Source organism: Bosea sp. BIWAKO-01 (assembly GCF_001748145.1).
Lineage (GTDB): Bacteria > Pseudomonadota > Alphaproteobacteria > Rhizobiales > Beijerinckiaceae > Allobosea.
The window spans coordinates 673,180-729,470 of the sequence record NZ_BCQA01000001.1 but is presented as its reverse complement, the minus strand read 5'-3'; the positions used below and the strand labels follow the sequence as shown (position 1 = coordinate 729,470).

Sequence of the window (56,291 nt, the reverse complement as noted above, 5' to 3'; positions counted from 1 at the left end):
GGATTGATCACGAAGCCATCGATGCTGGAGCGCAGCGCGAAGAACACTGTCTGGTTGTAGAGATAGACGATCGGCAACTCGTCCTGCAGGATTGCCTGCGCCGCGTCGTAGAGCTTCTTGCGCTCGGCCACGTCGTAGGCGGTGCGGGCCTGGTCGAGCAGCTTGTCGACCTCCGGATTGCTGTAGCGCCCGTCGTTCTGGTTGCCCTTCGTCGTCACGAACTGGTGGATATTGCCATCCGGGTCGATGCGGCCGGACCAGCCGATGCGGCTCATCTGGAACTTGCCCTGCTGCTGGTCGCGCAGCTGGCTCGCGAACTCGCTCGATTTAATCTGGATGTCGATGCCGGCTTCCTGGGCCATCGCCTGAATGACCTGGCCAAGCTGAGCGTCGACGGGGTTGTTGGTGACGAAGAGCTCGGCCGAGACCTTTTCAGCACCGGCTGCCTTGAGCAGCGCCTTCGCCTTGGCGACGTCGCGCGCCGGCACCGGGAAATCGGCGCTGAGATAGGGGTTGCCGGGATTGAAGGGCTGGATCATCGGCTCGTACAGCCCTTCGAACACGACCTGGCTCAGGACCTTGCGGTCGATCGCGAGCGACAGGGCCTGGCGGACGCGCTTGTCCTTGCCCATCGGCTGGCTCGCCGCCTCGCCATTGGACGTGTTGATGGTGATGCCCTGGTAGCCGAGATTGGATGTGCTCGCGATCTTGAGCGACTTGTCGCCCCGGGCTCCAGGCACGTCCGTCGGCGCAAGGCGCTCGAGCATGTCGAGTTCGCCGGCCCGCAGATTGGCGAGACGCACGGTGGTGTCGGGGATCGAACGATAGAGCACCCGGTCGAACTGGTAGTTCGCGGCCTCCCAATGCTCCTTGAACTTCTCCAGCACGATGCGATCGTTCTGGACGCGCTCGACGAACTTGTAGGGGCCGGAGCAGATCGGCTTGGCGCCGACATCGCCGCTGAGGCTCTTGGGAGCCAGCATCATGCCGGCGCGGTCGGTCAATTGGGCAAGCAGGGTCGCGTCGGGGCGCTTGAGCTTCAGCACGAGCGTGGTGGCATCGACGGCCTCGACACTGTCGACCGAGGCGAGTTCCGATTTCCGCAGGGAGTCCGGCAGCGTCCGCGCCCGCTCCAGATTGGCCTTCGCGGCTTCGGCATTGAAGGGCTCGCCGTCATGGAACTTCGCATCGCTGCGCAGCTTCATGGTCAGCGTCAGCCCGTCAGGGGAGAATGACCATTCGGTCGCCAGCCGCGGGACGAGCTTGAGGTCCGGTGTGATGTCGAGCAGCCGGTCGCACAGCCCCATGAAGACGATGCGACCGACGAAGGTGCGCGCCTTGTGGGGATCGAGCACGTCGGGGTCTTCCTGCAGGCCGACACGCAGCGTGTTCGGCGCCTGCGCCATGGCTGGCAGGCTCGCTATCGTCAGGAAGGTCGCTGAAACCAGCGCGGCAAGGAGCTTCATCGATTTTCCCCTGTTGGATTTTCTGTGTGTGAGGCGCGTTCGCGCGGCCGGATGGTGATGAGGCGCGTGTGCCTGCGGATGCAGGCCGTTTGCGTCGCTAGGGCGATATGCAGAATCCGAAAGCGAAGAGCCTCCCGGGTTGGTCCCGTTCAGCACCAAGTTGGCGCAAGTTTCGGCGGCCGTCGATCATGCGCTGCATCATTCTTGCGGAGTATTGTTCCCGGGTCGCCGTTCGGCTTGTATGCAAGTTGGCGGCCAAGCTCTCCGCTTCTGGCTGAGGCCGGCATGTCCGGGCTACGCGCGCGCAGGGCATGATCTCTGCTATGCACTGCGCCAGACTGATACGGGTATCAGGCGCAGTTTGTATGCGCTGGAAACAGGGAATGGGACGGATGCTTCTGGGTGTGATTGCCGACGACATGACGGGTGCGACCGACGTCGCCCTGATGCTGAACCGGGCCGGGATGCGGACGGTTCAGGTGATCGGCGCGCCATCGGCCAATGCAACCCTGCCGGAGGCCGATGCGGTCGTCGTCGCGCTGAAGTCGCGCACCAATCCGGTTTCGGAAGCGGTGGCGCAGTCGCTCGCCGCCTGCGAGGCGCTGCTCGCCGCCGGTGCGCGCCAGATCCTGTTCAAATATTGCTCGACCTTCGACTCGACCCCGCATGGCAATATCGGCCCCGTGGCGGACGCGCTGATGCGCCGGCTCGGCGCGGAAAGCGTCATCATTTGCCCGGCCTTTCCGGCGAATGGCCGCTCGATCTATCAGGGTTATCTCTTCGTCGGCTCCGTGCCTCTGCATGAGAGCTCGATGAAGGACCACCCGCTGACGCCGATGCGGGATTCAAACCTGATGCGCCTGATGGAGGCACAGACCGAGACCCCGGTCGGCCATATCGGATACGCCGCGGTCCTGGCTGGGGCCGACGCAGTCAAGAACCGGCTGGTGGAGCTGGCGGGGCAGGGCGTGCGCTATGTCGTGACCGACGCGCTCACCAATGACGACCTGATGGTGCTGGGCGCTGCTGTCGACGGAGCGATCCTGCTGACCGGCGGCTCCGGCATCGCGATGGGGCTGCCGCAGAACTTCCGCAAGGCAGGGCTGTTGCCGGATCGCGATATTGCGGCCCATCTCGAGGCGCCCGAGGGGCGGGCTGGGATTATCTCGGGCAGCTGCTCCACCGCCACGCGCGGGCAGATCAAGGCGGCGCTTGAAGCCGGATACCCCGCGCTGAAGGTCGACCCGCTCGCTCTGGCCACAGGCGAGCAGACGGCACGAATCCTGGCCGATTGGGCGCTGGCGCAACCAGCCGATCGACCCTTTCTCGTCTATTCCAGCGATGACCCGGCCGAAGTCGCCGCGATCCAGGGGCAGCTCGGCCGCGACAAGGCCGGTGAGATCGTCGAGCAGGCTTTCGCTGAAACGGCGCGCCTCCTGGCCAAGGGCGGTGTCACGCGCCTGCTCGTCGCTGGTGGCGAGACCTCGGGCGCCGTTGTCCAGGGCCTCGGCATTCAGACGCTCGAGATTGGCCCCGAGATCGACCCCGGTGTGCCGTGGACCCGCGTCGTCGGTAGGCCCGCGATGGCGGTTGCCCTGAAATCCGGGAATTTCGGCGCGCCCGATTTCTTCCTGAAGGCGTGGAGCCTGCTCCGCTAGGGCATCGGACCGGATATCGTACCGGTCCGATGACCTAGCCCCTATGTTTGCATCGGCCCTTCCGAAAACCGCAATCCACTTTTCGGGCCGATGCTCTAACTCGGGCAGGCCATTCATTCCGGCGCAGCAAAACTCGTATAGGATTGCCCCACGACGGCAGCGGAGACGGGGATGGACATGGCGTTTCTCGGCGAACTCCTGACGAGCGTGGCGGGCCGTGGCCGCGCACTGATCGGCCTTGAGCGTTTTGCCGGGAACCGCAATCGGTCGCTTGACCGGCTCTGCGAAGACCTGCTGTCTGGGCGCGGCGAGGCTTCCGGCATGGCGTTGGCGCAGGCCGTTCTCGACCAGTGGGAACGGCTCGATCCGCCGGGACGCCTCGGTTTCTTCCGCCTGCTGCAGGATCGCTTCGGTCCGGATCAGGAGAAGTTGAGCGCCGCCATCGCGCGCTACCAGAGTGAGCCGGATGCGGCTGCGATCGCAGCATTGCACATTGCCTCCGAGCCGCGCCGGCAGGAACTCTTCCGCCGCCTCAACCTCGCGCCCGGCGGCACTCATGTGCTGGTCCGCATGCGGGAGGCGTTGTTCGAGGCGATCGAGGCCGACCCGGCCCTGAAGCCGGTCGATGATGATTTCCGGCATCTCTTCGGCTCCTGGTTCAATCGCGGCTTCCTGGTCTTGCGCCGCATCGACTGGCACACACCGGCCAATGTGCTGGAGAAGGTTATCCGCTACGAGGCGGTGCACGAGATTCAGGGCTGGGACGATCTGCGCCGCAGGCTCGAACCGGCGGACAGGCGCTGTTTCGCCTTCTTCCATCCGCAGCTCGTCGATGAGCCGCTGATCTTCGTCGAGGTTGCGCTGACGGGCGCGATCCCGCGCAGCATCGCCGAAGTCCTGAGTGAAGAGCGCGAGGTCCTCCCGGCCCAGAATGCGTCCACCGCGGTGTTCTATTCAATCTCGAACTGCCAGGAGGGGCTGCGTGGCATTTCCTTCGGCAATTTCCTGATCAAGCAGGTCGCCGAGGATCTGAAGCGCGAACTGCCTGGGCTGGATACCTTCGTCACTCTTTCGCCGGTTCCCGGTTTCGCGCGCTGGCTCGCGGGCGTCGTCGCCGAGCCTGGTGACCCGCTGCTCACCAATGAGGAACTCTCCGAGCTTGCGCGCCCGGTCGGCGAGACGATTGCGCTCGACGAGCCGGAGAGGGCGCGGCGCGACAAGCTGCTGGGCCAGATGGCGGCGCAGTATCTGCTGCGCGCTCGTGCATCGTCTGGACGGATCATCGACCCTGTCGCGCGCTTCCATCTCGGTAACGGCGCAAGGCTGGAACGCATCAATATCGGCGGCAATCTCTCGGCGCGGGGCTTGCGCGAGTCGCACGGCGTGATGGTCAATTACCGCTATGATCTCGACGATATCGAAGCCAATCACGAGGCCTTCGCCAGCCGCAACACCGTCGTCGCTTCGTCCGCCGTTCGCAAGCTGCTCCGTCCCGTCTCCGCCTGAACGAAAACCTGAGACCTGTCATGGCCAATCATCTGTTCGACCTCATTACCGCGCGCATTCCTGCACCCGATGCGCCCTTCGCGCTTCTCGATGACGGCCGTCGCTACAGCTATGCCGAGATGGTCGCGGTGTCCGCCCGCTTCGCCAATGCCCTGGTGGCGCTCGGCGTGAAGCCGGGCGACCGCGTCGCCGTGCAGGTGGAAAAGAGCATCGAGGCGCTGATGCTCTATCTCGGCACGATCCGCGCCGGGGCCATCTTCCTGCCGCTGAACACGGCCTATACCCCAGCCGAGATCGAGTATTTCCTCGGAGATGCCGAGCCCGCGGTCTTCGTGTGCGATCCGGGCAAGGCCGAAGCGCTGCAACCCTATGCCGAAAAGGCCGGCGCCAGGCTGGAAACGCTCGGTGTTGCGACAGGTACTCTCTTCGACAAGGCCGGCAGCGCTTCCGCGGAATTCGCCGATGCCGCGCGTGGCCCGGACGACCTGGCCGCGATTCTCTACACCTCGGGAACGACCGGGCGCTCGAAGGGCGCCATGCTGAGCCATGACAACCTGGCCTCGAATGCGCTCGCGCTCGTCGACTACTGGCGCTTCAGCAAGGACGACCGGCTGCTGCATGCGCTGCCGATCTTCCATACGCATGGCCTCTTCGTCGCGACCAATGTCGTGCTCTTTGCCGGCGCGTCGATGATCCTGCTGCCGAAATTCGATCCAGAGCAGATCATGAAATACCTGCCGCAGGCGAGCTGCATGATGGGCGTGCCGACCTTCTATGTCAGGCTGCTGCAGGATCCACGCCTGACGAAGGAGGCGACCAGGCATATGCGCCTCTTCGTCTCCGGGTCAGCGCCGCTGCTCGCCGAGACGCATCGCGAATGGCGCGAACGCACCGGCCACGCGATCCTCGAGCGCTACGGCATGACCGAGACCAATATGAACACCTCCAACCCCTATGAGGGCGAGCGTGTTGCCGGCACGGTCGGTTTCCCGCTGCCGGGCGTGAGCGCGCGCGTCACCGATCCGGAAACGGGCAGGACGCTCGGTGCCGATGAGATCGGTATGATCGAGGTCAAGGGCCCGAACGTCTTCAAGGGGTACTGGCGCAATCCGGAGAAGACCAGGGCCGAATTCCGCGATGACGGCTTCTTCATCACTGGCGACCTCGGCAAGATCGACCCCGCCGGCTATGTCCACATCGTCGGGCGCGGCAAGGACCTGATCATCACCGGCGGCTATAACGTCTATCCGAAGGAGGTCGAGACCGAGATCGACGAGATGCCGGGCGTGATCGAGAGCGCGGTCATCGGTTGTCCCCATCCCGATTTCGGCGAGGGCGTCACGGCCGTGGTCGTGGTCAAGCCCGGGGCCGAGATCACCGCCGCGTCGATCTCGAAGGCGCTCGACCAGCGCCTCGCCAAGTTCAAGCTGCCGAAGCAGGTCTTCATCGTGCCCGAACTGCCGCGCAACACCATGGGCAAGGTTCAGAAGAACCTGCTGCGCGACAGCTATCGCGACATCTACGCGAAGGCCGCCAAAGCAGGGGAGTAGGCCGTCGCCGCGCGGTCAAACCCGCGCGGGCTCCCTGATTTCGATGGTTTCGCCGTCGCCGGGGATCAACAGGCGCTCTGGTCCGATACCGCGCTGTTTGGCGGCTTTGCGCAAGGCCGCCCGGTTGATGCTCGCATGGTCGAGCGCCTCCATATGGGTCGCGATGACGATGGCCTCGGGGGCTGCTTCGCAGAGTGCCAGCGTCTGGGCGTCGTCCATCACGATCAGGGTGTTGTCCCAGAGGGCACCGCAGGAATGGGTGACGATCACATCCGGCGCGGTCGCTGAAACCGCTTCGAGCAGCGGCGGATAGAGAATGCTGTCGCCGCACCAATAGAGCGTCGGCTCGCCTGGGGCCTCCAGGCTGAAGCCCATGACGGGCCCCATCTTCTCGACGACGGCGCCGCTGCCATGCTGCGCCGGGACGCGCTTCAGGATAATCGGCCCGATCCGTTGGAAGCAGTCCACGGGGGTGACCGACTGGAAACCCGCCTCCACGATCCTGTCCTCGTCGCCGGGGCGGCAGGTCAGCGGCAGGTCCTTTGGAATGCGCTCCTTCGCGACGCTGTCGAAATGGTCGGAATGCAGGTGCGAGACGATCACCTGGTCGACACCAGCCAGAATGCTCTCGATCGGCTCGGGCAGCTCGACCATCGGGTTTGCGGATTTGCCCGTGAAAGATGGGCGGCCGTGCATGGGGCCGAAATCAGGGTCGATCAGGAACGTCCTGCCCGCATAGACAAGCTTGAGCGTGGCATTGCGGAGGAGTTGAAGCCGCATGAGTGTCTCCGGACAGTTGCAATGCAGCTCATCATGCGTTCTCCCGCTCGCCAGCGGCCAGTTCTATTTTGTGAAGTCGACAGCACTCCGCGTTGATCAATGCCGACCCTGAATTGAGATCAAGGAGAAACGCTCGTGGCCTCCCAAAGACACGTCTTTGGACTATACATCCACGAGGGCTGGCGAGCGGGCTCAGCCCTTGGGTTGCGGCACCATGCCGAGATCGAAATCAGCCTCGGCGGCTGATGCTTCGCGATGCCTGAGGCGGCTCTCCCGCAATTCGCCCGCCGACTCGAGGATAGGATAAGCGATCGACGTGATGTGCCCGTGGATGCGCTTGAGATCGCGCAGCACGTCGAGATGGATCGAGCTCGTCTCGATCGATTCCGGCACGCCGCTGCGCAGCCGCTCATAATGGCTTTCGGTCGCGCGGCGCTCGGCGGAACGCATCACGGCCTTCTCATCGAAGAGTTGGCGCGCCAATGCGATGTCGCGTGTCGCGAGGACGTTCAGGGCCAGTCGCAGGCTGTGGGACACTCGCGCATGCAGTGCGCTGATCTCGGCAAGCCCCTCTGCCGAGAAGCGATAGCCCTTGCGGATCTTCTTCTCGGCCAGTTCCCGGAGGTTCTTGTCGATGACGTCGCCGATATGCTCGAGATTGGTGTTCAGCGTGACGATCTCGAGCAGACGGCGGCTTTCCTCGGTGCTCAGCTCGGACCGGGACAGGCGTACCAGATAGAGCTTGATCGCCTCGTGGATCGTGTCGACGCCGTCATCGGCCTCCGAGATCTCGCGGGAGAGCTTGATCTGATCGCCATCGAGCAGGGTCAGCGTGTCCTTCAGCATCTCGCCGACACGGTCGCCGAGATGGAGGGTCTCGCGCATCGCACAGGCAAGCGCTTCGGACGGGCTGTCGAGCACGCCGGGATCGAGATAGAGCGGCCGGATCACGCGTTCGTTCGTCGGCGCGGTCGGCATGAGGCGCAGGACGAGATCGGAGATCGGCGTGATGAAGGGCAGGAACAGCAGCCCGCCGGCGATGTTGAGCGCCAGATGCAGTTCGACCGCGAGCCGTCCGGGATGGAGCGAAAGGGAAGAGAACCAGCCGGCGAGCGGGCCGGCGAACGGGATCACGATGACGGCGATGACGAGGCGCGTCAGCAGATTGGCAACGGCGACACGGCGCTGCGCGATCGGGGCGCCAAGCTGGTCGATGACCGGAACCAGGGCATTGCCGAGATTCGCTCCGACGATCAGTGTCACGGCCATGGTCGGGGAGAGCAGCCCGCCCGACCAGAACGAGGCGATCAGCAGCACGATGGCAAGGCTGGAATGGGTCAGCCAGGTCGCGGCGACGGCCACAAGCACGGCGATGACCGGCTCGCCGGCCAGTGCCTGCAGAATCAGCTTGAAGGTCGGAGACTGCGCGAGCGGAGCGGCGGCGGATTTCAGCTCGACGAGCGAGAGCAGGATGAGCCCGATGCCGACCAGGACACGGCCGATATTGCGGGCCCGGTCCATCGCCTCGTTGGCGAGATAGAGCGCCACGCCGACGGCGAGGCAAAGCCCCCAGATCCAGCCAAGATCGAGCGAGACGAGAAAGGCCGCGAGCGCCGTGCCGATATTGGCTCCGAGCAGCACGGCAAGCGCCATCGGCAGGGTGATCAGCGATTGGCCCGCGAAGGAGGAGAGCAGCAGCGTCGTCGCCGTCGAGCTTTGCAGCACCAGTGTCACCGCCGCGCCGCTGGCCAGCGCCGTGAACCGATTGCGCGTGAAGCGCGCGAGCGCCTGTCGCAGGGAAGAGCCGAAAGCCCGTGTGGCGCCCGTTCTGACCAGGCGCACGGCCCAGATCAGCAGAGCCACCGCCCCTGCGAGGTGGATCAGGACCGAGGTGGTGCTGTCGACTGCGTTCATCTCGTACGGTGGTCTCCGAATCGGGGGTGCCAAGGGCCTCGCGAAGCGCAGCCAATCTAGCCGAATTTCATTAGCCGTCTTATAAAATATGCAGGTTGAAAGGGGCCATTTGATGACCCCTCCATGAGCTATTGTCGTCGGTGATTGCCGATCGATTCAAGCCGCGAATGTGCCGTAGGGGACGTTTTCCCGCGCATCGCGCAGAGCTGTCCCCCACCAGTGCAGTTGCGCCAGCATGGTCGCCATCGCCTGCTCGGCCTTGGTCGCATCCAGGAGCTGGCCCGTCTCGTCGAACTTGCTCCAGGCGTGTGCAAAGCAGACGACGTCGCGGACCGTGGCCGCGTGCAGCTCGTTGAAGACCTGGCGCAACTGGTCGATGGCGCGCAAGCCACCCGAGACGCCGCCATAGGACACGAAGGCGACCGGCTTGCCGCGCCACTCCGCCCCGACGAGATCGATCAGGAACTTCAGCGGCGCCGGATAGCCGCGGTTATATTCCGGCGTCACCACGATGAAGCCATCGGCGCGCCCGATGCGCTCCCTGAGCAGGCGCACTGTCGGAGTTTCGCCGCGTGGATGGCGCTTCGGCAGGTCGAGTGTCAGCGGATCGATGACATCGACGGCGAAGGGGCCTTCGCCTTCGATCTGCGACAGCGCCCAATTGGCCACCCGGTCGCAGAGCCGCCCTTCGCGGGTGCTGCCATAGATCAGGGCGAGGTGGATCCTGCGGTCTAACGGGCGGTGCATGGTCGCGCTCCAGGCTGCTTGCACATCGGAAGCGCAGGGTTATAAAACCTCAAGCAAGGTTAAGGTCAAGCGTCGATGAGCAAAGCGGATCACGCCCATTTCTTCGATGAGCTGAGCGTCGGCGAGGTGGCGAGGCGCAGCGGGCTCGCTGTCTCCACCATCCATTTCTACGAGGCGAAGGGCTTGATCCGGAGCGCACGGAGCAGCGGAAACCAGCGCCGCTATCCGCGCGAGGTTTTGCGGCGCGTGGCGATCATCAAGGTGGCGCAGCGCACGGGAATCCCGCTGAAGACGATCGGCGACGCCTTCAAGGCCCTGCCATCGGAGCGCACGCCGACGGCGGAGGATTGGTCGCGTCTGTCATCGGTCTGGAAGGTTGAGCTGGAGCGCAGGATCGACCGGTTGACGCGGCTGCGCGACCACCTGACCGACTGCATCGGCTGCGGCTGCCTCTCGGTGAAGAGCTGCCCGCTGCACAATCCCTGGGACCGGCTGGGCGAGCAGGGCGTGGGACCGCGCCTGCTCGACCCCGATTGAGGCTGCCGGTTACGACGCCTTGTGCAGTTGCGAGAGCGGGAACCTGGCGACGTCTGCCAGCAGCTCGGCAAAGCCCTTCGCCTGCAGGGCCGCGGTCACCTTACCCTTTTCTGCCGTCGCCAGGCTGGCATCGCCTGCCGCGCCGCTCGGGTTGACGTCCTGCGCCATCCAGGCATGCGCATGCAGGCCGGTCGGCCTGAGCCAGGCATACTCGCCCTGCATCTTGATCGTGCTTGGCTCGAAATGGCCGGCCTTGCCCATGTCGACGAGATCCGGCCGGAAATGCAGCATCAGCGAGGTCTCGATGTCGCCGGCATGGATGCCGTGATTGGCATCGAGATCGGCATAGACGCCTTGCGGCAGACCGAAGGCGCGCCAGGCGGTGGTGACAGCCAGCATGCCGTGGCGCACGCGCATCTCGCGCGCGACCACCTTCATCGGGTCGATATTGCCGCCATGCGAGGTGACGATGACGAGCTTGCGCAGGCCCGCGCGCCGCACGCTTTCGCCGATCTCCAGCCAGCTCTGCGTCGCGCTCTCCCAGGACAGGGTCAGCGTGCCCGGCGAATGCAGATGCTCGTTCGACTTGCAGATCGGCAGCGTCGGCAGCACCAGCACATCGAGATTGGCGGGCACCAGCGGCATCGCCTCGGCCAGCATGGAATTCATGATGGTGGTGTCGACCGAGACCGGCAGATGCGGCCCGTGCTGCTCGATGGCCGCCAGCGGCAGCACCGCCACGGTGGTGTCGGGCGACAGCCCCTCGAAATCGGTGGTCTTCAGGTCGCCCCAGAAACGCGCGCTCATCGTTCACTCAGTCCTTGTCTGCTCGTCATTCCGCCGCCTGCGCGGCATCGGCCTGCCAGTTCAACAGCTTGCCGGGGTTCATCAGTCCTTGCGGATCGGCGATCCGCTTGAACTCCGGTTGCGGTGCATCGACCTTCTTCCAGCCGGCATTGTTCAGCACCCAGCTATGCGGGTTCGAGGCCTGGATGCCCGCTTCTTCGGCCTGCGCCATGATCTCGTGCAGCCGCGCGGCCGTGGTGAAGCGCACCAGCGGCAGGCTGGAATGGTAGACCTTGCCCTGCCGGCGCTGGAACTCGATGTGGAAGAGCACATCCTCATGGAAATGCGTCTCGGCCCAGGCCAGCAGTTCGAGGTTGCGGACCGGCGGGAAGCGCAGCTGCAGATAGGTGATGTCGGGGTCGACCTTCAGCGCATGCAACGTGGTGTGGTTCCAGGTGTATTCGTAGAGCGGGCCGGGCGCGCCCTTCTCGCGGTGCTCTCCAAACGCCGCGGCACGGGCTTCCGCCGCTCCGCGCGAGAACGTGACCGTTCCGCCCATCTCGGCAATCAGCCGGTCGAGTTCGTCGCCCTGCGGCTCGGAAACCATCAGGATGGCAAAGGCCTTGCTCTCGCCCAGCCAGGGGGCGAGCCGGCGCAGATAGGGCGCAATGCGCGGATCGTGGATGCTGATCAGCTTCTTGGCGATGCCGTCGCATTCGGTGAAGGCCTGGCCGAAGGCAGCCGCCTGGCGCAGGGTGTCGAAGGTCGCGATCCGCTCTGCCCATGCATGGGCGGGCGCCAGCGGCACCTCGACCTCGGTGATGATGCCGTTGACGCCATAGGCGTGCATGACCTTGAGGATGTCCTTGCCGCGCAGTTCGATCAGCCGCGGCTCAGGCTCGACCGTCATCACCTCGACGGCGATGACCGCGCCTGGATTGTCGATCTGCCCCCAGGTGCAGGAACCGGCGCCGGCAGCCCCGCCGGCGATGAAGCCGCCGAGCGTCGCCTGCGCCCGGGTCGAGGGGTGCATACGCAACTCCTGCCCGAGCGGGGCAAGCGCCTTGTCGATATCGAGCATGTTCGCGCCGGCCTCGAACCGGCCTGCGCCGAGCGTGGTGGAGACCACGCGGTTGAACCGGGTCAGGTTGAGCACGACGCCGCCTTCGAGCGGCACGGCCTGGCCGTAATTGCCGGTGCCGCCGCCGCGAACCGTCAAGGGCACGCGATGGCGCGCGCAGGCCGAGGCGATGCGGCGAACCTCGTCCTTGGTCTTCGGCAGGATCACGAGTTCAGCCTGCTTGCCCTCGAGATCCGGCTTCAGCACGGGCGAAAACCAGAAGAAGTCGCGGCTGTGCATCCTGAGCGACGGCGCGTCGTCATAGATCGTCAGATCTGCGAGTTCGGCGCGAAGTGCGGAGAGGGCAGGGCGGGTCATGCTGATCTCGGATTCCGTGGACGGCGCCACCATAGCCGGAAGTGCCGGCGGAGGAAGCCGCGTGGCCGCATGGCGCCGTCGCGGCTGTTGATCGATTCAGGTGTTGCAGATCTGGCGAGGAATTGGGCAAATGCCCGATCTCTGTGCGTAATAACGCGATGCCGGATTTCCAGCGCGCCTGGCAGCGTGGCATATATGTTGCTCGCTGGTGGCCACAGCGCGGCGCGGACGCCGCCGGCTAGCCTGTTTCTGGAGGTCCGTTCCATGACGATGAAGTATCGCGTGAGCCGTCGCGCTGCGCTCGGCCTGATCGGCGGCTCGGCCGCTTCCGTCCTGATCCCGGTTCCCGGAGCCAGGGTCAATGCCCAGACGCTGGACAAGGTCAGCTACCAGACCAACTGGCGGGCCCAGGCCGAGCATGGCGGCTTCTATCTCGCCCTCGCCAACGGCATCTACAAGAAATACGGCATCGACGCCGATATCCGCATGGGCGGCCCGCAGCAGAACCCCTCGCAGCTCCTGCTCGGTGGCCGGGTCGACATGATCATGTCGAACTCGTTCGAGGCGATCCGCTACGCGCAGGAGAACCTGCCCTTCATCTGCATCGCCTCGATCTTCCAGAAGGATCCGCAGGTCCTGATCTCGCATCCCGGCCAGGGCAACGACACGCTGGCTGCGCTCAAGGGCAAGCCGATCCTGGTCGGCGCCGGCGGACGCACCAGCTTCTGGCCCTTCCTGAAGGCGAAGTTCGGTTTCACCGACGAGCAGATCAGGCCCTACACTTTCAACATGGCGCCGTTCCTGGCCGACAAGACGATCTCGCAGCAGGGCTTCCTGTCCTCCGAGCCCTTCGCGATCCGCAAGGCGGGTGTGAACCCGGTCGTGCACCTGCTCGCCGATGCCGGCTTCGGCAACTACAACACGACCATCAACATCTCGAAGAAGATGGTCGCCGAGAAGAAGGACGTGGTGCAGCGCTTCGTCACTGCGACTCTCGAAGGCTGGGCCGAATACATGAAGGGCGGTCAGGCGATCGAGGCGGCCAACGCGCTGATCCTCAAGGACAATCCCGACATGGATGGCGAGAAGCTCGCCTATGCCCGCCAGGTCATGAACGAGAACGGCATCGTGCTCTCGGGTGACGCGCTGACACTTGGCATCGGCGCGATGACCGATGCGCGCTGGGCCGATTTCTACAAGATGATGACGGAGGCCGGCGTCTTCCCTGCTGGCATCGACATCAAGAAGGCCTATAGCCTCGAGTTCATCAACAAGGGCGTCGGCAAGGCGTAGGCGGCTTTCGCCCTTCATGGACCCCGGATCGGCGCGGCGGCGCCGATCCGTCCGGGATGACCGGAAGACGTTCGACAGCAGCAAGATGGATCATCAGGCTTTGGACACAGCCTATCTGAGCAGACCTCATGTCGAAGGCAGCGGCGCCAGGCCGCTCGTTTCGGTCCGGCATGTCTCGAAGCAGTTCGCCAACGGCACCTTGGCCGTACGCGACGTCAATCTCGACCTTGGCACGGGCGAGTTCATCAGCCTGCTCGGCCCCTCGGGCTGCGGCAAGTCGACCTTGCTGCGGATGATCGCAGGCCTTGGCGCGCCATCGACGGGCACGATCGACTGGCCGACGACGAGCCATGACGCCTCCGGCAAGCCGGAGCGCGATCTCGGCTTCGTCTTCCAGGACCCGACATTGATGCCCTGGGCGGATGCCCTGTCCAACGTGATGATGCCGCTGGTCCTCAAGCATGTGCCGAAGCGCGAGGCGCAGGAGCGCTCGGCCGAGATGCTGGCGCTGGTCGGGCTGAAGGGCTTCGAGAAATCCTATCCGCGCGAGCTTTCCGGCGGCATGAAGATGCGCGTCTCGATCGCCCGTGCGCTGGTGATGCGGCCAAAGATCCTGCTGATGGACGAGCCTTTCGCGGCGCTGGACGAGATCACCCGTCACCGCCTCAATGACGATCTGCTCGAGCTCTGGTGGAAGACGAAGTTCACCGCCGTCTTCGTCACCCATTCGGTGTTCGAGTCGGTCTACCTGTCGAAGCGCATCGTCGTCATGGCGGCTCGTCCCGGGCGCGTCATGGCCGATCTCGACGTCGATGCCCCCTATCCGCGCGACGAGCTGTTCCGCACCTCGGCCGATTACGCGCATCTGTGCCGTGTCGTTTCCGGCAAGCTCAAGGAGGCGATCGGCTCATGAGCGCGCCATCCCTGGATACCACCATGCCGCATGTGCCCCATGACGGGACCGATGCGGAAGCGCGCCCGATCTTCGCGGCCGAGCCCCGCATCCTCGGCCTGCCCGCCAGCGCCTGGCCCCGCATCCTGGCGCCGATCGCGGTTGGCGTGCTGGCGCTTGGCCTGTGGGAATTCCTCGTCCGCTGGAAGGAGATCCCACCCTATATCCTGCCCGGGCCGGTGCTGATCGGGCAGACCCTGATCGCCGACTGGGGCACGCTTTCGGGCTCGCTCTGGATCACGCTGCGCATCACCTTCATGGCGCTCTTCGCAGCCGTGGTCGTCGGCGTCACGCTGGCCGTGCTCTTCACCCAGTCGAAATGGCTGGAGATGTCGCTCCTGCCTTATGCGGTGGTCCTCCAGGTCACGCCGATCGTCGCGATCGCGCCGCTGATCATCATCTGGGCCGGCGACATCAACCTGTCGCTGCTGATCTGCGCCTGGATCGTCGCCTTCTTCCCGATCCTGTCGAACACGATCCTCGGGCTGAACTCGGCCGATCACAACCTGATCAATTTCTTCCAGCTCTATGGCGCGACGCGCTGGCAGACGATGCGCTATCTCAAGCTGCCGGCCGCGCTGCCTTACTTCCTGGCGGGCCTGAAGATCTCCGGCGGGCTTGCGCTGATCGGCGCGGTGGTGGCGGAGTTCGTCGCCGGAACGGGAGGGAGCGAGTCGGGCCTCGCCTATCGCATCCTCGAAGCCGGTTATCAGCTCAAGATTCCGCGGGTCTTCGCCGCCCTGATCATGATCTCGCTCTCGGGCATCGCGATCTTCCTAGTGACGAGCTGGATCTCGCATCTGCTGTTGCGGCGCTGGCATGAAAGCGCGCTGAAGCGGGAGAATTGATCATGAACGCCGTGCCGGACCGCAAACCGAGGGCGGTTCAGCCCTCGCGCTACGATATCGCGGGCTTCAAAGCCGATATCGCCGACATCCCGCTGATCGATGAGCCGCAGGTCGTGCGGAAGCGCTCGCGCGACTTCTTCTGGTACTCGCCGATCCTCAATGCCGAGCTGGCGAACAAGTCGGCCGATATCATCGTCTGTCCGCGCGACGAGGCCGATGTGGTGCGCGTTGCGGCGGCCTGTGCCAAGCGACGCATCCCGCTGACGGTGCGTGCTGCCGGAACCGGCAATTACGGCCAGGCCGTGCCGCTTGAAGGCGGCGTCCTGCTCGATATCACCGCACTGACCGCGATCGAGTGGCAGAGGCCCGGCGCGATCCGCGTCCAGGCCGGCGCCAGGTTGCTCGATATCGACGTGGCGACCCGGCCATCCGGCTACGAATTGCGCATGCATCCCTCGACCAAACGATCGGCGACTGTCGGCGGCTTCGTCGCGGGCGGCTCGGGCGGCGTTGGGTCCGTGACCTATGGCGGCCTGCGAGAACCGGGCAATATCCTGGCGGCCCGCGTCGTCACGGTGGAGGAGGAGCCGCGCATTCTCGAGCTGCGCGACGACGCAGCCCAGAAGGTCAACCGCGCCTACGGCACGACCGGCATCATCACCGCGCTCGAAATGCCGCTGGCCCCGGCCTGGCCGTGGATCGACGTCATCGTCGCCTTCGACGATTACATGGAGGCGTTCCAGGCCGGCTATGACGTCGCGCTGGCAGATGGCGTGGTCAAGAAGCTGGTGACGCCGATCTCATCGCCGATCCCGTCCTATTTCGGCGCGTTGAAGCAGCATTGCCCGGCAGGCAAGAGCATCCTGATCTGCATGATCGCGGAGGCCTCGCTTGGCCCCTTCAAGGCGATCATCGGTGCGCGCGGAACGGTGACCTACGAGGCGCCCTCGGAGGAGGGGCCGGGCACGGTGCCGCTTTATGAGTACACCTGGAACCACACGACGCTGCAATGGCTGAAGAGCGATCGCTCGATCACCTATCTGCAGTGCCTGTTCCCACATGACCGGCTGGTCGCGAGCGCCCGCGAGATGATCGCGCGCTTCCCGGACGAGGTGCTGCCCCATCACGAGTTCATCCGCTTCGGTGGACGCGTGACCGCGAGCGCCCTGCCGATCCTGCGCTACACGACACCGGAGCGGCTGAACGAGATCATCGCGCTGCATGAGGAGGCGGGCGTGATGATCGCGAACCCGCATGTCGTCTCGCTCGAAGGCGGCAGCCGCCACAAGCGCGCCGATGCCGACCAACTCGGCTTCAAGCACGAGGTCGATCCCTACGGCCTGCTGAACCCCGGCAAGATGGATAGTTTTGTCGCGAAACCCGGCTGATCAGGCGAAGAAGGCGAGCTTCTCGTCGACCGGGAGCGCTTCGATCTTGCGCAGCTCGACCTCCGACGTCGTCGCCGCGGCTCTCGGCTTCGGCGCAGCCACTGTGACCGCAGCCTCGGGGGCTTCCGCGAAGACGAGGTCTTCCTCCATCATCTGAACCGTGCTGAGCCGCCGATGATTGGAGGCTCTCGTCCGGATGCGCTGGGTCTCGTGCAGGGTGGAGCGCGGCTTGTCGTCGATCTCGACGATCTCGATGTCGTCATAGGTCGAGAGCGGAACGGCCTCGCGCAGATCAAGCGCCTTGGCAGGCATCGGGGGCGGCGTGATCCGGCTGCTCTCGGGGGCGACATGCATGTTGCCGGCGATGGCCCGCAGGCTGCTGTCGAGCATGGCGATCGTGTCGGCGATCTTGCCGATCTGCTGCGCGGTGCCCTCGACAACGGCGCTTGCCGCATAGATCTCCGTCGCCCTCCGATCGAGCAGGTCGCACATCACTTCCGCGGCGCCGCTCTCGCGCAGGCCCCAGGCCGCTTCCTGTATGCTCTCTGTCGCGCCGACGATGCTGCCGGCTGCGGTCTCGATCCGTGCAGCGAGACGCGACGACGGCTCGCCGGCCTTGCCGCTGATCCGTTCCAGATCGCTACGCAGATCCATGATCAGCGCGATGGCCTCGCTCACATCAGGCCCGCTCGTCGGCGGAGCAGCGGAGACGCCCATGGCATGCTGAAGCCTGTCGATGGCAGCCAGCACCTGAGCGGTGTCAGCCTGCCGGTTTCGCTTGGCGTGCTCGGCCATGAACCAGCGCCCGCGCGCGGTCTCCATCACTGCCGCGGCGATAGCCTCGTAGTCGGTCTCGCTCAGCGGTGTCAGCGAACGCGCGTCGCCCATGACGAACCTGCTCTCGGGGAGGACTGACCGATTCGGGCCGGGCAGTCGGGATGATCCAGCAAAAACCGTGCGACAGAATTGATTAAGGAAGTGCTGCCATGCGGCACCGAAAGCCGCTTCGATGTACAAAAAACCCGGTGTGCTCCGATCACCGGGTAGGAGCGTTCGCGGCGACGGCGATGCAGTGCGACGACGCTTGCCAAGCGTGCCCGGCACGGCGATACAGGTTTCGGGGATTGGGCCTGACCTGGCATTAGGGTGCCATGCGCGGACGGAGGTCCGATGAGGCCGTTCGAGGGACATCAGGGAGACCATGGCGAGCCTCGACACCGCCGAACCCCGGGCCGTCTTCCACGACGATGCAGGTAGCCTCGCCATCGAGCTGACCGGCTCCTGGAGCGCCGAGCGCGCGCCACGCATCGAGGAACTGGTCGCTGAAATGAGCGAACGCATCGCTTCGGTGGCGCGCGCGACTCTCGATCTTTCCGCGATCATCCGGCTCGATACGCTCGGTGCCTATGTTCTCAACCGGCTGAAGAACCAGCGCGAGGCCGCCGGGGGCTCGGTCGAGCTCGTCAGCCGGCGACCGGAGCACGCGGTGCTGCTGGCCGAGGTCAATATCCACGACTGCTCCGTCCCACCGACGGTCCATCATTTCGGCATTGTCAGCGTGCTGGTGAATATCGGCGAGGCCATGGTCCGCTTCGGGCGCGACATGGTCGGAGGCGCGATGTTCCTCGGAGAGGTGGTGGTCGGCTCCGTCAGCGTGATGTTCGGTCCGCGCAAGTTCAGGGGACCGCCGCTCGTCAATCAGATCGAGTTGATCGCCTTCAATGGCGCGCCGATCATCATGCTGATCTCGTTTCTGGTCGGCTGCATCGTCGCCCAGCAGGGCATATTCCAGCTGCAGCAGTTCGGCGCTTCGGCCTTCGTCGTCAATTTGACGGGCATCCTTATTCTGCGCGAGCTCGGGGTGCTGCTCACCTCGATCATGATTGCCGGCCGTTCAGGATCGGCCTTCACCGCCGAGATCGGCTCGATGAAGATGCGCGAGGAAATCGACGCCTTGCGGGTGATGGGGCTCGACCCGATCGAGGTCCTTGTCGTTCCGCGCATCCTGGCGTTGATCATCTCGCTGCCGATCCTCACCTTCATCTCCTCCATGGCGGGCCTGGCGGGGGCGGCGCTGGTGAGCTGGCTCTATGGCGGCATCGGCATCGATACCTTCCTGGCGCGCCTGCAGTCGGTGATCACCTGGAAGCATTTCGCCGTCGGGCTGATCAAGGCTCCTTTCATGGCCTTCGTCATCGGTCTGATCGCCTCGATCGAAGGTCTCGCCGTCCAGGGCTCGGCCGAGTCGCTCGGCCGTCAGGTCACGGCTTCGGTGGTGAAGGCGATCTTCATGGTCATCCTGGTCGACGGGCTTTTCGCCATGTTCTTTGCATCCATCCAGTTTTGAGGGCGGTGGGCCGGGCATGAGCGCAAACTGGAGCCAGTCGGCGGGATATCCGCCGTCGCATGACGCGGCCGAACCATCCGGGACCAACCAGGACGCTCCGGAGCCTGTCATCAAGGTGCGCAATCTCAAGGTCGCCTTCGGGGACAAGGTGATCATGGACGGCCTCGATCTCGACGTCATGCGCGGCGAGATCCTCGGTTTCGTCGGTGGTTCCGGCACGGGAAAATCCGTCCTCACCCGCACGATCCTCGGGCTCGTGCGCAAGCAGCGCGGCACGATCGAGGTCTTCGGCGAGAATGTCGACGATCTCGAAGGGCCTGCGCGACGCACCCTTGAGCAGCGCTTTGGCGTCATGTTCCAGCACGGCGCGCTGTTCTCTGCGCTCAGCGTCAAGCAGAACATCCAGGTGCCGATGCGGGAATATCTGAAGCTGTCGCCCGCGCTGCTCGACGAGATGGCGATGCTCAAGCTCGAGATGGTCGGTCTCAGGCCCGATGCGGCCGACAAGGCGCCTTCCGAGCTTTCAGGCGGCATGATCAAGCGCGCCGCGCTCGCACGGGCGCTTGCGCTCGATCCAGAGATCGTCTTCCTGGACGAGCCCACCTCGGGCCTCGATCCGATCGGCGCCGCCGAATTCGACCAACTGATCATGACGCTGAAGGAAACCCTCGGCCTCACCGTCTTCATGGTGACGCATGATCTCGACAGCCTGTATTCGGCCTGCGATCGGATCGCTGCGCTGGCGGACAAGCGCGTCATCGCGGTCGGGCCGCTCGCGACGATGCTGGCCTCCGATCACCCCTGGCTGAAGGCGTATTTTGGTGGCGAGCGGGCCCAGGCTCGCCTCTCTGCTGACCAGAGAAGGTCGTGAAGCGAGTTCGATACGCGACCGAGGCTGCGAAACCCGGCCTCGATTGATGCGTTGGAGGAGAATGTTGCCCGAAAGCTGCTTCGCCCCTTGCAGAAACCTGCTCTAACGTTGCGCCAATGGAATCGCGCGCGAACTACGCACTGGTCGGTCTCTTCACGCTTGCGGTCCTCGCGGCGATGTTCGGCTTCGTCTATTGGTTCAACAGCGGCCTGGCCGGCCGCCGGCAGGATGTCCGTATCGTCTTCAGCGGCACCGTCACCGGGCTGGGGCGCGGTTCCAGCGTGCTTTTCAACGGCCTTCGCGTTGGCGAGGTCACCCGCATCGAGCTGCTGCCGGACGATCCTCGCCGGATTTACGCCGTCGTTCAGGTCGACAACACCACGCCGCTCAGGATCGACACCCGGGCCCGGATCGAGGCTCAGGGGCTCGCGGGCGTCGTCGCCGTGCAGTTGCTGGGCGGGGACCCGGATTCCCCCGTGCTCAAGCCCCAGCCTGGCCAGAGCCTGCCGACGATCATTGCCGAACGGTCCGAGTTCCAGGACATTCTGGAGACGGTGCGCACGATCGCCAAGCGGGCCGACGACGTGCTCGGCGGCATCGAGGGGCTCGTCAAGGACAATGCCGGCTCGATCAGCAACACGGTCAGGAATGTCGAGAAATTCTCCGCCGCGCTCGGCAACAATTCCGACGGCGTCGACAAGCTGATGAGCAGCTTCGGCCAGATCGCCGATACCATTTCCCCGCTCTCGCAGAAGCTCGGCAGCCTGAGTGATGAGTTGAGCGATGTCGTGAAGTCCGTCGACCAGCGCAAGGTCGCAAACATCGTCGCCAATGTCGACAAGTTCACCGCCGCGCTGGGCGACAACAGCCAGGATGTCGGCAAGGTGGTAAAGGATGTCGCCTCGATCAGCGAAAAGCTCAACAAGGCGGCGGATCAGGTCGAGGGCGTGCTCAAGGCTGCGCAGAGCTTCCTGAATTCCGGGGACGGGCAGGGGGCGTTGGCCGAGGTCGGCAACGCTGCGCGATCGATCCGCACCCTTGCCGAGAACCTCGACAAGCGCACCGCCGAGATCACGACCGGGATCAACCGCTTTACCGGGCCGGGCTTGCGCGACATCGAGAACCTGGCAGCCGAGGGCCGTCGGACGCTGACGGATTTCAACCGGACGCTGCGCAATATCGAGCGCAATCCGCAGCAGTTCATCTTCGGCGGCCGCCCGCCGCTTCCCCAGTATAGCGGATCGCGCTAGTCAGATGCCGATGTCGTCCCGCCTTGCGCCAGAACCTGGCTTCACGCCAATCGTTGCTCTCGTCCTGGCCGTCGCGCTCACGCTGAGCGGCTGCAGCGGCGGCGCGACCCCCACCACCTACGACCTCTCTGCGCCTCGCGATTTCGGCCGGATCGAAGGGGCGCGCGCTGCCCTCGTCGTCAACGAGCCGACGACGGTCCAGACCCTCGATTCCGATCGCATGATTGTCCGGGACTCTGCCGGCGCTCTGTCGTTTCTCGGCGGCACGCAATGGGCCGACCGGGTTCCAAAGCTGGTGCAGATACGGTTGATCCAGACTTTCGAGAACGGCAGCCGCATCGCGTCGGTTTCGCGGCCGGGCGAACGGATCGTTCCCGATTTCCAGCTCAACACGGATATCCGCAGCTTCAATATTGATTCTGCGACGAACTCCGCCGTCGTCGAGATCACCGCGAAGCTGGTCGGGGACCGGTCAGGCCACATCCAGCGCGCCAAACTGTTCTCGGCCAAGGTGCCCGTCGGTGCCGTCGACGGCGCCGCTGCCGCCCATGCGCTCGACCAGGCGCTGTCGAAGGTCCTGATCGATATCGTCCGCTGGGCTGCTTAGATCACGGCGTTTGGACGAAATCGCGCACACACAGCGTGATCGACTCTCACAGTTGAGAGCATGCTCAATGCGAAAAACCGTTGCCACTTTTCCGCGACGTGCTCTAGGCGAAAGCGGCATCGAGCTCGCAAGGCTTCCATGAAAACGGCCGCCCGATTGGGCGGCCGCTTTGCATTCCGGGGTGGTGGAGGGGCGCTTACTCGAAGCGCCCGCTCGCATGGGCCAGCATGGTGTAGACCTTGCCGGTCTCGGAGGTGAGGTAGGTCTTCGCCACCATCGAGTCACGGTCGTCCTTGGCCGCCTCGCCGAGCAGGCGCTCGAACTCGTCGATGTAACGGTCGACCGTCTCCTTGAACTCCGCATCGCGGCGGTACTTCCGCCGGATCTCGTCGAAGGTCTGCTGACCCTGCAGGGTGTAGAGCCGGCGCGTGAAGACGTTGCGCTCGCCGCGCTTGTAGCGGTCCCAGAGCTCGACGGCCGCATCGTGGTCGATCATCCGGGCGATATCGACCGAGAGCGAATCGAGCTTCTCGATCGAGTGAGCAGTCGGCTTGCTCGGCTCCGCCTGCCGGTCCTCACGCGAGGCGCGGTTCAGCAAATCGGACAGCCAGCCGGACTTGGCAGGGGGCTGTTCCGGTGTGGCCTGACGGCGCGAAGCGTCCGGAGCGGGCGTCGGGCGAGCCGCAGCTGCCTTCGCATCGGCGCGCGGTTCCGGCTTGGCGGCCTCGGCGGTCGCATCGATCGAGGGCCGCAGCGGTTCGGCCAAGGTCGTTACGCGTGCCTGCGTGACGGAGGCGGAATAGGCCGGGGCTGCCGGCATGACCGCAGCCGGACGGCGAGCCGGGGCTTCGGCAGGGCCGGCATTGCGGCCGGCGCGCGTTGCTATTTCGGTCAGCTCGTTGAGCGCCTTGATCTGCTCGGCAACCACACGGCGCATCTCCGCCGTCGATTCCTGCGTCTCCTTCGGCAGGTCGAGGACGCCGCGCTTCAGTTCGGAGCGGGTCGCCTCGAGCTCGCGCTGGATCTCGCTGGAGATCTTGCGCATGTCCTCCGCAGCACCCTGGAAGCGTTCGGTGACCTTGGACAGTTCGCTGCCGAGTTCTCCGCTGACCTGCTCATAGGCTGAGCGCAGAGCGTGCGCAGTGCGTTCGCGCTCCTTGCCCGTGGTGGCACGGATCATCTCGAACTGCTGCATGATCGCGCCGGTCGTGGCCTCGGCGGAGTCTGTCAGCACACCGCCGATCTGGCGGGCGCGTGCTTCGGCGCTGCTCAGCGACTCGTCGATCAAGGCCGCGAAGGAGCGCGTGATCGTTTCGATATCGTCGGTCTTTCCCGAGATCAGGCCATGCACTTCCTCGAGCGTGTCCTTGCGATCGGCAAGAGCCTTGCCGACACGCGCCTCGACCTGCTCGAGCCGCGAGGCAACGGCGTGCAGCGCAGCCGTGCTTGCCTGGGTAACCTCGGAGAGCGAGGTGCCCTGGCCGTCGAGCTGGCCGACAAGCGCAGCGGTCTGGCGCAAGGTGCCTTCCGAGAAGGCCTTGAGCTCCTCGACCTGGGCCGCGACCTGTTCCGTCGCCCCCTTGGTCTCGTCCATGACGGTGGCGAGCACTGCCTGCAGGTCGCTGACGCGTTCCGACAGACCGGCCTCGATCGCGCCGAGGTTCTTGTTCGCGCCGTTGACGATCTGCTGCATCAGCTTGTTGGCTTCGCCCAGGCGGCCAAGCATGCCGCCGAGCTCGCCGCGAAGCTGCTCGTTGGTGCTGACCAGGGCTTCGACCGACTGGCGCGTTCCGACCTCGAGCGTGTCGCGCAGCCCCGCTGACGAGGTGTCGAGCGCGGCCGTGATCTCGGTGCCGCGTTCGCGCAGACCGGCGAGGATCGAAGAGCCGCGGCTCTCGATGGCGCTGACCACGGTTTCGCCGACCGACGCGACCTCGTTGGCGATTGCCTCGCCGCGCAGGCCGAGCGCCGCAACCATGCCGCCGCCCTTGTCGTCGAACAGGGCACGCAGTTCGTCGGCGCGGGCCCCGAGCGAGACCGAGATCTCCTCGGACTTGTTGTGCAGCGTATCGGCGATCTGCTGGCCGCGCGTGTCGAGCGTCCCGGACACGGAGTCGAGACGGTTGACCACACGCTCCTCGAAGCGCGCGACGCTCTGGTCGAGCGTATCGGCGATCTGCAACGCCCGCCCGCCAAGGGTGGCGTTGATGGTATCGGCCTTCTCGCTGAGCGTACGCGTGAGCGACTCGCTCTTCGAGGTGACGACATCCCCGATCTCGTCTGCCTTTGCCGCCAGGGCTCGGGTGACCTCCCGGCCGCCCTCGGCAAGCACGCGGGCGATGTCGACCGTGCGTTCGACCAGCGCCTCGTTGAGCGCGGTTGCCCGCGAACCGAGATTACCGTCGATGCGGGCAATGAGCCCGTCGAGGGAGGTGGCGATCTCGGCGCTCTTGGCGCCGGAGCGCTCCTCGAACACCTTGATCTGCTCTTCCATGGCCGTCGCCGCTTCCTGCGTGCGGGCGGCGAGGATATCGGCTGCCTCTGCCGCACGGGTGCCGATACGATCGGCCAGGGCCTGGCCGTCGTTGCTCAGCAGGCGCTCGGCCTCGTTCAGGCGCGCCGCCACGGAATCGGTGAATTCGCGCGTGTCGGTGCTGAGCTTGGCTGCGAGCGCTCCGCCCTGACGGACCACGATGTCTTCGAAGGCGTCGAGGCGGATGCCAAGCGCGGCTTCGACGTCGCGACCCTGCGTGTCGAACAGGCTCGTGAATGCGGCAAGGCGTTCGCGAAGGCCGCTCTCGATGTCGCGGCCCTGCGTGTCGAACAGCTGGGTGAAGGCAGCGAGGCGCTCGTCGAGGCCGCTCGCGATGCCGTGGCCCTGCGTGTCGAACAGCTGAGCGAAGGCGGCGAGGCGTTCGTCGAGGCTGCTCGCGACGCCGTGACCATGGCTGTCGAACAGCTGGGTAAAGGCGGCGAGGCGTTCGTCGAGGCTGCTCGCGATACCGCGACCATGGCCGTCGAACAGCTGGGTGAAGGCGGCGAGGCGTTCGTCGAGACCGCTGGCAATGCCGTGCCCTTTGGTATCGAACAGCTGGTTGAAGGCGGCGAGGCGCTCGTCGAGGCCGCTGGCGATGCCGTGTCCCCTGGTGTCGAACAGCTGGTTGAAGGCGGCGAGGCGCTGGTCGAGGCCACTCGCGATACCGTGGCCCTTGCTGTCGAACAGCTGGTTGAACGCTTCGAGGCGTTCGTCGAGGCCATTCGCGATGCCGTGACCCTGTGTGTCGAACAGATGGGTGAAGGCAGCGAGGCGCTCGTTGAGGCCCGTCTCGATGCCACGGCCCTGCGTGTCGAACAGCTGGGTGAAGGCAGCGAGTCGTTCGTTGAGGCTGGTCTCGATGCCACGACCCTGCGTTTCAAACAGCTGGGTGAAGGCGACGAGGCGCTCGCTGAGGTTGCTCTCGATGCCGCGGCCCTGCGAGTCGAACAGATGCGTGAGCGCGGCGAGGCGCTCGTTGAGGCCGTGCTCGATGACGCGCCCCTGCGAGTCGAAGAGCTGGGACAGGGAGACAAGCCGCTCGTTGAGCGTGGCCTCGATACCCCGACCCTGGGTCTCGAACAGCTCGGAGAAGGCAGCAAGGCGCGCCGCCAGGGTGCCATCGATCTGGCGGCCCTGCGCATCGAAGAGCTGGTTCAGCGCGTCGTGGCGGCTTGCCAGCGTCTCGTTCAGCGCCTGGGCACGGTTCTCGACCGAGCGCAGCATCGACTCGGCATTGGCGGCCAGGGCCTCGTTGACGCGGCCGCCCTGCTGGGTCAGCGCCAGCACGATTTCCCTGCCGGTGTCGGCAAGAAGCGTGCGCGCGTCTTCTGCGTGCACGGTGAAGGTGGCGCGCAACCCCTGTGTCGCTTCGCTGACAGTTTCGGCGACATGACGACCATCGACATTGATGGTCTCGGTGAGGCTGCGAGTGGCGTCGGTCATGCGCCGCGCCAGATCCTCGCTCTGCTCGCCGAGCAGGGTGTGAACCTCGCGGCCGGTGCTGACGAGATCGCGGATCATCGTCTCGCGCTGCTCGCCGAGCAGGGCGCCGACCTCCTGGCTGGTTTCGCCGAGGCGGGCGATGAAGCCGGCCTGCTGCTGCTCCAGCGCGGAGCGGGCGCTCTCGACGCTTTCCGTCACGCGGGTCGCAAGCGCATCGCCTTGTTCGCCGAGCTTGAGGTGGAGGTTCTCGCCGGTCTCGGCAAGCTGGGTGATCAGTGCGCCACCGCGTTCGGCGAGCAGGTTGTGCACGGAGCGGCCGACATCGGCGACCCGCGTGACCAGTGCCTGGCTCTGGCCGCTGAGCAGATCCTGCATATCGAGGCCGGCCTGCGAGACCTTCACCGTCATGCCGCCGGTCTGCTCTTCGAGCAGGGCGCTGACCTTGGTGCCGGTCTCGGACAGGCTGGTGATGAGAGAGCTGCGCTGGTCGCTGATCAGGCTCTGGACTTCCTGCCCGGCAAGGCCGAGGCGCGCGACCAGGTTGTCGCCTTCCTGACCGATCAGGTTCTGGACATCCTTGCCGCTGCGGCCGAGGCGGGCGACGAGCGCATCGCCCTGCTCGTTCAGGAGCTTGTGCACGTCCTCGCCGGTCTGGCCGAGGCGGGCGGCCAGCGTCTCGCCATGGCGGTCGAGCAGGGTTTCGACATCCTTCCCGGCGCCGGAAACGCGGCTGGAGAGCTTCTCGGCCTGCTGATCAAGCAGGGTATGCACGATCTCGCCGGTCTCGGAGAGACGGGTCACGAGGCTGCCGCCCTGTTCGGTGAAGAGCCCATGCAGGCTGGTGCCGACATCGGTGATCCGGGTCGTCAGTTCGTCGCCCTGGCGGCCGACAGTATCCCCCAGCGATTTGCTCGCCTCGTCGAAGCGCAGCACGATGGCGTCGCCGCGTTCGCGCAGCACGTCCTCGACGGTGCGGGCCGTCTCGTTGAGGCGGCTGACAAGCGTCTCGCCCTGGCTGTCGATCAGCCCGTGCACGTTATTGCCGACTTCAAGCAGGCGCGAAGCCATGCTTTCATGCTGCCGGCTGAGCAGGCTGTGGACGCCGCGGCCAACCTCGGCGAGGCGCGTGGTGACGCTTTCGCCTTCGCTCGAAAGCGAACTGCGCAGGGTCTCTCCGGTCTCCGCGAGACGCTGGGTCAGGGTCTCGCTCTGGCCCTCGATCAGGCCAACCAGCGTGCGGCCGCTTTGCTCGAAGCGCTCGGCCACGGTGGTGCCCCGCTCCGAGATCTCCTGGGCCAGGCCTTCGCCCGTCCGCCTCAGGGTCTCGTTGACGGTCTCGACCCGCGCTGCCAGCGTCTCGACGACCTGCGAGCCGGTCTCGCTGATCGCCTTGGTGACGTCGCGGGCGCCCGAGGTCAGGCCCTCTGTCAGGACCTGGCCGGTACGCTCCAGCGAGGAGGCAATTTCCTGAGCGCGACCGTCGAGCATCGTCGACAGGTTGTCGCTGGCGCCGGACAGCCGCTCGCTGACCTCGCCTGAAGTGATCTGCAGGCGTTCGACCAGTTCGTGGCCGCGGCCGCTGATCTCGTCGATCATGCGTTCGCCGGCGCGGCCGAGCGCGATCGTGATCTGGTCGCCCTTCTCGCCGAGCGAGCCGGTGACGCGGTCGCCGGCCTGAGAGACGGCTTCGGCAATGTTGCGGCTGGCGCTTTCCAGGTCCTTGGAGAGGGACTCATGTGCGCCACTGATCGCGAATTTCACGCGCTCGGCATTGCCCACGACGGATTCCCGCTGCGTGACGAGCTCGTCGATCAGCGCGCGCAGCCGAATTTCGTTATCCGCATAGGCGCGCTCGAGCGTGGCGATCTCGCCGCGCACGATCGTCTCCAGTTCGCCGGCGCGTGCGACGGCGCGCTCGATGCCGTCGCCCATCGCGGCGACTTCGCGACGGATGGTCTGGCTCAACGAGAGAACGGAATCGGCGCCGACCACTTCCGGCTCGGCCAGGCGCAACGCGACCTCCGTCATCGCACGCGAGACGAGGCGCATCTCCTGGGTGCGGCGGTACAGTGCTGCGAGCACGAAGAAGAAGACGATGGGGGTGCCGATCGCCAATGCGAGCATGGCCCATTCGCCAGGGCCGAAGCCGGCGAGGCCTTCCGGCACGCCGCCGCTGAACGAGCCGAAGCGGCCGACCAGCACGAAGGCGACGCCGGCAAGCCAGAGCAGAGAGGCAAAGGCCGCGAACCAGGAGGGGCGGCGCGAGGGGCGGACCGAGAAGGCCTGGACGAGGGAACTGGAATCGCGGCGGTCGTCATTGGCGACGCGGCTGGTATCGGGCGCGATCGCCGGGCGCGGGGCCGCAGCCTGCGGTGCGGGGGCGGGTTCCGGCGGCCTCGGAGCGGGCTCGACGCGAGGCAGGTCGAGCTTGAGATCGCCTTCAGTGGCCGAAGGCAGCTTCGGTTCGGATGAGTGGGGCTCCCCACCGAGGGGCTTCGACTGGTCGAGCCGCAGGGCCTCCTCGATCGCGGACATTGCCGCTTCTGTCGGGTCCTGGAGCTTGTTCTGTCGGGTCATGATTGCCGCCTCGCAACGCTACTTCGATGGGTCGACATCGCCGCGACCCTCGCGCTGCCGGGCGCCGCCTCTGGCATCCGACATCAGGAGGGACAATGCGCCCATCATTTACCAGTTGGAAGGGTAGTGGAGGCTCTATGCGATTGGAACCCATTTGAGGCCCCGATTCACAAACGTCGTTAACGCCTCGTTCACCATGTTGGCGCTTGTTTGAGCATGGGAGCCGCCAGGTCGGCTCGTACAAAATGCGTGTTTCCGAGTGCTCCAATGCCCCAAAAAGCCATTGATCTTGCTCACCTCGCCCGCCAGACCGGCGGCGATCACGACCTCGAGCGCGAGCTGCTCACGCTCTTCGCGCAGCAATGTATCAGCCATCTGCGGACCATCCACTCCGGCAGCGACATCAAGGCCAGGATGGACGCGGCGCATACCCTGAAGGGAGCGGCCAGCGCGATCGGAGCCTGGTCGGTTGCCGAAGCCGCCGATGCCATGGAACGCCAACTGGCTAGCGATGATCCGGCGGGCAGGGACAATGCGATGGATGCACTGGCCCTTGCCGCGGCCGAGGCACGCGCTGCGATTTCCACGATCGATTGCGCCGCCTGAGGGGCGGTCAGGCGGACAACGCTCTTTCCACAATGCCTGGAAATGCTCTAAGCGGTGCCGGCGTTGGCCCCGCCGGAGTTTATGATGCCGAAGATCACTTTCATCGATGCCCAGGGAGAAAGCCGTACCGTTGAGGCCGAGACCGGCTCGACGGTCATGGAAACGGCCGTGCGCAACGGGATTCCCGGCATTGAAGCCGAATGTGGCGGTGCCTGCGCCTGCGCGACCTGCCACGTCTATGTCGACGATGCCTGGGCCGAGAAGACCGGCCATGCCGAGTCCATGGAAGAGGATATGCTCGACTTCGCGTTCGACGTGCGCCCGACCTCGCGGCTCTCCTGCCAGATCCGGGTTCGCGACGAACTCGACGGTCTCGTCGTGCGCACGCCGGCCCGCCAGGGCTGAGCAGGCGGGCGGAGGGCGGGCCTACTCGGCCGCAGCCGGTACTGCCGATGCCAGCATCGTCTCGCGCCCGGGTACGGGATGGCGCGGGACCAGGAAGGCCAGCGTCAGCGAGACGGTGGCGACCGCCGCGCCGATGTAGAAGACGATCGCGGGGTCGCGGATCCAGAGCAGTCCGAAGGTCACGGGCAGGAAGACTGCGGCGATGTGGTTGATCGTGAAGGCCACCGCCGAGGTCGGTGCGATATCGGCCGGGTCCGCGATCTTCTGGAAATAGGTCCTTTGCGCCAGGACGAGCGTGAAGAAGACCCCGTCGACGATGAAGAGCGCGCCCGCGACGAACACGCCCCAGCCGGCGAAATGCCCGTGGCTTGCCAGCGCATAGCCGACGAAGACGGCGATCAGCGAGATGTTTTCGAGCTGGATCGTCGCACGTTCCCCGACACGCCCGACGAGATGGCCGAGCATCGGCCCCACGAAGGTGTTGATGCCGTAGGTCGCAAGCAGAAGCGTAGCCGTCGCTGCGACATCGTAGCCGAAACGCTCGACCAGCAGGAAGCCGCCAAAGGCCATGAAGATCTGCCGGCGCGCGCCCGACATGAAGGTCAGCGCATAATAGAGCCAGTAGCGCTTGCGCAGGACGAAGCCCTTGTTCTGCGGCACCGAACCCTGGAAGCGTGGAAACAGCAGCCAGGCGGCGGCGGTCAAGCTGATCGTGAGCAGGCCCGCTACCACAAAGACGATGGTGTAGCCTGGCTGGAACAGCCGCCAGATCAGCGCGATCGAGCCGAAGGCAAGCAGCTGTGCGGCGGCCGACGCGCCCGCGATCTTGCCGAGGAGCCTTGGAGCTTCCGCCTTGGGCAGCAATTGCAGTTGCAGGGATTGCTGCGCGGTCTCGTAGTAGTGGAAGCCGAGCGACATGATCGTGGTGGTGATCAGGAGCCCGCCAAGACTGGGATAGAAGCCGGTGATCGCAACCCCGAAGCCGAGCGTGAGCAGGCTGAGATAGGCGAGGATCTGCTCGCGCATGAACCAGAACAGGATGATCGCCGTGAAGGCGAGAAAGCCTGGAATCTCGCGGACCGATTGCAGGATGCCGATATCCTGCCCGGTGAAGCCGGCCGCTTCCTTGGCGAAATTGTTGAGCAGCGCACTCCAGCTTGCAAAGCCGAGCCAGTTGACGAAGGCCAGCACCATCAGGAAGGCGGCAGGCGAGTGCAGCAGCCCGCGTGGGGGGCGTGAGGCGAGCTGGGCGTCGGTCATCGGATTACCGGACAGGAGGAGCGGCCATCGGCGCCGCCACGGACTTCACAAGACTGCTTCCGTGCGGCGATACTCTTAGGCGAGGCCCGGGCTGCGTCAATTCCGCTCTATCATGGCGACCATGCGGAACACTGCGCGGGCCTGGATGTGGTATCATAGGGCGGCAGCTGCGGAATCTGGCGATGCCGAAAATCGGGGGGATGCGATGTACAGATCGATTCTGGTTCCCGTGGATCTTGCCGAGGTCGACTTCGCGGCGCTCGCCATCAACGCGGCGGTGTCCTTCGCCGAAGCGTCAGGCGGAACCATAAGGCTGGTCTATGTCCGGTCGCTCGTGCCGATCACCTACATGGAGTTCGTGCCGGCTGATTTCGACACCGAACAACAGAGCGAGGCGGAGGCCAAGCTCGCCGATATCGCGGCCGGCATTCCGTTGCCGCCGGATCGTGTCTCCGCAAAGGTGCTGGTCGGTTCGATCCATGGAGAGGTGCTGGCGGAGGCTGATGCGAGCGGCGCCGATCTGATCGTGATCGGCTCGCACGAACCCGGCATGCTCGCTTATGTCATCGGCTCCAATGCATCGGCCATCGTGCGCCGCGCGAAGTGCTCGGTGCTGGTCGTGCGCAGCGGCTGAGGCGGCCGGAACGCGGCCTGTCAGCCCGCCGAGGCGCGCGGCACCAGGTCGTCCGGTACTTCGCCCGTCTGCAGCTCGCGGGGGCGGTTGAGCTTGACCATCGGCCCGACCTGCCAGAGCGAGGCGAGGGCAAGCAGGATACCCAGCCATCCCGCCGAGCTGGAGCCCTGCAGGAACGCGCGCAGCGTGAACATGATCAACATGAGCATGGCCAGGCCGCTGACCACGGTCAGCAGCAGCCAGTTCCAGTTCGGCTTGCCGGCGAGGAAACGGACGCGTGGATTGGCCCCGACGATTGCGGCCGACAGCGCTTCGACAAAGGCACGATAACCGACATCGTCGCGCTCCATGTCGGTCAGCGAGCGCCAGGACAGGTTGCCGAAGGTGATGCTCTTGCCGTCGCTCAGTCTGAGCTGCGTCTTGAAGCCCTTCGAGGAGATATTGCTCGGCGCATAGACGAAGCGCACTTGCTCGACCGCCGAGAGCCTGACCTGATCGACCTTGCGCGTGCTGTCGATCTCGAGCGTATCACCCTTCAGGCGATACGTGATTTCGAAGCCGACCGGCTTGGGACGCTGGCGCCAGGACGGCGGGAGCACATCATCGTCTTCTTGCATGGCCGCAGCCATAGCGGCTCGCCGGGGACTTGTCAGCGGGCCAATACCTTCATGGCGCCGTCGAGCCCGTCCAGCGTGAGGGGAAACATGCGCCCGCCCATCAATCCGCCGATCTGGCGGATCGACTGGGTATAGCTCCAGAGGTGCTGCTGGACCGGGTTGAGCCAGACCGATTTCGGGAAATGACCGGTCAGGCGCTGCATCCAGACCTCGCCCGCTTCCTCGTTCCAGTGTTCGACCGAGCCCCCGGGCATCGCAACCTCATAGGGACTCATCGAGGCGTCGCCGACGAAGACGATGCGATAGTCGGCCGAATAGGTTCGCAGGATGTCCCATGTCGGGATGATCTGATCGTGCCGGCGCCTGTTCTCGCGCCAGACCCGTTCGTAGGGGCAGTTGTGAAAGTAGAAGTGCTCGAAATGCTTGAACTCGGCCCGCGCCGCCGAGAACAGCTCCTCGGCCAGTTCGACATGCCAGTCCATCGAGCCGCCCACATCGAGGAAGAGCAGCACCTTGACCGCGTTGCGGCGCTCGGGCCGCAACTGCACGTCGAGATAGCCGTGCTTGGCCGTTTCCGAGATGGTGTTGTCGAGGTCGAGTTCTTCGGCTGCTCCCGTACGGGCAAAGCGGCGCAAACGCCTCAAGGCGACGCGCAAGTTGCGCACGCCGAGTTCGCGCGTGTCATCGAAATCCTTGAATTCGCGCTTGTCCCAGACCTTGATCGCCCGGAAGTTGCGGTTGCTGTCCTGGCCGATGCGGACGCCCTCGGGATTATAGCCATAGGCGCCATAGGGCGAGGTGCCTGCCGTGCCGATCCATTTCGAACCGCCCTGATGCCGGCCCTGCTGCTCGGCGAGCCGCTGCTTCAACGTCTCCCAGAGCTTGTCCCAGCCCATCGCCGCGATCTCGCGCTTTTCTTCGTCGGTCAGGAATTTCTCGGCGAGCTTGCGCAGCCATTCCTCGGGAATGCCGGCCTGATCGATTGCCTGCTGCAAGGTCTCCATGCCCTTGAACACCTGGGCGAAGACCTGATCGAATTTGTCGAGATGGCGCTCGTCTTTCACCAGGCAGGTGCGAGCGAGGTAATAGAATTCGTCGACGCGGTGCTCGGCGAGATCGGCTTCCACGCCTTCGAGCAAGGCCAGATACTCCCGCAGCGTGACGGGAACCTTGGCGGCGCGCAGATCGGTGAACAGGCGGAGAAACATCGCCCCACTGTGCGGAAGGCCGCGGCGGGGTCAAGCAGCACCGGCCCGAAGGCCAGGTGCTGCTTTAAAATATGATCGGCTTACGCCACCGCGTCGGCAAGGTCCTTGGTGACCTTGAACTTGACGACGGTCTTGGCGGGAACCTTGATCATGGCGCCGGTCGAGGGGTTGCGGGCCTCGCGGGCTTCGCGCTTGGCTGCCGACAGCTTGCCGACGCCGCCGAGCGTAACATCGTCGCCGGACTTCAGCGTCTTGGCGACGACGGCTGCGAGCGAGCCGAGGATGGCGGACACGTCGGTCTTGGTCTTGCCGGTTTCGTCGGCAATGGCGGCGATCAGTTCGTTCTTGGTCATGAAACTCTCCTGAAGAACGGTGTTGCTTAGTCGTCGCTGGGGAGGACGCTAATTCCTGCTGCCGTCGCGAATCGCGCGACGACTGCATGTCCGCCCTGTGCGAAACTGCCACTTGGCACGGTTGACGTCCAAAAACACGGCATTGGGGCTAGATACGCACAGCAATTCGCTTCGTTCCCGCCTCTGGAGTGCAAAAAATCAGCGGGGCGGCCACCAGGACAGGGGTGATTGACAAATCTCACCCTGTTATTTCAAGTTTAAAATAATGAATACTGATGCGGGGGGACGCATGAAGGTTGTTATCGTCGGAGGCGGAATCGGCGGCCTGACGCTTGCATTGATGCTGCATGCACGTGGCATCGCCGCCACCGTCTACGAGCAGTCGAGTGATATCCGCGAGGTCGGCGTCGGCATCAACACCTTGCCGCATGCGATCGGCGAACTGGCCGAGCTCGGCTTGCTGCCGGCGCTTGATGCCGTCGCGATCCGAACGCGCGAACTCATCTACATGAATCGCTTTGGCCAGACCGTCTGGCGCGAGCCGCGTGGCCTCCATGCGGGGGCGCCGGTGCCGCAGTTCTCGATCCACCGCGGCCGCCTGCAGGGGGTGATCTGCGCGGCTGTGCGCGAGCGCCTGGGGCAGGACGCTCTGCGGACCGGGCGCCGCCTGCAGGGTTTCGTTCAGGACGAGGGCGGGGTGACAGCCCATTTCACCGATGCGCGGCGCGGCGAGGCCGGCGAGACGGCGCGTGCCGACGTGCTGATCGCGGCCGATGGCATCCACTCCAGCGTGCGCGGACATTATTTCCCGAACCAGGGGGCGCCGCGCTGGAATGGCGTGCAGATGTGGCGCGGGGCTTGTGACTGGCCGGCCTTCCTCGACGGCGAGAGCATGATCATCGCCGGCGGCATGGCGGGAAAACTGGTGCTCTATCCGATCGCTACGGGCAGCAAGCCCGGTACCCGGCTGACCAACTGGGTCGTCAATATCCGGACGGGGGATCCGGCGAAGCCGCCTCCGAAGGAGGCCTGGTCGAAGCCGGGCAGGCTTGAAGATGTGCTGCCCTATGCCCGCCGCTTCTCGATTCCCGGCGTCGACATCCTTGCGCTGATCCAGGCCTCGCCCGGATTCTGGGATTACCCGATGTGCGACCGCGATCCGCTGCCGCGCTGGACCCATGGCCGCGTCACGCTGCTCGGCGATGCCGCTCATCCGATGTACCCGGTCGGCTCGAACGGGGCCTCTCAGGCGATCCTCGATGCGCGCGCGCTTGCCGATGCGCTGGTCCGCAGCGAGCATCCGCGCCAGGCGCTGGCGGCCTATGAGGCGGTACGACTGCCCGCAACGGCGCAGATCGTGGCCCTGAATCGGGTTGGTGGCCCCGAACGTGTGATCGATGCTGTCGAGGCGCTCGCGCCGAATGGCTTCGACGATGTCGAACGGGTCATGAGTTACGCCCGGCGCGAGGCCATCGTGAAATCCTATGCCGGCAAGGCCGGCTTTGCGCCGGAGCAACTGACCCGGCGCTGAGGGGGCGATCAGCCGGCTTCGGTCAGTTGCTGAATGCGCGCCTTCAGCTGCGCATTGCTCTGCTCGCATTGCTTCAAGCGCCGGGCGTGGTCGAGAGGCACGATTTCGGCGGTTGAGGAGGCAGGTCGCCCGTCGAGGGCGACCCCGACGCGCTCGCCATCGCGCCACCGAAAGCGTGCGCCGTAGACGCGTCGCTTATGCTCGATCTCAAGCTCGAATGCTGCCGGCAACGCGACGGTATCGGAGATGAGCACCATGGCGCCAACGTCCGAAAGGTTGCGCACCACGCAGTCGAGCGTGGATTGGCGGTTATTGAAAACAATGCGTGCGCCCAGCAAGGTGCGCTGTCGTGGTACCTCACGGCGCTCGGTCGTCATGATGCCGCCCCCTCCAAACCTCCGCCGCATGCATTTTGCCTGCCGCTACGTCAGATGGACGATTGCCACTTTAGCGCGAGTCGTACAGCCTTAACCTTGCATTAACCCTAATGGCCGTTCAGCAGATTCCGCTCGGCGCGACGCGGCACTCGTCGGCCGCCCAGCATGTTGCATGTCGGATCGTGGCGGATGCTCAAACGCAGAGGGCAGGGGCCGCGAAAATCAGTCGTCGTCATCGTCGTCTTCGCGATAGCGGCGATATCCCCGGTCGCGCGGATAGTCGTCATCATCGTCAAACCGTCGGCGCCCGAACCGATAGTCCTCGCCATAGGGGCCAAGCCGTACGCGCGGGCGGCTGCTCGGATAGCAGCCGCGATCGTCGCAGGCGCTTTCGGTGTAGACGCCGCTGCGCGGATTGATGCAGCGGAATTCATTGCAGCGCATCTGGGCCTGGGTGAGCGGCAGGCCCGTTTCGCCAAGCGCCGGGAGCGGCATCGCTGCCGCGTTGCCCGCTGCGAACGCAGCGAGCAAGCCAAGGGAAAGCGTCGCCTTCCTACATGTTTCATCCTCCATCATTGCGCGGCAGACTAGCGCCGGCAGATGAACGCAGGATGCACGGGCTTGGGTTCCGCCGGGGGGCGGTTTCTCCCTCGCCGCGGGGGTGTCACGCCCCGTCTGGGGGCGGCGGCAGGAAGTCGATCTCGTATTTGGCAGCGAGCGCGACGACCTCCGCGGGGTTCTGCTCCGGCATCGAATGGATCGCCCAGAACAGGTCGTAGAGCCGGCCCGTGGGGGCGACCCAGAACAGGCACTTGGCCGGGCTGTCGCTCTTGTTGAAGATGCCGTGCGGAACGTTGCGCGGCAGGCGGATCAGGTCGCCCGGCAAGGCGTGCGCTTCCTCTCCGTCGAGAACGAGATCAAGCCGGCCTTCGAGCAGATAGATGAACTCGTCCTGCGTCGGGTGGACATGCGGCGGCACGAAGGTCCCGGGCGGGAAGGTCGCATGCCAGGAGAAACTGTCTTCGCTCAGCGTCTTGGGGACATAGGTCTGGCCGAGAATATTCCATGAGATGGCATCGATGCCCTGATTGGCCCTCGTCACGCCGGCTGTCAGTGGCTTCATCGGTCTCTCCTTCTCTAAAGATGCAGGAAGCGATCTTTCACAGCGCTGTCGCTGCGCAAGTCGTCGCTCGATCCGCGCCAGACGACGCGGCCCTTTTCCAGGACGATATGCCGGTCGGCGATCCTGGCCAGCGCATCGACATTCTTGTCGATGACCAGGATCGATTCGCCATTGGCCTTCAGCGCGGCAAGGCAGGACCAGATCTCTTGCCGGATGATCGGCGCCAGCCCTTCTGTCGCCTCGTCGAGAATGACCAGTTTCGGGTTGGTCATCAGGGCCCGGCCGATGGCCAGCATCTGCTGTTCCCCGCCGGAAAGCTGATTGCCGCGATTGGTCCGCCTCTCCTTGAGGCGCGGCAGGAACGTGTAGATGCGCTCGACATCCCAGCGCGGCTTGCCGAAGCGGCTCGCTGCCGTGGCGATCAGGTTTTCTTCCACGCTGAGCGTCGGAAAGATCTGGCGGCCCTCCGGGACCAGCCCGATTCCGGCCTGTGCGATCCGGAAGGGTGGGGCGCCGGTCAGGTCGCGGCCGGAGACGCTGATGCGGCCGGCCTTTGCCGGAATCAGGCCCATGATGGCGCGGATCGTCGTGGTCTTGCCCATGCCGTTGCGGCCGAGCAAGGTCACCACCTCGCCCTCGGCGATCGCGAGATCGACGCCGAACAGGATCTGCGCCTCGCCATAGCCGGCATCCAGAGCTTCGACGACGAGCATGCCTAGCCCTCCTCGCCGAGATAGGCTTCGCGCACGGCCGGGTCGGCACGGACGGCGGCCGGTTCGCCGGAGGCGATGACGCGGCCATAGACCAGCACGCTGACCCTGTCCGCGAGCGCGAACACGGCCTCCATGTCGTGTTCGACCAGCAGCATGGCATAGCGCCCCTTGAGGCTCTTCAGCAGCGCGATCAGGCGCGCGCCTTCCTCGTGCCCGACACCGGCCAACGGCTCGTCGAGCAGAATCGCGGCGGGCTCGAGGGTCAGTGCCATCGCAATCTCGAGCGCGCGTTTCTCGCCATGCGAGAGCCGCCCGGCCGGCACATGCGCGCGCTCGCCGAGACCGACCGCTTCGATCGCCGCCCAGGCCGGACCGTTCAGGCGCTCGTCGCGGGCGGCGTTGCGGAACAGCGCCAGCGGATGCGTCGCCCGTGCCTGCACGCTGAGAGCCACATTTTCCAGCACCGAGAGCGAAGCGATGGTCGAGGTGATCTGGAAGGTGCGCGCGAGCCCGGCGCGCGCGCGCTTCTCGGGCGATAGTCCGGTGATGTCGGCGCCGCGAAAGCGAATACTGCCGGCATCCGGGCGCAACATGCCCGAGATCTGGTGCACGAGCGTGGTCTTGCCGGCGCCGTTCGGGCCGATCAGGGCATGCAGTTCGCCGGGAGCGACGGAGAAGCTGACGCCATCGGTCACCTTCAGCGCACCGAAGGACTTGCGAACGCCATCGAGGGCGAGGACGGGCTCAGCCATCGCTGCGTCCCCGGATACTTGCGAGGATGCCGACGATGCCGCCGCGTGTGAACAGCACGAAGAGAACGATGAGTGGCCCGAAGATCGCCTTCCAGTGTTCGGTGATCCCTGCGAGCACATCCTCGGCGAAGAGAAAGGCGAGCGCGCCGATGATCGCGCCATGCAGAGAGCCGACACCACCGAGCACGACCATGAAGATCAGTTCGCCCGAGCGCTGCCAGGACATGAAGGCGGGACTGACGAATTCCGTCTGGTTGGCGAGAAAGAAGCCGGACAGGCCCGCGATCATCCCGCTGATGACATAGGCAATGAGGCGCACGCGCCCGACATCATAGCCGGTCACGGTTACGCGTGTCGCGTTCTCCCGCGCCGCGCGCAGCACGCGGCCGAAGCGGGAAGCGACGATGATGCGAACCAGCCCGTAGCAGCCGATCAGTGCGCCCAGCACGATGTAGAAGAAGCCGGTCCGGCTTGCCGCGATGTCGAAGCCGGCGACCGTGCTGCGGGCATAGAGCGTCAGGCCATCGTCGCCGCCATAGGCCGACAGCGCCTGCGCCAGGAAGAATACCATTTGTCCGAAGGCCAGCGTGATCATGATGAAGGCGACGCCGCGCGTGCGCAGCGAGACTGCGCCCGTGACCGCCGCGAAAATGGCGCAGACGACGAGGAGCACGGGCAGGATCAGCAGGGTCTCGGTGCGGCCCTCGGTGATCATGATGCCGGTCACATAGGCGCCGATGCCAATGAAGGCGGCATGCCCGAAGGAGACCAGCCCGCCGACACCCAGGATGAGGTCGAGCGACAGGGCCGCGATCGCGAAGATCATCGCCCGTGTCAGCAACGACAGCCAATGCGGGGGGACGCCGAGAGAGACGGCGACCGGGGCGAGCGCGAGCGCTGCGAAGAGCACCAGCGCCAGGACGGGGCGCGATCTTGGCCGGGCTGGGATGGACCCGGCTGCGCACGCGATGGTGGGCGCCGCGCTCATGTCCGGCCCTTGGCGGGCAACAGGCCTTCGGGGCGCACGAACAGGACGATGGCCATCACCAGATAGATCAGCATCGAGGAGAGAGCGGCTCCGGTCGCACGGGCCGAGGGGGCGCTCATGAACAGGCGCAGCAGGTCGTTCATGAAGGAGCGCCCGAGGGTGTCCACCAGTCCGACGATCAGTGCGCCGACGAAGGCGCCGCGGATCGAACCGATGCCGCCGACGACGATGACGACGAAGGCGAGGATGAGCACCGTGTCGCCCATGCCGGGCTCGACCGAGAGGATCGGTGCCGCCATCGCGCCGGCAAATCCGGCCAGCATGGTTCCGAAGGCGAAGACGACCATGAAGAGCTTGCGGATATCGACGCCGAGTGCCGAGACCATGGGCGCGTTCGAGGCGCCGGCCCGCAACAGCATACCGGTGCGGGTCCGCTCGACGATGAACCAGAGCAATCCGCCGACCGCGAGCCCGGCGCCGATCAAGGCGAAGCGGTAGGTCGGATAGAGAATGCCATCCATCAACCGCACGGAGCCCGAGAGAAATTCCGGGACCGGGACCGAGAGAGGGGCCGCACCCCAGACGATCTTGACCCCCTGGTTCAGGAGCAGGATGAGCCCGAAGGTCGCGAGAACCTGGTCGAGATGGTCGCGTTCATAGAGATGGCGGAAGACCAGGAATTCTAGGGCTAGCCCGATGACGAGCGCGGCCGCCAGCGCGAGGAGCAGCCCCAGCACGAAGCTCCCGGTCAACCCAACGAAAGTCACGGCGAGATAGGCCCCCAGCATGTACTGCACGCCATGGGCCAGGTTGATGAAATCCATGACGCCGAAGACCAGCGTCAGCCCCGCTGCCACCAGGAACAGCAGGATGCCGAGCTGCAACCCGTTCAGGATCTGGACGATGAGGAGACTGGTGGTCATCAGCTCGATATTGGTTGGCCGGCGCGGGACGCCCATGAGGGGGCGCAGCGAGCGCACGTCAGGCACGGGCGGCCCGTCCCCGGAAAGGGCAGGGGCGGCGAGGGTGAGGATGTCGCCAAGGGGAGCTGATGTCCTGCTCCGATGACAGGCGGGTGCTCTCCGGCACCCTGCCATCATCCAAGCTCATCTCTCCTCCCAGAGAGATGAAGGGACATGAGCTCCCCCGGGCAGTCTCCTCACTTCAGCGCGCAATCCTTCGCATGCGGGTCGGCATAGTCCGAGAACACCTTCTGGGCGATCTCGGTCTGGAACTTGCCGTCCGCGCGCTTGGCGACCTTGACCAGATAGAAGTCCTGGATCGGGTAGCCATTGCTGTTGAACTTGAAGTTGCCGCGCAGCGACTTGAAGTCGGCCTTCTTGATCGCGGCCCGCAGCTTGTCCTTGTCGGCCGTACCGCCGGCGCCCTTGACCGCCGAGTCGATCAACAGGGCGGCATCGTAAGCTTGCATGGCGTAGGAGCCGGGGACGATTTTGTAGGCAGCCTCGTAATCCGCGACGAACTTCTTGTTCTGCGGATTGTCCATGTTGGGTGCCCAGGTCATGCCGCCGAAGAGGCCGACCGCCGCGTCCTGCTGCGCGGGCAGGGTCGATTCATCGACCGTGAAGGCAGAGAGGAACGGGATCTTGCCCTGCAGGCCGGCCTGCGACCACTGCTTGACCAGGTTCACGCCGAGACCGCCCGGCATGAAGGCGAAGACGACGTCGGGCTTGGCCGAGGCGATCTTGGCGAGCTCGGCCGAGAAGTCGAGCTGGTTCAGCGGGACATAGACCTCGTCGACGACCTCGCCCTTGAAGTAGTTCTTGAACCCGGCGAGCGAGTCCTTACCCGCCTGGTAGTTCGGCGCCATGATGTAGGCGCGCTTGAAGCCCTGGTCCTGTGCATATTTGCCCAGCACTTCGTGTACCTGGTCGTTCTGGTACGAGGTCACGAAGAAGTTCTGGTGGCAGGCCTTGCCTGCGAGCGTCGAAGGGCCGGCATTCGGGCTGATCAGCACTGCGCCGGAGTCCAGGACCGGTTTGGCGATGGCGCCGAGAATGTTCGAGAAGACCGGGCCGACGACGAAATCGACCTTGCCGCCCTCGACGAAGCCGCGAACCTTGCCGACTGCGACATCGGGCTTGAGCTCGTCATCGATCACCGTGATCTGCACCGGCCGTCCGCCGAGCTTGCCGCCCATCTGGTCGACCGCGAGCTGGAAGCCGTCGCGCAATTGCTGGCCAAGTGCCGCCTGCGGGCCGGAGAGAACGCTGACGACGCCGATCTTGATCGGCTCCTGGGCCTGTGCGCCGGCAACTCCCAGCGCAACGAGCGCCGTGCCGATAGACAATGCGAGTTTGAGCTTCATGTCCGATGTCCTCCCGGGACCTGCAAGGAGCCTACTGGCCGGTGGAGATCCCCATCCCCTTCCGGCCTGTATGTTCCTCATTTTGTTTCAAGCTTAAAATATCTGCAAGAGGCTTTGATGCTGAATCGTTCGGGGTGTCATGCCGCCTCCGTCATTCCCGTCAGCCGAAGTCTCGATCCGGCTGCCGGGATGACGTCAGGATTGGTTGGCCAGCGCGATCAGGCCTGCACGCCGTCGACGTACCAGTCCATCTTCGACAGCATCTCGTCGGGAGCTGTCTCGCCGGCCTTGAGGCGCAGCACGCCCTTCTGGTCCTTGAGTTCGCCGGTGAAGGGGTGGAGCGTGCCGGCAACAATGCCCTTCTCGACTTCTTCCGCGCCTGCGCGTGCAGCCGGCGTCATCGCGGCATTGAACGGGGCGAGCTTGACGAAACCGTCCTTGATCCCGCCCCAGACGTCGCCCGACTTCCAGCTGCCGTCCATGACCTCCTTGACGCGCTTGATGTAGTAGCCCGACCAGTCGTCGACGATCGCCGTGAGATGCGCCTTGGGCGCGAAGGCGCTCATGTCGGAAGCCTGGCCGAAGGCGAAGACGCCGCGCTGCTCGGCCGCCTGCAGGGCGGCAGGGCTGTCGGTATGCTGGGTGATCACATCGGCGCCCTGGTCGATCAGCGCCTTGGCGGCGTCGGCTTCCTTGGCCGGATCGTACCAGGTCGAGGCCCAGATGACCTTGGTCTTGAAGTTCGGGTTGACTTTGCGGGCGGCGAGCGTGAAGGCGTTGATGCCCATCACGACCTCCGGAATCGGGAAGGAGGCGATGTAGCCGGCCTGGCCGCTCTTCGACATGTGGCCTGCGATCGTGCCGATCACGGCGCGGCCCTCATAGAAGCGGGCATTGTAGGTCGCGACGTTCTCGGCGCGCTGATAGCCGGTGGCGTGCTCGAATTTCAGCTTCGGGAACTGCTTTGCGACCTGGATGGTCGGGTTCATGAAGCCGAAGGAGGTCGCGAAGATCAGCTGGTTGCCGGCCTGTGCCAGCTGGCGCAGCGCGCGCGCCGCATCCGGCCCCTCGGCGACGTTCTCGATGAAGCTGGTCTTGATCTTGTCGCCATACTGCTTCTCGAGCGCCTTGCGGCCCTGATCATGCGTCCAGCTCCAGCCGTGATCGCCGATCGGACCGACATAGATGAAGCCGACACCCAGTGGCGCCTGCGCGAAGGCGTTGCGGCCGAGCAGGGGCAGGGCGGAAGCCGCGGCGCCGCCGGCAACGAGCGTGCGGCGGGTGATGATGGATGACATGGTTACTCTCCCCACGGGGTTGGCGGCGTCGTCAGGACGCCGAGAAGGGTTTGCCGAGACATGCGGGCGCGTCGAGCCGGCCCGTCTTGCGACCGAGCGACATCATCGTCAGAACCAGGATTGTCGCAAGATAGGGGGCCATCGCCAGCACCTCCGGCGCCAGCCAGGTGATGCCGGCAGCCTTGGCCTGAAGCTCGAAGGTCATCACCGCGCCGAAGAGATAGGCCCCGAGCAGCAGCCGGCCGGGTTTCCAGGCGGAGAAGACCACGAGCGCGAGCGCGATCCAGCCGCGTCCGGCGGTCAGGCGGTCAGCCCACATCGGCGTCAGCGCCAGCGAGAAATAGGCGCCGCCGAGGCCCGCCAGCGCGCCGCCGAAGGCGATCGCCGCATAGCGGATGCCAATGACGGGATAGCCGATGGCATGGGCCGAGGCGTCATTCTCACCAACCGCCCGCAGGATCAATCCAGCGCGCGTCCGGCGCAGGAAGAGGCTCACGCCGAGAACCAGGGCAAGCGAGAGATAAACGATGATGTCGTGCCCGAAGAGCGCACGCAGCCAGGGATGGCCGGAAAGCGCTTCGGGAAACAGGGGGCCCAGACGATCGATCGTACGGCCGACAAAGCCGGCACCGATCAGCGACGAGGCGCCGACGCCGAAAATCGTCAGCGCCAGGCCCGTCGCGACCTGGTTGGCGGTCAGGCTGAGCGTCAGCACGGCGAAGATCATCGCGGTTCCGATACCGGCGATCACGGAGGCGATGAGGCCGAGCGCCACGCTGCCCGTGCTGAAGGCGACTGCGAAACCGGCGACGGCTCCGGTCAGCATCATGCCCTCGACACCGAGATTGAGCACGCCCGACTTCTCGACGACGAGCTCGCCGAGCGCCGCAAGCAGGATCGGCGTCGACGCTGCGACAAGCGTCATGATGATCGAGACCAGGATGATGCTGTTCATCGCGGCAGCACCTTCGCCGGCCTCGCCCTGAAGGCGATGCGATAACGGACCAGGACATCGGTCGCGAGCAGGAAGAACAGCAGCATCGCCTGGAACATCCCGGTCGCGGCCTGCGGCAGGCGCACGGTCGTCTGGGCGATTTCGCCGCCGACATAGGTTGCCGCCAGAACGACGCCGCCGAGCACGATGCCCAGCGGATGCAGGCGGCCCAGGAAGGCGACGATGATGGCGGTGAAACCGTAGCCGACCGGGAATTGCGGGGTGAGTTGGCTGAAGGGGCCTGCAGCCTCGAAGATGCCGGCGAGACCCGCAAGCCCGCCGCCGATCAGCAACGTCACCCAGGTCGTCCGCTCGGCGCTGAAGCCACCGTGACGCGCTGCGGCCGGTGCGAGCCCGACAACCTTCACCGCATAGCCGGCGGTCGTCTTTTCCAGCACGAGCCAGGCAATGACGGCAATGACGAGCGCGAGCGGAATGCCGAGATGGACGAGCGTCTCGGGGATGACGACGGGCAGCGTCTGATCGGCAGTGAACATGCGCGTCTGCGGGAAGTTGAAGCCGTCCGGATCCTTCCACGGGCCGCGCACGAGATAATACAGCACCTGCACCGCGACATAGGTCAGCATCAGGCTGGTCAGGATTTCGCTGACCTGAAGCCTGACGCGCAGCAGTGCCGGGACCGCGGCCCAGGCCATGCCGCCGAGAATGCCGGCAAGTGCCATGGCCGGCAGGATCCACCAGCCGCTCATCTCGTAGGTGGCGAGTGCAACGCCGGTGCCGGCGATGGCGCCCATGATATACTGGCCCTCGGCGCCGATATTCCAGACATTGGCGCGAAAGCCGATGGCGAGGCCGAGCGCGATCATCACCAGCGGCGCCGCCTTGACGCCGAGATCTGGCCAGCGATGCGGCTCGAGGAAGGGCACGAGGAAGAAGTCGAAGACCGCCGTCAGTCCGTCATAACCCATCGCCGTGAAGACCATCGCGCCGGTCGCCATGGTGAGCGCGATCGCGATCAGCGGGCTCAGATAGAGCATCGCCCGGCTTGGTTCGCGGCGGCGGCGCCATTCAAGCATGAAGCGGCGCTCCTTCGGGCTGGGCTGCGCCGTGAATGCCGCCCATCATCAGGCCGATCTCGTCGATCGCGAGCTCCGCGACCGGGCGCGGCGGCGAGAGCCGGCCCTCGTTGATGACGCTGAGCCGGTCGGCCAGTTCGAGCAGTTCGTCGAGGTCCTGCGAGATCACCACGACCGCAGAGCCCTTCGCCGCCAGATCGACGAGCGCCTGCCTGATCGCCGCTGCGGCGCCCGCGTCGACCCCCCAGGTCGGCTGCGAGACCACGAGGACACCTGGCTCCTGGCCGATCTCGCGGCCCATGATGAATTTCTGCAGATTGCCCCCGGACAATGAGCGGGCCGGAGAGCCTGGACCGGTGGTGCGCACATCGAACCGGCCGATGACAGCCTGGGCGAAGCGCCGAACCGCTCCGAGGCGGATGAAGCCGCGTGGCGCCAGTGGCAGCCGGTAGCGCGCCGTCAGGATGGCATTCTCGGCCAGCGAGAAATCCGGCACGGCGGCGTGCCCGTTGCGCTCCTCGGGAACGCAGGCGAGGCCGGCGCTGCGCCTCTCGCCTGCTCCCTCGCTGCCGACGGGCTTGCCGTCGAGCATGATGGCGTTCGGCACCGCGGCGAGCCGCTCGCCGGAGAGGGCGCCGAGCAGTTCGGCCTGGCCGTTGCCGGCGACGCCGGCGATGCCGAGGATCTCGCCGGCCCGCGCCTCGAAACTGATGTCGCGCAAGCTCGTGCCGAAAGGCGGTTCGCCGGGCAGGGAGAGGCCTGACACGATCAGCCGGCGCTTGCCGATCCTGCCGGTATGGGCGTTCTCGATCTGCCGCAATTCGGCGCCGATCATCAGCTCGGCCATGCGCCGTGTCGTCTCCTGCCGCGGGTCGCAGGTCGCGACGACCCGGCCGGCGCGCAGGATCGTGGCGGTGTCGCACAAGGCTTTGATCTCGTGCAGCTTGTGGCTGATGTAGAGGATCGAGCAGCCTTCGGACGCGATCTGCCGCAAGGTCTCGAACAGACGTTCGACCTCCTGCGGTGTCAGGACCGAAGTCGGCTCGTCCATGATCAAGAGCTTCGGCTTCTGCAGCAGGCAGCGGACGATCTCGATGCGCTGGCGCTCGCCGACCGAGAGCGTATGGACCTCGCGCTCGGGATCGAGCGGCAGCGAATAGCTCTGCAGAACCGTGGCGACGCGGGTCTTCAGCTCCTCGCGATCCACGGCCTCGTCGAGTCCGAGCGCGATATTCTCGATCACGGTCATCGCGTCGAACAGCGAGAAATGCTGGAAGACCATGCCGATGCCGAGCCGCCGCGCCGCCTTGGGCGAAGGGACCGAAACAGGCTGGCCATCCCAGGAGATGCTGCCCGAGTCGGCTTGCTGAACACCGTAGATGATCTTGACCAGCGTCGACTTGCCAGCTCCGTTCTCGCCCAGCAGAGCGTGAATCTCGCCGGGCTTCACGCTGAAGCTGATGTCGTCATTGGCTTTCACGCCGGGAAAGCTCTTGGAGATGCCCGACAGCACGAGTCGGGGCGGCGTATCCGTCCTGTCATGCGGCGACGCCGTCATCTCCTGCCCTTCTCCCCGGACCCTGTCGGCCCTGCGCCACGCTTTGCCCGGAAGCCCGTTGCTTGGCAAGCAAGCTCCGCACCAGCTCGGCCGCCGTCAAGGCGGCGATGACCTCGGGGCGCTTGTCGTCCACATCATCCCCGCCGATCGGGCAGGTCAGGCACGCCAGGGCATCGCTTGCAGGGTGGCGCCGGCGGAAGCTGGCAGCGAAGCGCGCGCGCTTCGTCGCCGAGCCTATCATGCCGACATAGGCGGCATCCCCGCGCAGAAGCGCTGCCTCGGTCAGCCGATAGTCGAGCGCATGGCTATGGGAGAGGATCACGAAGGCGGTGCCGGGCTGGGCCGATGCGATCGCCTCGACCGGATCGTCCAGTCGCTGACATGCGACCCCAACGGGAAGATCGTGCATCTGGCCTTCGCGGTCGTCGATCAGAATGACGCTCAGCGGCAGGCGCATGAGGGCCTCGGCAAGCGCGCGCCCGGTATGGCCGGCGCCGAGGATGAGGACGGCAGGCTGCGATGCGCGCCTTGCCGCTTCGGCGGCCTGGAGAGCCGCGAGATGGCACGGCCTGCCCCGCTCCAGCACGACACCGACCCGGCCGCCGCAGCACTGACCCATTTGTGGCCCGAGCGGAATATCGAGGCGTCGCGAGCTTTCGCCGCTCGCCAGCATCTCAAGGGCGATGTCGGTGCAGTGGAATTCGAGCTGGCCGCCGCCGATCGTCCCGGAATTGCCTTCGGCGGTGACGACCATCGTCGCGCCGGTTTCGCGTGGGGTCGATCCTTCGGCGCGCTCGATGCTGACAAGGATGGCGCCTTGCTCAAGATGGGCTTCGAGGAAAGTCGCCAGCCCGGTCATGGTGCCGCGCCCCGTGCCTGCTCCCGCATGCGGTCGACCGCATCGAGTACACGCTCCGGCGTCGCCGGGGCGTCAAGACGGGGACAGAAGCGATGGTCGCCGACGCTCGCGACCGCATCCGACAAGGCGTGGAGCACGCTGATCGCCAGCATCAGCGGCGGCTCTCCGACCGCCTTGGAGCGGTGGATCGTCGGCTCGCGATTGGGGGCGTTCTCGAGCAGCTCGACATTGAAGATGCGCGGTCGGTCGGAGGCGACGGGGATCTTGTAGGTCGAGGGCGCATGGGTCCTGAGCCGGCCCTTGTCGTCCCACCAGAGTTCCTCGGTGGTGAGCCAGCCCATGCCCTGCACGAAGCCGCCCTCGATCTGCCCCTTGTCGATCGCCGGGTTCAGCGAGGTGCCGCAATCATGCAGGATGTCGACCCGCTCGACCTTGTATTCGCCGGTGAGCGTGTCGATCGCGACTTCGGCCGCAGCCGCGCCATAGGCGAAATAATAGAACGGGTGGCCACTCCCTGCCTTGCGATCCCAATGGATCTTCGGCGTCGCGTAAAACCCGGTCGCCGAAAGCTGGACGCGGGCCATGTAGGCCGCCGCGACGAATTCGGCGAAACTCATCTCCTGCGTGCCGATCCTGATCCGGCCCGGCAGGAAGGCAATCTCCTCGGCTGAAACTTCCCAACGCTTCGACGCGAAGGCGACGAGCCGTGCCTTGATCGTCTCGCAAGCATCGAGCGCGGCCATGCCGTTGAGATCGGAGCCGGAGGATGCGGCCGTCGCCGAGGTGTTCGGCACCTTGCCGGTGGTCGTCGCGGTGATCTTGATCTGGTCGAGGCCGATCCCGAAAGCCTGCGCCACGACCTGCGCCACCTTCACATAGAGGCCCTGGCCCATTTCGGTGCCGCCATGGTTCAGCGCCACCGTGCCGTCCGTATAGACATGCACCAGGGCGCCTGCCTGATTGTACCAGGTCGCCGTGAAGGAGATCCCGAACTTGACCGGGGTCAGCGCGATGCCGCGTTTGATGACCGGGCTCTTGCGGTTGGCCTCGCGGATCGCCGTTTGGCGCTCGCGGTAATCGCAGCGCCGTTCAAGCTCGGCGATCACGTCGCCGGCGATATTGTCCTCGACCTGCTGGTGATAGGGCGTAATGTCGCGGCCGGCCGCGCCGTAGAGATTGCGCCTGCGGATCTCGAGCGGGTCGAGCCCAGTCGCAAAGGCGACCTCCTCGATGAAGCGTTCCGCCCCGACCATGCCCTGGGGGCCGCCGAAGCCGCGGAAAGCCGTGTTCGAAACGGTGTTGGTCCACAGTGGCTGCGAACGCCCGCGCACCGCCGGGTAGAAATAGCAATTGTCCATATGGAACAGCGCGCGGTCGGTGACCGGGCCCGAGAGATCGGCGTTCCAGCCGCAGCGCGCCGCATAGACCGCGTCCACCGCGTGAATATGCCCCTCGTCATCGAAACCGATCTCGTAATCGACCACGAAATCATGGCGCTTGCCGGTGATGACCATGTCGTCGTCGCGGTCGGGCCGGAGCTTGACCGGGCGCTTCAGCTTGCGGGCAGCGAGCGCGGCGACGCAGGCGAAGAGATTGGCCTGCGTCTCCTTGCCGCCAAAGCCGCCACCCATGCGCCGCACCTCGATGGTGACGGCGTGGGAACCGACGGCGAGCACCTGCGCGACCATGTGCTGGACTTCGCTCGGATGCTGCGTCGAGGACAGCACCTGCATGTCTTCGTCCTCGCCGGGGATGGCGAGCGCGATCTGGCTCTCCAGATAGAAATGATCCTGCCCGCCGATCTCCATCGACCCCTTGAGCCGGCGCGGGCTGGTAGCAAGTGCATCGGCCACATCGCCGCGCTCCAGTTTCAGCGGGTCGGTGACAAGCGCGCCGCCGGCCGCGCGGGCCGCTGCGACATCCAGTAGCGGAGCGGCTTCCTCATAGGCGGCCTTGGCCAGCGCGGCGGCGCGGCGCGCCAGATCCCGCGTTTCCGCCACGACCGCGAAAAGCGGCTGGCCGTGATGCAGGATAGTCTGCGTCGTGAAGACAGGCTCGTCATGTCGATGCGTCGAGCTGATGTCGTTCGCGCCCGGAATATCCTCGGCCGTCAGCACGGTGAGAACGCCGGGTGCCGTGCGCACGGCCGCGAGGTCGAGCGATATCAGCCGCCCATGCGCGACCTGGGAAAGCCCGAGATAGGCATGCGCGAGGCCGGCAGGCTCTGCGATATCGTCGATATAGAGGGCTTCACCCGCGACATGCTTGGCGGCGGAATCATGATTGCTGGTCCGGCCGAGCGGCCCGGCCATGACCTCGGACTCAAGCCGTTTGCGCGCGTCAGCCATGGGCAGCCTCCGCAAGCAGGCCCGCGACGCGGGTGTCGACGTCAGGCGCCGTCGTTTCGATCAGGAACCGGCGCAGGAGATTGCCGGCCACCTTCTGCCGGTACGCCGCCGAGGCGCGCATGTCGCTCAGCGGTGTGAAATCCCGGGGCAGGGCGGCGATGGCGGCCGCGATGGCAGCCTCGTCCCAATCCCTCCCCAGCAGCGCGGCTTCCGCGGCGGCGGCCCGTTTCGGGATACCGGCCATGCCGCCATAGGCGAGCCGTACCTCGCTCACCCGATTGGCTTCGTCGAGACGCAGCAGGAAGGCGCCGCACACCGCCGAGATATCTTCGTCGAAGCGCTTTGAGATCTTCGAAATGTGGAACAGAGCGTCACTCTGCAGTTTTGGCACCAGCACCGCCTCGACGAATTCGCCTGGCTTCCGGTCCTGGCGGCGATAGTCGAGGAAGAAGGCTTCGAGCGGCAGCGCGCGCCGCTCGGTGCCGCGCCGCAGCACCAGGGTTGCACCAAGCGCAATCAGCGCTGGCGGCAGATCGCCGATCGGTGAGCCATTGGCGATATTGCCGCCGATCGTCCCGGCATTGCGCACCTGCTCGCCGCCGAAGCGGCGCATCAGCTCGTCGAGCTGCGGCGAGAGTGCCGCGAGTGCCTCGCGGACATCGATATGGTTCGCCATGGCGCCGATGCGCAGATGGTCGCCCTCGTCCCTGACTGCACGCAGGTCCTCGACGCGGCCGAGATAGATGGTGGTTTGCGGTTGCTGCATCCCCTTGGTGATCCAGAGGCCGACATCGGTCGCGCCGGCCACGAGAACGGCCTCGGGGTGGGAGATGACGAGATCGGCGAGGGCATCGGCTGTCGCCGGCGACAGGAAGCGTCGCGTGCCATGGGCGAGTGTCAGCGTCTCCTGATCCGCGAAAGCGTGCAGCCGGGCGGCAATGCCGGGCGCCGAAAGCGCGAAGCGATCCTGCGTCCGGTCGGTGTGTTCGTAGAGGCGACGGGCCGCGGTGATGATCGGCTCATAGCCGGTACAGCGGCAGAGATTGCCCGCGAGCGCGTCCTCGATTCGCCCCAGTTCCGGCGCGGGCTCGTTAAGCCAGAGCGCAAGGAGCGACATCACGAAGCCCGGTGTGCAGAAGCCGCATTGCGAGCCATGGCAATCGACCATCGCCTGCTGCACCGGGTGCAGGCGTCCGTCCGCGCCCTTCAGGTGTTCGATGGTGAGCAGATGGCAGCCATCGAGTGTCGGCAGGAAGCGGATGCAGGCGTTGATCGCCTCATAGCGCAATCGGCCGCCGTCGAGCCGCCCGACGACGACGGTGCAGGCTCCGCAATCGCCTTCGGCGCAACCTTCCTTCGTGCCGGTCCGGCGGCGCTCGAGGCGCAGCCAGTCGAGCAGCGTCAGGGTCGGATCGCAGGACGCGATCTCGACCAGCTCATCGCCGTAGAGGAAACGCATTGTCTCACGCATGGCGGCCCGGCCGCTCACAGATCCAAATCATGCCTCCAGATTAGGCATGTTCGACGCTTGGCCGAAAGCTTTGATTTGGTGCAGATATGACGTGATTTTGAGCCGGAGCACGAGCCCGTGAACGAAGACCGTCGCCTTCGCGCCCTGCGTGGCCGCCTGCTCTGGTTCGTCGGCGATCCCGAGACGTCCGGCGACGCGGCGCATCGCTTCATCGGGGATGGCCTGGTCGTCATCGCCGACGGATTGATCAAGGCCGTCGGCGCCGCATCGGAGCTGCTGCCGACGCTGCCGGAGGGGGCCGAAATCGTCGATCACCGGCCGAACCTGATCATGCCGGGCTTCATCGACGCGCATCTGCACATGCCGCAGACCCAGGTGATCGCCTCCTATGGTGCGCAACTGATGGAGTGGCTGAACAAATACACCTTCGTCGAGGAGCAGAAGCTGGCGCAGCAGGGACATCCGGAGAAGCTGACGCGTTTCCTGCTGGACGAGTTGCTGGCGAGCGGCACCACCACGGCAGCCGTCTACTGCTCCGTTCACCGTCAATCGGCCGAAGCCTTCTTTGCCGAATCGGAGCGCCGCAACACGCGGATGATCGCCGGCAAGGTGATGATGGACCGCAACGCCCCAGCGGCGCTGACCGACACGGCCGAGAGCAGCTATGCCGACAGCAAGGCCCTGATCGAGCGCTGGCACGGCCGGGGACGCCAGCTCTATGCGATCACGCCGCGCTTCGCGGTGACCTCGACGCCGGAGCAACTGGCGGCCGCCGGGCGGCTCGCCGCGGAACATCCGGACTGCTTCGTCCAGACCCATATCAACGAGAACCAGGCCGAGATCTCGTTGGCCTGCCAGCTCTATCCGGATGCCGATGATTATGCCGGCATCTATCGGGATTATGGCCTGCTCGGCCGCAAGAGCCTGATGGGCCACTGCATCCACATGACCAAGCATGAATGGCGTGCCTTTGCCGAGGCCGGAGCCGTCGCGGTGTTCTGTCCGACGTCGAACCTCTTCCTCGGTTCAGGCCTGTTCGACTGGGCCCGGGCGAAGCGGGAAGGCGTACGGGTTGCGGTCGCGACCGATATCGGCGGCGGCACCAGCTACTCGATGCTGCGGACCATGGCCGAGGCCTACAAGGTGCTGCAGCTGCAGGGCCAATCGCTTTCCGCCTTCGCGGCGCTCCATGCCATCACGCGCGGCAATGCGGTGGCGTTGGGGCTCGATCATCTCATCGGCTCGCTCGAGCCTGGCCGTGAGGCGGATGTCGTGGTGCTCGACCCGGGCGCGACGCGGGCGATGGCGCATCGGCTGGAAACGGCGCGCGATCTGGCCGAGGAACTCTTCGCGCTCGTCACCCTGGGTGACGAGCGCAATGTCGCCGCGACCTATGTCGCGGGGGAGCGCGTGGGCGATCAGCCCAGCACGCCGCCCTTCCTGGCGAAGTCGATATAGATCTCGCGCAGGCGGATCGCGGTTGGTCCCGGCGCGCCATTATGGATCGTGTGACCGTCGATCGAGACCACCGGCATCACGAAGCTGTTGGCCGAGGTGATGAAGGCCTCCTCTGCATCGAGCGCCTCATCCAGCGTGAACGTGCGCTCCTCGAAGGTGAAGCCGGTTTCGGCGAGGAAAGCCAGCACAGCCTTGCGGGTGATGCCCGGCAGGACCTTGTTCGAGAGCGGCCGCGAGATCAGCGTCTTGCCCTTGACGATCCAGGCGGTCGAAGACGCACCTTCGGTGACGACGCCGTCTTCCACCAGCCAGGCTTCCTGCGCGCCGCTTTCTGCGGCGAACTGCTTGGCCAGCACCGGTCCGAGCAGGTTGACGCTCTTGATGTCCCGGCGGGCCCAGCGCAGGTCCGGGCAGGAGACGACCTTGATCCCGGTCTTGGCGGCGGGCGCCTCGCTCAGGTTGCGGGCCTGCGAGAACATCACCAGGGTCGGCGCCACATCCTTCGGGAAGGCGAAGTCACGGTCGGCAGCGCCGCGCGAGACCTGGAGATAGATGCCGCCCTCGTCGATATTGTTGAGCTTGATCAGCTCCTCATGGATGGCGGTCAGTTCGGCGCGTGACCAGGGCAGGGCGAGCCGGATTTCACCGCAGGAGCGTTCCAGCCGGGCGAGATGCGCGTCGCAGTCGACCAGCTTGCCGCCGAGCACGGCCGAGACCTCGTAGATGCCGTCGCCGAAGATGAAGCCGCGGTCGAAAATTGAGATCCTGGCCTCTTCCTCGGGCAGGTACTCACCATTCACATAGACAATACGGCTCATCGGCTTCGGTCTCGTGGTTGAAGGAACGTCGGCATTGGTAGCGGAGGCGCGGGCGGGAGGCGAGTGCCAAAGCCGGCTTGCAGATCGGCGTCGGGCGCAACACTGCCGCACCGAAGGGACGAGGATCGTCGCGGCCACCGGGCCGGACCGGATATCTGCCGCTCAGGCCTTCAACGCGGCCGCGATCAGTCTCTGCGTGTAGCTTTCGCGCGGCGCGGCGAAAATCGCCTCGGTCGGCCCGCTTTCGACGACGCTGCCATCCTTCATCACCATGATCGTGTCGGCCATGGCGCGGACCACGGCGAGGTCGTGGCTGATGAAGAGATAGGAGAGGTCGTGGCGGGCCTGAAGGTCCTTGAGCAACGCCACGATGCTCTTCTGCACGGTCCGATCGAGCGCCGAGGTCGGCTCGTCCAGCACGACCAGCGCCGGGTGCAGGATCATGGCCCGCGCGATCGCGATGCGTTGGCGCTGGCCGCCCGAGAATTCGTGCGGATAGCGGTTGCGCAGGCGCGGATCGAGCGAGACCTCCTCCAGGGCCTGCGCCGCGCGCATGTCGCGCTCGGCGCGCGTCAGATGGGGCGCGTGGACCACCAGCCCCTCGCTGACGATTTCGCCTACGGTCAGCCGCGGCGAGAGCGAGCCGAACGGGTCCTGGAAGACGACCTGCAGGCTCTTGCGCAGCGGCCGCATCTGCGCGCGATCGAGCGGCGCCAGCGCCCTGTCCTCGAACCGGATCTGCCCGCTGGCTGGCACGAGCCTGAGGAGCGCCTTTCCCAGCGTCGACTTTCCCGAGCCAGACTCCCCGACGATGCCGATGGTCTGGCCGCGCTGCAGGGTCAGATCGACGCCGTCGACGGCGTGGAGCAGGGCGTTCTTGCGCTTGAGAAAGCCACGACCGAGATCGTAGCTGACGCGCAGGTCACGGGCCTCGAGCAGGATCGGGGCGCCCTTCGGCGCAGGTTGCTTTTGGCCTGCGGGCTCTGCCGAGAGCAGCAGCCTGGTATAGGGATGGCTCGGTGCTGCGAAGAGGGCCTCGGTGCTTCCGCTCTCCACCACCTCGCCGGACTTCATGACATAGACGCGCTCTGCATATTTCCGCACCAGCCCGAGATCATGGCTGATCAGGATGACGGCCATGCCGAGCCGCTTTCTGAGATCGGCGATCAGCGCCAGGATCTCGGCCTCGATGGTGACGTCGAGCGCCGTCGTAGGTTCGTCGGCAATCAGGATATCGGGGTCATTGGCCAGCGCCATGGCGATCATGACGCGTTGGCGCTGGCCGCCCGAGAGCTCGTGCGGATAGGCATCGAGCCGCTCCTGCGGCCTGGGAATCTGGACGAGTTTCAGGAGTTCGAGCGCCCGCGCCCGCGCGGCGCTGCGTGACAATCCCTGGTGCTTGCGCAGAGGCGCGGCCATCTGGCTGCCGATCCGGAACAGCGGATCGAGCGATGTCATGGGCTCCTGGAAAATCATCGCGAGCTTCCGGCCGCGATAGGCATTGAGTTGCTTGGGTTTCAGCCCGAGCAGCTCCGTGCCGCGATAGCGGATAGAGCCTTCCGCCTCGCCATTCCCTGCGAGCAGGCCCATCGCGGCCATCACGGTCTGGCTTTTTCCGGACCCGGATTCGCCGACGATGGCGACGAATTCGCCGGCACCGACAGTGATATCGACGCCGTTCACCGCATCGAGCAGGCCGTCATTGGTCCGGAAGCGCACGCGCAGGTCGCGGATGTCGAGGATCGGAGCGTCCGCCATCTCAGCGATCCCTGGGATCGAGCGCGTCGCGCAGGCCATCGCCGAGGAAGTTCAGCGCGAACAGCGTGGTCACCAGGAAGCTCGCCGGGAAGATCAGCATCCAGGGAGCGCCCTGGATCGAGCGGGCGCCGTCCGAGATCAGCACGCCCCAGCTCGTCATCGGCTCCTGCACGCCAAGGCCGAGGAAGGAGAGAAAGCTCTCGAGCAGGATGATCTTCGGCACTAGCAGCGTGACATAGATGATGACCGGGCCAAGCGTGTTGGGAATGACATGGCGCTTCAGGATGCCGCCGGTCGTGACGCCGAGCGCCTCGGCTGCCAGCACATATTCCTGTCGCTTGATCGAGAGTGTCTGTCCGCGGACGATCCGGGCCATGTCGAGCCATTCGATCGCGCCGACGGCGAGGAACATCAGGATGAAATTCCGGCCGAAGAAGACGACCAGCAGGATGACGAAGAAGATGAAGGGCAGCGAATAGAGCACGTCGACGATGCGCATCATCAGCATGTCGATGCGTCCGCCGAGATAGCCCGCCGTGGCGCCGTAGCTGACGCCGATCACGAGCGCGACACCCGTCGCGAGCAACCCTATCGCCAGCGAGACCCGCCCGGCGATCAGCGTACGGGTCAGCAGGTCGCGGCCATTGGCATCGGTGCCGAACCAGAAGCGCTGCCGCTTGATCGGCACCTCCAGCGAGAGCCTCCGACCATCCTCCTCATTGGTCAGGATCTTCGGCGTTCCGAACTGATCGGAGCGATCGAAATAGACGAGAAGCCGCTGATCGATCGGGCGCTGTGACGTCAGCGTCAGGCGCACGCCGTCCTGGCTTATTGCGACATCGCCCGCCGTTGCCCGGACGCGCGAGGCGATGCGCTGCACGGCGGCCGGTATCGCCTCGGCCTTGGGATAGCTCTCGATGCTGGCGGGCACACGGACATAGTCCTGGTAGACCCGATCATGCGGATGCCCGGTCAGCAACGGGCCGATCAGGCAGGCCAGCGTCATCAGCGCCAGCACGATCAGGCTCGCGACCGCCGCACGGTTGCGCATCAGGCGGATGCGCGCATCCTGCCAGAGTGAGCGCCCGGTGACGGGCAGGGGGGCAAGCGTGATCTCGCTCATGCGCTCACTCCAGCCTGACGCGCGGATCGAGCAGCGCATAGAGGACATCGACGACGAGATTGAAGACCAGCACGAAGATCGCGACGACGACGACCGTGCCCATCACCAGGGTGTAGTCGCGGTTGAGCGCGCCCTCGACGAAATAGCGGCCGATGCCGGGAACGGCGAAGATGCTCTCG

Annotated in this window: 47 protein-coding genes and 1 pseudogene (2 of these 48 only partly in view); 17 read left to right on the top strand and 31 right to left on the bottom strand. The window is 65.6% G+C overall.

Features of this window, described 5'->3' with window-relative positions; all coding sequences use genetic code 11:
• Nucleotides 1-1,466: the 5' portion of an ABC transporter substrate-binding protein gene (locus BIWAKO_RS03330; RefSeq protein WP_069877332.1), read on the bottom strand. Its footprint begins 40 nt before the window's first position; the window shows 1,466 of its 1,506 coding nt (coding positions 1-1,466); the start codon lies at nucleotides 1,464-1,466; its stop codon lies off the left edge, out of view.
• A 383-nt stretch (nucleotides 1,467-1,849) separates the two neighbouring features.
• Here BIWAKO_RS03330 and otnK point away from each other — a divergent pair, with 383 nt between their 5' ends.
• The 3 genes from otnK (at nucleotide 1,850) to BIWAKO_RS03315 (ending at nucleotide 6,180) form a co-directional block, all read left to right on the top strand.
• Complete coding sequence (gene otnK / locus BIWAKO_RS03325; protein ID WP_371331772.1) at nucleotides 1,850-3,124, top strand: 3-oxo-tetronate kinase; 1,275 nt, start codon at nucleotides 1,850-1,852, stop codon at nucleotides 3,122-3,124.
• Nucleotides 3,125-3,295: 171 nt separating this feature from the next.
• Nucleotides 3,296-4,630 (top strand): malonyl-CoA decarboxylase, encoded by a 1,335-nt coding sequence (locus tag BIWAKO_RS03320; protein ID WP_069877330.1) that lies wholly within the window; start codon nucleotides 3,296-3,298, stop codon nucleotides 4,628-4,630.
• 20 nt (nucleotides 4,631-4,650) lie between these two features.
• Nucleotides 4,651-6,180 carry a malonate--CoA ligase gene (locus BIWAKO_RS03315; RefSeq protein ID WP_074471498.1) on the top strand — a complete coding sequence of 510 codons (1,530 nt, stop codon included), beginning with the start codon at nucleotides 4,651-4,653 and terminating at the stop codon, nucleotides 6,178-6,180.
• A 15-nt stretch (nucleotides 6,181-6,195) separates the two neighbouring features.
• Here BIWAKO_RS03315 and BIWAKO_RS03310 read toward each other — a convergent pair whose 3' ends face one another.
• The 3 genes from BIWAKO_RS03310 to BIWAKO_RS03300 all read right to left on the bottom strand — a co-directional run bounded on the left by BIWAKO_RS03310 (nucleotide 6,196) and on the right by BIWAKO_RS03300 (nucleotide 9,621).
• Complete coding sequence (locus BIWAKO_RS03310; protein WP_069877329.1) at nucleotides 6,196-6,960, bottom strand: MBL fold metallo-hydrolase; 765 nt, start codon at nucleotides 6,958-6,960, stop codon at nucleotides 6,196-6,198.
• A 192-nt stretch (nucleotides 6,961-7,152) separates the two neighbouring features.
• Nucleotides 7,153-8,874, bottom strand: a complete 1,722-nt coding sequence (locus tag BIWAKO_RS03305; RefSeq protein WP_069877328.1) for a Na/Pi cotransporter family protein — start codon at nucleotides 8,872-8,874, stop codon at nucleotides 7,153-7,155.
• A gap of 156 nt (nucleotides 8,875-9,030) precedes the next feature.
• A complete protein-coding gene (locus BIWAKO_RS03300; RefSeq protein WP_069877327.1) occupies nucleotides 9,031-9,621 on the bottom strand; it encodes an NADPH-dependent FMN reductase in 591 nt (196 codons plus the stop codon).
• Between the two features lie 75 nt (nucleotides 9,622-9,696).
• Between BIWAKO_RS03300 and soxR the strand changes: the two genes are divergently transcribed.
• Nucleotides 9,697-10,158, top strand: a complete 462-nt coding sequence (soxR, locus tag BIWAKO_RS03295; RefSeq protein WP_069877326.1) for a redox-sensitive transcriptional activator SoxR — start codon at nucleotides 9,697-9,699, stop codon at nucleotides 10,156-10,158.
• A 9-nt stretch (nucleotides 10,159-10,167) separates the two neighbouring features.
• On the opposite strand, the gene BIWAKO_RS03290 is transcribed toward soxR, so the two are convergent.
• Complete coding sequence (locus BIWAKO_RS03290; RefSeq protein ID WP_069877325.1) at nucleotides 10,168-10,965, bottom strand: creatininase family protein; 798 nt, start codon at nucleotides 10,963-10,965, stop codon at nucleotides 10,168-10,170.
• Between the two features lie 25 nt (nucleotides 10,966-10,990).
• Entirely contained in the window at nucleotides 10,991-12,382 is a 1,392-nt protein-coding gene (locus tag BIWAKO_RS03285) for an FAD-binding oxidoreductase (RefSeq protein WP_069882125.1), read from the bottom strand.
• 264 nt (nucleotides 12,383-12,646) lie between these two features.
• Between BIWAKO_RS03285 and BIWAKO_RS03280 the strand changes: the two genes are divergently transcribed.
• The 4 genes from BIWAKO_RS03280 to BIWAKO_RS03265 all read left to right on the top strand — a co-directional run bounded on the left by BIWAKO_RS03280 (nucleotide 12,647) and on the right by BIWAKO_RS03265 (nucleotide 16,863).
• Nucleotides 12,647-13,675, top strand: a complete 1,029-nt coding sequence (locus BIWAKO_RS03280; RefSeq protein ID WP_069882124.1) for an ABC transporter substrate-binding protein — start codon at nucleotides 12,647-12,649, stop codon at nucleotides 13,673-13,675.
• 100 nt (nucleotides 13,676-13,775) lie between these two features.
• Nucleotides 13,776-14,588 (top strand): ABC transporter ATP-binding protein, encoded by an 813-nt coding sequence (locus BIWAKO_RS03275; protein ID WP_244523346.1) that lies wholly within the window; start codon nucleotides 13,776-13,778, stop codon nucleotides 14,586-14,588.
• On the top strand, nucleotides 14,585-15,475 hold the full coding sequence (locus BIWAKO_RS03270; protein ID WP_084651136.1) for an ABC transporter permease: 891 nt from the start codon (nucleotides 14,585-14,587) through the stop codon (nucleotides 15,473-15,475). Before BIWAKO_RS03275 ends, BIWAKO_RS03270 begins: the two co-directional genes overlap by 4 nt.
• Nucleotides 15,476-15,477: 2 nt before the next feature.
• On the top strand, nucleotides 15,478-16,863 hold the full coding sequence (locus BIWAKO_RS03265; RefSeq protein WP_069877324.1) for an FAD-binding oxidoreductase: 1,386 nt from the start codon (nucleotides 15,478-15,480) through the stop codon (nucleotides 16,861-16,863).
• Here the strand turns inward: BIWAKO_RS03265 and BIWAKO_RS03260 are convergent, their stop codons facing one another.
• Nucleotides 16,864-17,751, bottom strand: coding sequence for a hypothetical protein (locus BIWAKO_RS03260; RefSeq protein WP_069877323.1), 888 nt, complete (start codon nucleotides 17,749-17,751; stop codon nucleotides 16,864-16,866).
• A gap of 313 nt (nucleotides 17,752-18,064) precedes the next feature.
• Between BIWAKO_RS03260 and BIWAKO_RS03255 the strand changes: the two genes are divergently transcribed.
• The 4 genes from BIWAKO_RS03255 to BIWAKO_RS03240 all read left to right on the top strand — a co-directional run bounded on the left by BIWAKO_RS03255 (nucleotide 18,065) and on the right by BIWAKO_RS03240 (nucleotide 21,938).
• Nucleotides 18,065-19,210, top strand: a complete 1,146-nt coding sequence (locus tag BIWAKO_RS03255) for an ABC transporter permease (RefSeq protein ID WP_069877322.1) — start codon at nucleotides 18,065-18,067, stop codon at nucleotides 19,208-19,210.
• 16 nt (nucleotides 19,211-19,226) lie between these two features.
• Nucleotides 19,227-20,081 (top strand): ABC transporter ATP-binding protein, encoded by an 855-nt coding sequence (locus tag BIWAKO_RS03250; RefSeq protein WP_069877321.1) that lies wholly within the window; start codon nucleotides 19,227-19,229, stop codon nucleotides 20,079-20,081.
• 116 nt (nucleotides 20,082-20,197) lie between these two features.
• On the top strand, nucleotides 20,198-21,331 hold the full coding sequence (locus BIWAKO_RS03245) for an MlaD family protein (protein WP_069877320.1): 1,134 nt from the start codon (nucleotides 20,198-20,200) through the stop codon (nucleotides 21,329-21,331).
• Nucleotides 21,332-21,335: 4 nt separating this feature from the next.
• Nucleotides 21,336-21,938: an ABC-type transport auxiliary lipoprotein family protein gene (locus BIWAKO_RS03240; RefSeq protein WP_371331764.1), complete on the top strand. Its 603-nt coding sequence runs from the start codon at nucleotides 21,336-21,338 to the stop codon at nucleotides 21,936-21,938.
• Between the two features lie 196 nt (nucleotides 21,939-22,134).
• Here BIWAKO_RS03240 and BIWAKO_RS03235 read toward each other — a convergent pair whose 3' ends face one another.
• The gene (locus BIWAKO_RS03235) at nucleotides 22,135-28,494 is read right to left on the bottom strand and encodes an apolipoprotein A-IV repeat region-like domain-containing protein (RefSeq protein WP_069877319.1); all 6,360 of its coding nucleotides are present in this window, start codon (nucleotides 28,492-28,494) and stop codon (nucleotides 22,135-22,137) included.
• Nucleotides 28,495-28,761: 267 nt separating this feature from the next.
• On the opposite strand from BIWAKO_RS03235, the gene BIWAKO_RS03230 reads away from it, so the two are divergent.
• Both BIWAKO_RS03230 and BIWAKO_RS03225 read left to right on the top strand, forming a co-directional pair.
• Nucleotides 28,762-29,100: an Hpt domain-containing protein gene (locus BIWAKO_RS03230; RefSeq protein WP_069877318.1), complete on the top strand. Its 339-nt coding sequence runs from the start codon at nucleotides 28,762-28,764 to the stop codon at nucleotides 29,098-29,100.
• A gap of 84 nt (nucleotides 29,101-29,184) precedes the next feature.
• Nucleotides 29,185-29,505, top strand: coding sequence for a 2Fe-2S iron-sulfur cluster-binding protein (locus tag BIWAKO_RS03225; protein WP_069882120.1), 321 nt, complete (start codon nucleotides 29,185-29,187; stop codon nucleotides 29,503-29,505).
• 21 nt (nucleotides 29,506-29,526) lie between these two features.
• Here the strand turns inward: BIWAKO_RS03225 and BIWAKO_RS03220 are convergent, their stop codons facing one another.
• Entirely contained in the window at nucleotides 29,527-30,765 is a 1,239-nt protein-coding gene (locus tag BIWAKO_RS03220) for an MFS transporter (protein ID WP_069877317.1), read from the bottom strand.
• A 205-nt stretch (nucleotides 30,766-30,970) separates the two neighbouring features.
• Here BIWAKO_RS03220 and BIWAKO_RS03215 point away from each other — a divergent pair, with 205 nt between their 5' ends.
• A complete protein-coding gene (locus BIWAKO_RS03215) occupies nucleotides 30,971-31,399 on the top strand; it encodes a universal stress protein (RefSeq protein WP_069877316.1) in 429 nt (142 codons plus the stop codon).
• Nucleotides 31,400-31,419: 20 nt separating this feature from the next.
• Here BIWAKO_RS03215 and BIWAKO_RS03210 read toward each other — a convergent pair whose 3' ends face one another.
• The 3 genes and pseudogenes from BIWAKO_RS03210 to BIWAKO_RS03200 all read right to left on the bottom strand — a co-directional run.
• Complete coding sequence (locus BIWAKO_RS03210) at nucleotides 31,420-32,016, bottom strand: hypothetical protein (RefSeq protein WP_141739966.1); 597 nt, start codon at nucleotides 32,014-32,016, stop codon at nucleotides 31,420-31,422.
• A 32-nt stretch (nucleotides 32,017-32,048) separates the two neighbouring features.
• Nucleotides 32,049-33,224: a vWA domain-containing protein gene (locus BIWAKO_RS03205; RefSeq protein ID WP_069877314.1), complete on the bottom strand. Its 1,176-nt coding sequence runs from the start codon at nucleotides 33,222-33,224 to the stop codon at nucleotides 32,049-32,051.
• Between the two features lie 80 nt (nucleotides 33,225-33,304).
• A pseudogene (locus BIWAKO_RS03200) lies at nucleotides 33,305-33,589 on the bottom strand (HU family DNA-binding protein); the annotation flags it as partial.
• A gap of 277 nt (nucleotides 33,590-33,866) precedes the next feature.
• Here BIWAKO_RS03200 and BIWAKO_RS03195 point away from each other — a divergent pair.
• Nucleotides 33,867-35,108: a flavin-dependent oxidoreductase gene (locus tag BIWAKO_RS03195; RefSeq protein ID WP_069877313.1), complete on the top strand. Its 1,242-nt coding sequence runs from the start codon at nucleotides 33,867-33,869 to the stop codon at nucleotides 35,106-35,108.
• A gap of 8 nt (nucleotides 35,109-35,116) precedes the next feature.
• Here BIWAKO_RS03195 and BIWAKO_RS03190 read toward each other — a convergent pair whose 3' ends face one another.
• The 15 genes from BIWAKO_RS03190 to xdhA form a co-directional block, all read right to left on the bottom strand.
• Nucleotides 35,117-35,485, bottom strand: coding sequence for a PilZ domain-containing protein (locus BIWAKO_RS03190; RefSeq protein WP_069877312.1), 369 nt, complete (start codon nucleotides 35,483-35,485; stop codon nucleotides 35,117-35,119).
• Between the two features lie 222 nt (nucleotides 35,486-35,707).
• Entirely contained in the window at nucleotides 35,708-35,980 is a 273-nt protein-coding gene (locus BIWAKO_RS03185; RefSeq protein ID WP_141739965.1) for a hypothetical protein, read from the bottom strand.
• 169 nt (nucleotides 35,981-36,149) lie between these two features.
• Nucleotides 36,150-36,608, bottom strand: a complete 459-nt coding sequence (locus BIWAKO_RS03180; protein WP_069877310.1) for a cupin domain-containing protein — start codon at nucleotides 36,606-36,608, stop codon at nucleotides 36,150-36,152.
• Nucleotides 36,609-36,622: 14 nt separating this feature from the next.
• The gene (locus tag BIWAKO_RS03175; protein WP_069877309.1) at nucleotides 36,623-37,321 is read right to left on the bottom strand and encodes an ABC transporter ATP-binding protein; all 699 of its coding nucleotides are present in this window, start codon (nucleotides 37,319-37,321) and stop codon (nucleotides 36,623-36,625) included.
• Nucleotides 37,322-37,323: 2 nt separating this feature from the next.
• Nucleotides 37,324-38,073: an ABC transporter ATP-binding protein gene (locus BIWAKO_RS03170; protein ID WP_069877308.1), complete on the bottom strand. Its 750-nt coding sequence runs from the start codon at nucleotides 38,071-38,073 to the stop codon at nucleotides 37,324-37,326.
• Nucleotides 38,066-39,061 (bottom strand): branched-chain amino acid ABC transporter permease, encoded by a 996-nt coding sequence (locus tag BIWAKO_RS03165; RefSeq protein ID WP_069877307.1) that lies wholly within the window; start codon nucleotides 39,059-39,061, stop codon nucleotides 38,066-38,068. The genes BIWAKO_RS03170 and BIWAKO_RS03165 overlap by 8 nt, the downstream gene beginning before the upstream one ends.
• A complete protein-coding gene (locus tag BIWAKO_RS03160; protein ID WP_069882119.1) occupies nucleotides 39,058-39,984 on the bottom strand; it encodes a branched-chain amino acid ABC transporter permease in 927 nt (308 codons plus the stop codon). Before BIWAKO_RS03160 ends, BIWAKO_RS03165 begins: the two co-directional genes overlap by 4 nt.
• Nucleotides 39,985-40,220: 236 nt before the next feature.
• Nucleotides 40,221-41,390, bottom strand: coding sequence for an ABC transporter substrate-binding protein (locus BIWAKO_RS03155; protein ID WP_069877306.1), 1,170 nt, complete (start codon nucleotides 41,388-41,390; stop codon nucleotides 40,221-40,223).
• A gap of 218 nt (nucleotides 41,391-41,608) precedes the next feature.
• Nucleotides 41,609-42,688, bottom strand: coding sequence for a BMP family ABC transporter substrate-binding protein (locus BIWAKO_RS03150; RefSeq protein WP_069877305.1), 1,080 nt, complete (start codon nucleotides 42,686-42,688; stop codon nucleotides 41,609-41,611).
• A 31-nt stretch (nucleotides 42,689-42,719) separates the two neighbouring features.
• A complete protein-coding gene (locus BIWAKO_RS03145) occupies nucleotides 42,720-43,643 on the bottom strand; it encodes an ABC transporter permease (RefSeq protein ID WP_069877304.1) in 924 nt (307 codons plus the stop codon).
• The gene (locus BIWAKO_RS03140) at nucleotides 43,640-44,719 is read right to left on the bottom strand and encodes an ABC transporter permease (protein ID WP_069877303.1); all 1,080 of its coding nucleotides are present in this window, start codon (nucleotides 44,717-44,719) and stop codon (nucleotides 43,640-43,642) included. Before BIWAKO_RS03140 ends, BIWAKO_RS03145 begins: the two co-directional genes overlap by 4 nt.
• On the bottom strand, nucleotides 44,712-46,277 hold the full coding sequence (locus BIWAKO_RS03135) for an ABC transporter ATP-binding protein (protein ID WP_069877302.1): 1,566 nt from the start codon (nucleotides 46,275-46,277) through the stop codon (nucleotides 44,712-44,714). The genes BIWAKO_RS03140 and BIWAKO_RS03135 overlap by 8 nt, the downstream gene beginning before the upstream one ends.
• The gene (gene xdhC, locus BIWAKO_RS03130) at nucleotides 46,258-47,136 is read right to left on the bottom strand and encodes a xanthine dehydrogenase accessory protein XdhC (RefSeq protein WP_069877301.1); all 879 of its coding nucleotides are present in this window, start codon (nucleotides 47,134-47,136) and stop codon (nucleotides 46,258-46,260) included. Before xdhC ends, BIWAKO_RS03135 begins: the two co-directional genes overlap by 20 nt.
• Nucleotides 47,133-49,484 carry a xanthine dehydrogenase molybdopterin binding subunit gene (gene xdhB, locus BIWAKO_RS03125; protein WP_069877300.1) on the bottom strand — a complete coding sequence of 784 codons (2,352 nt, stop codon included), beginning with the start codon at nucleotides 49,482-49,484 and terminating at the stop codon, nucleotides 47,133-47,135. The genes xdhC and xdhB overlap by 4 nt, the downstream gene beginning before the upstream one ends.
• On the bottom strand, nucleotides 49,477-50,955 hold the full coding sequence (gene xdhA, locus BIWAKO_RS03120) for a xanthine dehydrogenase small subunit (RefSeq protein ID WP_069877299.1): 1,479 nt from the start codon (nucleotides 50,953-50,955) through the stop codon (nucleotides 49,477-49,479). The genes xdhB and xdhA overlap by 8 nt, the downstream gene beginning before the upstream one ends.
• Before the next feature lie 117 nt (nucleotides 50,956-51,072).
• Here xdhA and guaD point away from each other — a divergent pair, with 117 nt between their 5' ends.
• Entirely contained in the window at nucleotides 51,073-52,413 is a 1,341-nt protein-coding gene (gene guaD / locus BIWAKO_RS03115; RefSeq protein WP_069877298.1) for a guanine deaminase, read from the top strand.
• On the opposite strand, the gene BIWAKO_RS03110 is transcribed toward guaD, so the two are convergent.
• The 4 genes from BIWAKO_RS03110 to BIWAKO_RS03095 all read right to left on the bottom strand — a co-directional run.
• On the bottom strand, nucleotides 52,374-53,231 hold the full coding sequence (locus BIWAKO_RS03110; RefSeq protein WP_069877297.1) for a D-amino-acid transaminase: 858 nt from the start codon (nucleotides 53,229-53,231) through the stop codon (nucleotides 52,374-52,376). The genes guaD and BIWAKO_RS03110 overlap by 40 nt on opposite strands.
• A gap of 162 nt (nucleotides 53,232-53,393) precedes the next feature.
• Nucleotides 53,394-54,989 carry an ABC transporter ATP-binding protein gene (locus BIWAKO_RS03105; protein ID WP_069882118.1) on the bottom strand — a complete coding sequence of 532 codons (1,596 nt, stop codon included), beginning with the start codon at nucleotides 54,987-54,989 and terminating at the stop codon, nucleotides 53,394-53,396.
• A 1-nt stretch (nucleotide 54,990) separates the two neighbouring features.
• Complete coding sequence (locus tag BIWAKO_RS03100) at nucleotides 54,991-56,112, bottom strand: ABC transporter permease subunit (protein ID WP_069877296.1); 1,122 nt, start codon at nucleotides 56,110-56,112, stop codon at nucleotides 54,991-54,993.
• A 4-nt stretch (nucleotides 56,113-56,116) separates the two neighbouring features.
• On the bottom strand, nucleotides 56,117-56,291 hold the 3' portion of the coding sequence (locus BIWAKO_RS03095) for an ABC transporter permease subunit (protein WP_069877295.1). Its footprint extends 746 nt past the window's final position; the window shows 175 of its 921 coding nt (coding positions 747-921); the start codon falls outside the window, past its right edge; it ends in the stop codon at nucleotides 56,117-56,119.

Excerpts from the sequence above, each read along its gene's own strand:
- otnK (WP_371331772.1), top strand. The coding sequence starts at position 1,850 with ATGGGACGGATGCTTCTGGGTGTGATTGCCGACGACATGACGGGTGCG.
- BIWAKO_RS03320 (WP_069877330.1), top strand. The coding sequence starts at position 3,296 with ATGGACATGGCGTTTCTCGGCGAACTCCTGACGAGCGTGGCGGGCCGT.
- BIWAKO_RS03315 (WP_074471498.1), top strand. The coding sequence starts at position 4,651 with ATGGCCAATCATCTGTTCGACCTCATTACCGCGCGCATTCCTGCACCC.
- BIWAKO_RS03310 (WP_069877329.1), bottom strand. The coding sequence starts at position 6,960 with ATGCGGCTTCAACTCCTCCGCAATGCCACGCTCAAGCTTGTCTATGCG.
- BIWAKO_RS03305 (WP_069877328.1), bottom strand. The coding sequence starts at position 8,874 with ATGAACGCAGTCGACAGCACCACCTCGGTCCTGATCCACCTCGCAGGG.
- BIWAKO_RS03300 (WP_069877327.1), bottom strand. The coding sequence starts at position 9,621 with ATGCACCGCCCGTTAGACCGCAGGATCCACCTCGCCCTGATCTATGGC.
- soxR (WP_069877326.1), top strand. The coding sequence starts at position 9,697 with ATGAGCAAAGCGGATCACGCCCATTTCTTCGATGAGCTGAGCGTCGGC.
- BIWAKO_RS03290 (WP_069877325.1), bottom strand. The coding sequence starts at position 10,965 with ATGAGCGCGCGTTTCTGGGGCGACCTGAAGACCACCGATTTCGAGGGG.
- BIWAKO_RS03285 (WP_069882125.1), bottom strand. The coding sequence starts at position 12,382 with ATGACCCGCCCTGCCCTCTCCGCACTTCGCGCCGAACTCGCAGATCTG.
- BIWAKO_RS03280 (WP_069882124.1), top strand. The coding sequence starts at position 12,647 with ATGACGATGAAGTATCGCGTGAGCCGTCGCGCTGCGCTCGGCCTGATC.
- BIWAKO_RS03270 (WP_084651136.1), top strand. The coding sequence starts at position 14,585 with ATGAGCGCGCCATCCCTGGATACCACCATGCCGCATGTGCCCCATGAC.
- BIWAKO_RS03265 (WP_069877324.1), top strand. The coding sequence starts at position 15,478 with ATGAACGCCGTGCCGGACCGCAAACCGAGGGCGGTTCAGCCCTCGCGC.
- BIWAKO_RS03260 (WP_069877323.1), bottom strand. The coding sequence starts at position 17,751 with ATGGGCGACGCGCGTTCGCTGACACCGCTGAGCGAGACCGACTACGAG.
- BIWAKO_RS03255 (WP_069877322.1), top strand. The coding sequence starts at position 18,065 with ATGGCGAGCCTCGACACCGCCGAACCCCGGGCCGTCTTCCACGACGAT.
- BIWAKO_RS03250 (WP_069877321.1), top strand. The coding sequence starts at position 19,227 with ATGAGCGCAAACTGGAGCCAGTCGGCGGGATATCCGCCGTCGCATGAC.
- BIWAKO_RS03245 (WP_069877320.1), top strand. The coding sequence starts at position 20,198 with ATGGAATCGCGCGCGAACTACGCACTGGTCGGTCTCTTCACGCTTGCG.
- BIWAKO_RS03240 (WP_371331764.1), top strand. The coding sequence starts at position 21,336 with ATGCCGATGTCGTCCCGCCTTGCGCCAGAACCTGGCTTCACGCCAATC.
- BIWAKO_RS03235 (WP_069877319.1), bottom strand. The coding sequence starts at position 28,494 with ATGACCCGACAGAACAAGCTCCAGGACCCGACAGAAGCGGCAATGTCC.
- BIWAKO_RS03230 (WP_069877318.1), top strand. The coding sequence starts at position 28,762 with ATGCCCCAAAAAGCCATTGATCTTGCTCACCTCGCCCGCCAGACCGGC.
- BIWAKO_RS03225 (WP_069882120.1), top strand. The coding sequence starts at position 29,185 with ATGCCGAAGATCACTTTCATCGATGCCCAGGGAGAAAGCCGTACCGTT.
- BIWAKO_RS03220 (WP_069877317.1), bottom strand. The coding sequence starts at position 30,765 with ATGACCGACGCCCAGCTCGCCTCACGCCCCCCACGCGGGCTGCTGCAC.
- BIWAKO_RS03215 (WP_069877316.1), top strand. The coding sequence starts at position 30,971 with ATGTACAGATCGATTCTGGTTCCCGTGGATCTTGCCGAGGTCGACTTC.
- BIWAKO_RS03210 (WP_141739966.1), bottom strand. The coding sequence starts at position 32,016 with ATGCAAGAAGACGATGATGTGCTCCCGCCGTCCTGGCGCCAGCGTCCC.
- BIWAKO_RS03205 (WP_069877314.1), bottom strand. The coding sequence starts at position 33,224 with ATGTTTCTCCGCCTGTTCACCGATCTGCGCGCCGCCAAGGTTCCCGTC.
- BIWAKO_RS03195 (WP_069877313.1), top strand. The coding sequence starts at position 33,867 with ATGAAGGTTGTTATCGTCGGAGGCGGAATCGGCGGCCTGACGCTTGCA.
- BIWAKO_RS03190 (WP_069877312.1), bottom strand. The coding sequence starts at position 35,485 with ATGACGACCGAGCGCCGTGAGGTACCACGACAGCGCACCTTGCTGGGC.
- BIWAKO_RS03185 (WP_141739965.1), bottom strand. The coding sequence starts at position 35,980 with ATGCCGCTCCCGGCGCTTGGCGAAACGGGCCTGCCGCTCACCCAGGCC.
- BIWAKO_RS03180 (WP_069877310.1), bottom strand. The coding sequence starts at position 36,608 with ATGAAGCCACTGACAGCCGGCGTGACGAGGGCCAATCAGGGCATCGAT.
- BIWAKO_RS03175 (WP_069877309.1), bottom strand. The coding sequence starts at position 37,321 with ATGCTCGTCGTCGAAGCTCTGGATGCCGGCTATGGCGAGGCGCAGATC.
- BIWAKO_RS03170 (WP_069877308.1), bottom strand. The coding sequence starts at position 38,073 with ATGGCTGAGCCCGTCCTCGCCCTCGATGGCGTTCGCAAGTCCTTCGGT.
- BIWAKO_RS03165 (WP_069877307.1), bottom strand. The coding sequence starts at position 39,061 with ATGAGCGCGGCGCCCACCATCGCGTGCGCAGCCGGGTCCATCCCAGCC.
- BIWAKO_RS03160 (WP_069882119.1), bottom strand. The coding sequence starts at position 39,984 with ATGACCACCAGTCTCCTCATCGTCCAGATCCTGAACGGGTTGCAGCTC.
- BIWAKO_RS03155 (WP_069877306.1), bottom strand. The coding sequence starts at position 41,390 with ATGAAGCTCAAACTCGCATTGTCTATCGGCACGGCGCTCGTTGCGCTG.
- BIWAKO_RS03150 (WP_069877305.1), bottom strand. The coding sequence starts at position 42,688 with ATGTCATCCATCATCACCCGCCGCACGCTCGTTGCCGGCGGCGCCGCG.
- BIWAKO_RS03145 (WP_069877304.1), bottom strand. The coding sequence starts at position 43,643 with ATGAACAGCATCATCCTGGTCTCGATCATCATGACGCTTGTCGCAGCG.
- BIWAKO_RS03140 (WP_069877303.1), bottom strand. The coding sequence starts at position 44,719 with ATGCTTGAATGGCGCCGCCGCCGCGAACCAAGCCGGGCGATGCTCTAT.
- BIWAKO_RS03135 (WP_069877302.1), bottom strand. The coding sequence starts at position 46,277 with ATGACGGCGTCGCCGCATGACAGGACGGATACGCCGCCCCGACTCGTG.
- xdhC (WP_069877301.1), bottom strand. The coding sequence starts at position 47,136 with ATGACCGGGCTGGCGACTTTCCTCGAAGCCCATCTTGAGCAAGGCGCC.
- xdhB (WP_069877300.1), bottom strand. The coding sequence starts at position 49,484 with ATGGCTGACGCGCGCAAACGGCTTGAGTCCGAGGTCATGGCCGGGCCG.
- xdhA (WP_069877299.1), bottom strand. The coding sequence starts at position 50,955 with ATGCGTGAGACAATGCGTTTCCTCTACGGCGATGAGCTGGTCGAGATC.
- BIWAKO_RS03110 (WP_069877297.1), bottom strand. The coding sequence starts at position 53,231 with ATGAGCCGTATTGTCTATGTGAATGGTGAGTACCTGCCCGAGGAAGAG.
- BIWAKO_RS03105 (WP_069882118.1), bottom strand. The coding sequence starts at position 54,989 with ATGGCGGACGCTCCGATCCTCGACATCCGCGACCTGCGCGTGCGCTTC.
- BIWAKO_RS03100 (WP_069877296.1), bottom strand. The coding sequence starts at position 56,112 with ATGAGCGAGATCACGCTTGCCCCCCTGCCCGTCACCGGGCGCTCACTC.